We start from the raw sequence: 57,671 nt of genomic DNA, 5'->3' as shown, positions 1-57,671 counted from the left end.
TCAAAGCCCGCGCAACCGCCACACGTTGCCGCTGACCACCAGAAAGCTGATGCGGATAACGGAAGCGGAAATCAGCGCCCAGCCCCACATCATCCAGCGCTCGCAACACACGACCATCAATATCGTCAAACTCATGTAATTTCAGCGGTTCTGACAAAACTCGGTCAACTGTATGGCGTGGATGAAGGGATGCGTAAGGATCCTGAAACACCATCTGAATCTTACGCGCAAAGGCCTTGTCACGCTTGTGAGAGACAGGGGCTCCATCAATATCGATCTCACCATCCAGCTCTCAACCAGTCCGCACACAGCGCGCAGAACAGTTGATTTACCTGAGCCAGATTCACCAACGATACCGAAGCTACCGCCCTGCTGAACCTTGAGGCTCACATTCTTGACGGCCTGAAAGCGATCCGGACCATCACCGAAGTAAACGTTCAGGTTCTTGATTTCGAGGCGCGCGTCATTCGTTGCCTCAGCAACCCATGGCTTACGTTCCATCACAGCACTATCAGACCCTTGCATCGACACTGGCCTCCTGCTTCCAACTGTCCTGACGCTGCAAAGCTTCAAGACGTCCCTTAGGCTCCTCAATGCGCGGCAAAGCGTTCAGCAACCCGCGAGTATAAGGATGCGTCGCTTTATGCAGCTCACTGGCCTTACAGGTCTCAACAATACGGCCTGCATACATGATGATGATGCGGTCACAGAAAGACGAGACAAGGTTCAGGTCGTGACTGATAAAGATCAGCCCATACCGCGCTCTTGCACCAGCTTGTCCATAATCGCCAGCACCTTCATCTGAACGGTCACGTCCAATGCAGAAGTCGGCTCATCAGCAATCAGCAGTTTGGGATCGGTGATCAGCATCATCGCGATCATCACACGCTGGCCCATACCGCCTGAAAGCTCATGCGGGTAGCTGTCAAACACACGCTCTGGATTACGGATCTGCACCGCTTCCAGCATCTCCAACGCACCCTGACGGGCTTCACGACGAGACGCCTTGGTGTGAAGACGCAAAGCCTCACAGATCTGCTTACCAACAGTGTGAACCGGGTTAAGCGAGAACTTCGGGTCCTGCATCACCATGGAAATCTGGTGTCCACGGATCTTACGCATTTGCTTCTCAGAATAGTCCAGCAGGTTCTCACCGTTGAACAGGATAGACTTGGCTTCCATCTGCCCCGGTGAACGGATGAGACGCAGAATACTGCGGCCAGTCATGGATTTACCAGAACCACTCTCACCCACGATTCCAACGCGCTCACGCCCGACGGAGAACGAAATCCCCCGCACAGCATCAACAGTACCATTGCGTGTTGGGAAGCGAACCCAAAGGTCCTCAACGCTTAAAAGCGTATCACTCATGGTCCTCTCCCTCAGCTCTGGCTTTTCTTCGGATCAAGAATATCGCGCAGACCATCACCCAGCAGGTTGAAGCCCAAAGACACGATAAAGATCGCCATACCCGGCATCGCCGCAACCCACCACTGGTCCAGAACAAACTTACGACCAGCAGAGATCATCGCACCCCATTCAGGATCCGGTGGTTGAGCGCCAAGACCGAGGAAACCAAGACCAGCAGCGGTCAAAATGATCCCGGCCATATCCAGCGTTACACGCACGATGATGGAGGACAAACACAGCGGCCACACATGGCCCACAATGATGTGCATGACACCCGCACCCTGCAAACGCACAGCACTGATGTAATCCGCATTACGAATGGTCAGAGTTTCAGCACGTGCAATACGCGCGTAAGGAGGCCACGCTGTCAGGCTGATCGCAATAATGGCGCTCTCAATGCCAGCCCCAAGCGCAGCAACAAATGCCAATGCCAGAATGAGCTTGGGAAACGCCAGAAAAATGTCGACCAAACGCATAAGAAGCTGATCAACCCAACCACCCAGATAACCAGCGACTGTACCAATCAGCAAACCGAAGACCGGTGCGGTGAAGGCAACAATGCCAACAATCAGAAGAGTGATCCGGGAGCCATAAACAAGGCGGCTGTAAATGTCGCGACCCAGTTCATCCGTACCCAGCAGATACCCATCTGTCCCCGGTGAGAGCAGGCGTTTACTCAAGTCCTGCGCATTCGGCTCAGCGGTCGCCAGCAATGGCGCAAAAACAGCCATCAGCACCAGACCAAGAATGATCAGGAAACCAAGAAAGGCGAGTTTATTTTCATAGAGTTTCAGCCATCCCAGATACAGCTGCACAGCACGCGCATGACCGCGAGATTCAGGAGCATCAGAGGTAAGCCATGCCTTCAAACCGGATTTTTCAGGCACATTTGATTTTACAGGTGCTGTTGTCATCGTGCCCTCGGATCCACCACTTTGTACATAAAGTCAGAGAAGAGGTTGAGACCAACAAAGATCGCACCAACCACAACCGTTCCACCCAAAACCGCGTTCATATCCGCAGAAAGCAGAGCATTGGTGATGTAGTTGCCCAGCCCCGGCCAGGAGAAGATAATCTCAGTCAGCACAGACCCTTCCAGCAGGTTCGCATAGGAGAGCGCAATAACGGTAATCAGCGGTATCATCACATTCGGCAAAGCATGACGCCAAATGACAGCAGTCTCAGAGACACCCTTCACACGCGCAGTTGTAATGTACTCCTGAGAGAACTGCTCGAGCATGAAAGAGCGGGTCATGCGTGAAATATAGGCAATGGAATAATAGCCAAGAATGCTGGCTGGCAGGATGATGTGGCTCACTGCATTCCAGAAGATTTCGATCTCACCAGCAAGCAGGCTGTCGATCAGGATCATACCGGTAACAACAGGAACGATATCTTCGTAATAGATCTCAATCCGGCCCGGGCCACCAACCCAACCAAGAATACCGTAGAAAATCAGCAGGCCCATCAGACCAAACCAGAAAATCGGCATGGAGTAGCCAAACAATCCAACAAGGCGGATCAGCTGGTCAGGCCAACGGCCTTCGTTCACGGCAGCAAGCACACCCATCGGCACACCAATGCCAACCCCGGCAATTGTCGCTAAGGTCGCAAGTTCCAGTGTAGCCGGGAACACGCGGGCAATATCCTCAACAACGGGCCGCGCTGTCAGCGTCGACATCCCGAAGTCCCCCATAGCCACCTGTTTCAGGAACAGCAAAAACTGCACGTAAAGCGGCTGATCAAGACCCATGGCCTTGTAGGCTGCCTCATAGATTTCCTGAGATGCACGTTCACCAACCACCGCCAGAACCGGGTCGACGGGCATCACACGCGCAATAATGAAGGTGACGAAGAGCAGCCCCACCATGGTAAGAGCTAGTGAGAAAAGGCCAGCGATTAAACCTTTTAAAATCTTGTAGAGCGGCGAGGAAGTCCCTCGCCGCGCCACAGTCGCTGTAGAGTCAGCGATGCTCATATTGCTTCAGCCAATCTTATTTTTTAACAGGCCAGTAGAATACGCTTGTGATCGCGCCACCCGGATTGAAGCCAGATACGTTTGCACGCATGGAGTTCTGTTCGATTTTCTGGAACATAACTGCAAATGGAGCTTCTTTCTGGAAGGTCTTCTGAGCTTCAACGTACATGCGAGCACGCTTCTCACGGTCACTTTCCTGCACAGCCAGATCAGTCAGAACTGTCAGGTCTTTTGCTGGATAAGCGTTACGCCATGCCAGTTTACCTGTCAGCTTCGCTTCATCGCGGTTGTCAGGGTTGTTCGCAAAGGTATCAGCGTTTGTGTGTGGATCTGGATAGTCCGGACCCCATGCACCTACGTAGATCTGGAAGTCACGAGCACGGTAACGACCAAGGATCTGTTTACCGGTACCGGTAGAGATCTTCGCGTTGATGCCAGCCTGACCGAAGGTGTTCTGCAAGCTCTGAGCAATTTCGAGACGCTCTGTTGCATTACGCACGATGAACTCAACGTCGAAGCCATCAGCATAACCAGCTTCATCCAGCAGAGCTTTCGCTTTTTCAACGTTCAGGGAGTAAGGAGTGTCTTTCAACTCACCCATGTAGGTCTGTGGCAGGAAGGCCTGCTGAATGGTGTACTGACCTTTCAGGAAGGATCCAGTCATACCTTTATAGTCAACCAGATACTTCAGAGCTTCCGCAACCTTTGGATGGGACAGAGCCTTATCTTTCTGGTTGAAGGAGATGTACATCAGACGACCACGAAGAGTGTCCTCAACCTTGAGGTCTTCGTTGGTAGAGATGGATGCAATGTCTTCTGGAGATAGGTGACGCGCAATATCAACGTCGCCTTTTTCCAGCATCAGACGCTGAGAAGCAGATTCCATCACGTGACGCACGATAACGCGCTTCATCGCAACTTCACCACGCCAGTAACCTGGAACAGCTGTCAGAGAGTAAGACTCATTTGGTTTCCAGTTCTGCAGCTTGAATGCGCCAGAACCAGCAGAGTTGGTTTTCAGCCAGCCGTTACCCCAGTCACCATCGACTTCGTTGGACTTAACCAGCTCAGAGTCAACGATGGAAGCGATTGCAGCGGTGAAGCAGTTCAGCACGAAAGAAGGAGCATACTTCTTGTCAGTGGTGATCTGGAACGTGTTCGCATCAACAGCCTTGATGGTGTCATTCATGTTCTCAGCGGTGAAACCGAATTGAGTAAGAATGAAGGAAGGTGTCTTTTTCAGAGCAACTGCACGGCGGATACTGAACTCAGCATCCTTTGCAGTTACAGGGTTGCCGGAATGGAACTTGATGCCTTCACGCATTTTGAACGTAAAGGTCTTGCCATCCTCGGAGATCTCCCAGCTCTCAGCCAGACCTGGGCCATAACCTTTAGAAAGGTCGGATGGGTCCAGCATAACCAGCTTGTCGTAGATGTTGTTCGCCATGTCTGTGCCGGAGAACTCAAACATCTCTTGCGGGTCAAGAGAGATGAGGTCGTCGATACGGCCAGCAATGATGAGCATGTTAGGTGGTGTTGCAGCACCTGCCTCAGTGATGATAGCGCCGGAAATTGGCATCGCCACGCTTGCAGCAAGCGCGAGCGAGAGAAGACTACGCTTAAATTGCATTTAAAAATGCTCCCCTATTTATAAAAGGCCTTCGCATCGTTGGACTGGCAAAGGCAAAAAGAATTGTAATCGCGCATAAGTGCAATCACTGATTAAATTCTTTCATTTTTTAGGAAAGGGAACAAGTACCCTTGGTTGAGCTCAGCCCAAGAATACCATGCAGGAGCTCAATCTTCGCTTGATCCTGAAAGACTAACCTTGCGGTTTCTGCCAGTAATCCAACCTCCCCTAACGGAGTAGTCAATTGGTATGATCAGATCTGATTCAGCCTAAAAAAATCAGCTATTTAATCGTTTTAAGGATGCGCTGGCGACTCCTCAAACGACAAGTGCCGCACACAAGGTGCGGCACTGGAACAAAATGCCAAATTGGACTGAGCCTGTGAGAAATTTTATTTATCAAACACTCTCAAGAGTTGCGGCCTTTTCTTGCTGACCTAACGTCCCCAATTTGGAAATCGCGAATCCGTCACCGCCAAACACGTGCGCATGGCCGCATTCCAGCTTCACCTGACAGCTCTCGCCGGCCTTCGCCTGAGCATCGCCCTTACCCTGAACGGTCACCAGAGAACCATCCGTCAGGCGCACATGCAGGAAGTGGCTTTCACCAAGTTCTTCGATGACTTCCACCTTGCCAGCCAGCTCACCTTCGCCGCCGCTCACCATATGCTCGGGACGAATGCCGAACTCCACCTTATCGCCAACAGCAACAGAGGACGGGTCAACAGCAACCTTCACCGGTGCGGAGCCAACAACAGACAGCTCAACACCATCTTCAGCAACACCTGTCACCTGAGCCTCAATGAAATTCATCTTTGGCGATCCAATGAAGCCAGCCACGAACTTGTTGCGTGGGCGGTGATACAGCTCAAGCGGGCTACCAACCTGCTCAATACGGCCCGCATTCAGCACCACAATCCGGTCAGCAAGTGTCATTGCTTCCACCTGATCGTGGGTAACGTAGACCATGGTGGCATCCATGTCCTGATGCAGCTTGGCAATCTCGATACGCATCTGCACGCGCAGCGCCGCATCAAGGTTGGACAGAGGCTCATCGAACAGGAAGACCTTCGGATTGCGCACAATCGCACGGCCAATCGCCACACGCTGACGCTGACCACCAGAAAGCTGCTTCGGCTTACGTTCCAGCAACGGAGTCAGCTCTAGAATACGAGCCGCCTCCATCACCTTCTCTTTGATATCCTCTTTGGAGTGCTTGGAGAGCTCGAGGCCAAACGCCATGTTCTCATAAACACTCATGTGCGGATAAAGAGCATAGCTCTGGAACACCATGGCAATCTTGCGTTCCTTAGGAGTGCGCTGGTTCACCAGGTCTCCATCAATGAACATGTCACCATCAGTGATATCTTCAAGCCCGGCGATCAGACGCAGCAAAGTCGACTTACCGCAGCCGGATGGTCCGACAAACACGATCAGTTCACGATCTTTGATCTGCAAATCAACGCCGTGGATGATGCGGGTTGACCCGAAGTCCTTGACGATACCCTTAAGTGTTACATCTGCCATGGTGTTGCCCTCAGCTTAGTTCTTTGAGATTTGCAAGTAAGCCACTTGCCATGCAGGCAGGTTGAGTGCCTCGCCGTCCATTTCCGCACTAAATCCATGCCCCTCCAGCAACGCAGCAGAGCTGTAAGCTCCCAGAGCAACACGCATATCATCATTTGTCAGGTTGAAGACACAGAGCACTTTCTCACCTTCATGCTCACGCTCAAACGCCAGCACATCTTCACCCAGATCAACAAAGTCCAGAGAGCCCTTCTGCAGAACCTTCTGATCCTTGCGCCAATGCAGGTACTTTGCAGTCCGGCGCATTGGAGAAGCCTCATCGCCCACCTGAGCTTCGGCACTGTGATCCAGATGATCCTGCGCCATTGGCAGCCAAGGCTTACCAGTGGTGAACCCACCGTCCTTGGACCAGGCAATCGGCGTACGGCAACCATCACGGCCTTTATACTCAGGCCAGAACTCAATGCCATACGGATCCTGCAGATCTTCAAAAGCAACATCAGCCTCTTTGAAGCCAAGCTCCTCACCCTGATAGATGCAAGGGCTACCACGCAGTGACGCACTCAGAGCCAGCAGAGCCGGTGTTGCCACCTGAGGATCAACACCCTCTGGCAAACGAGAGCCCATACGCTTCACATCGTGGTTGGACATCGCCCAGCTTGGCCAGCCTTCAGTCACGATGTTCTGCAGGTTGGTCACACGCTCGCGCACATACTTCGCAGTTGGCGTGTTGGAAAGCAGATCAAAGCTGTAAGCCATGTGCAGACGACCATCACCTGAGGTGTACTGCTTCATGATCTCGCTGGCTTCATGCCCCGCACCGATCTCACCAACTGTAGTGGTGTTCGGGAACTCGTTCATCACCTCACGCAAACGCTCAAGGAACTTCAGGTTCTCAGGCTGAGACTTATCGAACTTGTGATCCTGGAACGCATAAGGGTTCACGCCGGTCACGTCGGCAAGACTATCTGGATCCGGATAAGGTGGGTTGTCACGCAGCTGCTTGTCGTGAACGTAGAAGTTCACAGTATCAAGACGGAACCCGTCAACACCCAGCTTCAGCCAGAAGCGTGCTGCATCCAGAACAGCCTGCTGCACTTCTTCGCAGTGGAAGTTCAGGTCCGGCTGGGAGCGCAGGAAGTTGTGCAGGTAGTACTGACAACGACGGCTATCCCACTGCCAAGCAGAACCACCAAAGATGGAGAGCCAGTTGTTTGGCGGAGATCCATCAGCCTTAGGATCAGCCCACACATACCAGTCGGACTTGCTGTTGGTCTTATTGCTCCGGCTTTCAACAAACCATTCATGCTGATCAGAGGTGTGCGAGATCACCAGATCGATCAGCACACGAATGCCCTTGCCATGCGCTTTGGCAATCAGCTCTTTAAAGTCGTCCAGAGAGCCGAACATTGGATCAACGTCTTCATAATCAGAGACGTCATAGCCAAAGTCATCCATCGGCGACTTCATGAACGGCGAGATCCAGATCGCATCAGCACCAAGATCAGAGATGTAATCCAGCTTCTCGGTAATTCCTGGAAGGTCACCAATGCCATCACCGTTGCTATCAGCAAAAGACCGCGGATAGATTTGATAAATGACTGCGCCCCGCCACCAATCCGGATCGTTCGCCAGAACTCGATGGCTTGTGTTTTCGTTTATTGGGGTAGAGAGGTTCATTCCAGTTATCCTTTAACCGCACCAGCAGTAAGACCAGCGACGATTTTTCGTTGAAACACCAGCACTAGGACCACGATCGGAACGGTCACTAGTACAGAAGCAGCCATGATGTTGCCCCATGGCAGCTCGTATTCAGTTGCGCCGGACATCAGGCAATCGCCACTGGCACGGTGCGAACTTCGTTGGATAGAGTAAAGGTGAGCGCAAACAGGAACTCGTTCCACGCACCGATAAAAGCAAGCAGACCGGTGGTCACCATGGCTGGCCACATCAACGGCAGGAAGATCCGGCGCACAATGGTCAGCGGAGAAGCACCATCAACAACAGCCGCTTCTTCCAGTTCCTTCGGCAACTCCTTCATGAAGGTGGTCAGCACCCACACGGTAAACGGCAGCGTCAGCACGGTGTTCGGGATAATCAATCCCGGCAGGGAGTTATAAAGCCCCATGGAACGGATCAGCTCATACATGCCGGACAGGATCGCCACCTGCGGGAACATGGAGACAGACAGAATAGTCATCAGCAGCAAGCCACGACCACGGAAGTGGATGCGAGCCAGCGCATAAGACGCAGTCACCGCGATGATCAGCGACAAGATCACAACGGACGTCGCCACGATCACCGAGTTCAGAATGTTCAGACCAAACGGCTGCTCTTTAAAGATCGAGAAGTAGTTGCCAATGCTGAAGCTGGTCGGGAATACAGACGGATTGAACAGCTCCTGCCCGCTTCTGAAACTGGTTATGATCGCGTAGTAGAACGGAAAGACAGAGAAGAGAACAACTCCGACAACCAGCGCATAGAACACAAAGGTTTTGATTTGACGGTTCATGCCTGATCTCCTTCACCGGATTTCAATCCGCCTGCCACCACGGTAATGGTCGTCAACAAGGCAATCACAATGAACAGCAGCGTTGCAGCGGCAGAGCCGTAGCCGACCTCCTGGAAGTCCACCAGCTGCTGCCTTGCATAGACTGACATGGACATTGTCGAAGTGGAGTTGGATGTCAGCACGTAAATCAGATCAAACACGCGCAACGCATCAAGACTGCGGAAAATCACCGCAACAATGATCGCTGGACGGATCAGCGGCAAAGTCACTTTGAAGAACACGCGGATCGGATTGATGCCATCCACGCGCGCTGCTTCATAGATATCGCCGGGCAACATCTGCAGTGCAGCAAGGGTCAGCAGTGCCATGAATGGTGTGGTCTTCCACACATCCACCATGATCACAGCCCACATCGCGGTGGAAGGATCAGCGGTCCAGGCAACAGCTCAGACAGAATGCCAACGCCGAGGAGAATTTCGTTAATCACACCAAACTGGTCGTGAAGCATCCAGCCCCACATCTTGGCGGAAACAATTGTCGGGATCGCCCATGGGATCAGAACAGCAGCACGCACAAGGCCGCGTCCCTTGAATTCCGCATTCAGGATCAACGCAATGATGAGCGAACAGGGTTTCAAGACCAACAGAAATGACAGAGAACCAGAGTGTATTCCAAACCGCATTCCACCACTCGGCATCAACGAGAACGCCGTAAGCTTCCCCATCATAAAAGGCGAGATAGTTCTCAAAGCCGATGAACTGGGATTCACTGAGATCTATGAGGTTTGCGTCGGTAAAACCCAACCAGATGGTGCGGAGCAACGGCCAGCCTGCAACAGCGGCCAATGCGATCATCATGGGGGCGAGAAAAAGCCACGCGGCGCGTAATCTGGCAGAACTCAGATTAGAGCGTTTTGCCTTACGTGTGGCAGTACCATCCTGCTGCAGAGCAAGGGTCATCCTCTGATCCTTGGTTTCTTTATTTCAGGGAAACTCCAAGGAACCACCCCGGAGCTCGGTTCAGTGTTGCGGCCATCGGGAGGCCGCAACACAGATCGCAAGTCTAGGGAGGAGACTTACCAGCCTTTACGCTTGATGCGTTTCAGGTTCTTCTCAAGTTTCGCAAGGGATGCTTCTGCTTCGGTTTTACCGGAAAGCACATCATGCACTGCATTGTAGAATGCGTTGGAAACTTTGTTGTAGTTAGAGCCAGTTGCACGGGATGGACGTGCTACGGCGTTGGTGAAGGTGTCTTTCAGCTGACCCATGAATGGGCTTGCTGCCAGCACGTCTGCATCAGTGTACAGATCAGCAATGGTTGGGTTGTAAGAACCTTCGATAGCGCGCTGCTTCTGGCTCTTCTTGCTGGTCAGGTGCATAACGAGGCTTGCAGCTGCTTCAGGCGCTTTAGAGTACTTGGAAACAGCAAGCTGCCAGCCACCAAGAGTACCGGTCTGCTTTCCGTCTTCCCCACCTTTAGGCAGAGCCATCACACCGATCTTACCTTTGATCGGGGAATCGTCAGCCTGACCAAGAGACCATGCATAAGGCCAGTTACGCATGAACACTGCATTACCGGACTGGAACACGCCGCGTGCATCTTCTTCCTGATAGGAAAGAACACCAGCAGGTGCGATTGAACCGGTCCAGCTAGCTGCCAGTTTAAGAGCTTTTGCAGCTTTTTCGTTGTTGATGGTGATGTCGCCGTCTGCATTCACAACATCGCCACCGCCGAAGCTGTCAACCCACTCAAGAGCGTCACAGGTCAGACCTTCGTAAGCCTTCGCCTGATAAACAAAGCCCCACATTTTGTCGTTGCCAGCTGCACGTTCAGCATCCTGGATTTTCTTCGCAGTCGCGGTCAGATCACCCCAGGTTTCAGGAGCTTTTTCGCCGTGCTTTTCAAGCAGATCTTTGCGGTAGAACAGCAGGCCAGCGTCGGTGTACCAAGGCATAGCAACCAGCTTGCCTTTATAGGTGTTGTTCGCAACGATTGGCTGGAAGTGCATGTCTTCTGCGCCATTGGAGTATGGCTTCAGATCGATCAGGTGACTTCCAAGAATACCAGGCCAGATAACGTCAATCTGGAAGACGTCGATATCGGAGGAACCAGAGCTCAGGATCTGCTGGTAGAGTGCCAGCTGCTCGGTAGAAGATGCAGGTGCAGCGAAGAACTTGACGGTGTTGCCGGTTTCTTTGGCCCACTCAGTTGCTGCGCCCTTACAAAGCTTAGCGCCCTGCCCAACACTGCCGCAAACAACAGTAACTTCAGCAGCCATTGCATAACCCGCAACGCCAGCCATACCAGCAAGTGCAACAGCAGAACCTAATAATGTACGACGGATACCCATAATGGGACGCCTCCCTGTTTCGTCCTTGGCCCTCATTCAACGAATTCCCAATCGTTGTCCGGCCAGTAATTAACCCTCCAGAGCGAAGGGCTCCCCAAACACTGGCAATCTATTGAAAGATTCCCAAAGCGCTTTGAGACCAGCAAAGTTTACTCACCGGTCTAAGTCAATAGTAAAAATCCGTAGGAACATTTGTGACCATGCCCGCCAAAGGCCCAATTTTGCGATGCAACACCTGCAAAATAGCTGAATTCTCCTAAGTTTAGAGCACCCCATATGTGGTATTTTACTGCATCTCTGAAAAATATCAGTTTTCCACTGACTCCGGCATCGGACCCAAAGCGCTTTGGAAAAGACAAAGGTCTCACTGGATTTTCCTGAAGTTTATGGTCTACATTTCTCACAAGCATGCGGGAGAAAAAGGGGCTATAAACGCGGCGCATAGCAAGTTTGAGCCATTGAATAATTATGAATCTTAAGACGTTAGCCAATCATCTCGGTCTTTCACAAACCACTGTCAGCAGAGCCCTCAACGGGTATTCTGATGTGTCGCTCGCCACCCGAAACCGGGTCGCTGAAGCCGCGAAGACCTATGGCTATCGTCCCAATGTCAACGCGCGCCGTCTGGCAACAGGCCGCTCCAGCGTCATCGGCATCGCTTCCCAACTGACATGAACATGTTCCTCGATCCACACTTCATCGAGTTTCTGACAGGTCTTTCGGAAAAGGCATCCGAGCTGGACTATGACATCATGATCTCCTCCTCTCAGAGCGAGGAAGTGGACGTCTACCGCCGCTTTGCAGAAAAAGGCACCGTCGATCTGGTGATCCTGTCCAACGTGGATCTCAGCGAAGAGCGTATCCGTCTACTGCAAGACCTCAACATGCCATTCATCGTGCATGGCCGAACCGCCACTTGCGACAGCTATTCCTACATCGACATCGACAACTATGGCGTCTTCCATGAGCCAGCAAAGATGCTGCTGGAGATGGGCCACGATAAGATCGCAATCCTCAACGGTCATCCAAACCGCGTCTACGCCATTGACCGCTTCAACGGCTGGCAGGATGCGCTTAAGGAACGAGGCGTTACGCCGAACCCGGATTACGTGCGCGCTGGCGCCATGTCTGAGGAGAATGGCTACACCTTCGCCATGGAGATCCTGCAGCTGGAAGATCGCCCAACCGCCCTGCTCTGCTCAAGCGTGGTCATGGCAAAAGGCGCCTATAGAGCTTGTAATGAACTTGGCATCAAAATCGGCTCAGAAGTCTCCATTGTTGCCCACGATGATAATGTACCACTTGCACAAGCAGCGGATATGGACCCGCCATTGACGGTCACCCGCTCACCGCTGCGCGATGCAGGTCGCGAGATCGCCATCATGGCGATGAACTACCTCAAAGGCGCAGACATCAAAGAGCTGCAATGCCTCTGGCACCCTGAACTGATTTTCCGCAAATCTGTAGGCGCTCCGCCACGCACGAACGGCTGACCTAGGGAATTTACTCAATTCCTTGAGTGGGATCATTGCCATACAACTTGAGTTTGAGGCTATAGTGTAATGTAGCTGCACATTCAGGTTGGGGCCCCTATGCCAACGCCAGTATTCATCGCTGAAAACACCACCAAAACCTATGTCACTAACGAGGTTGAGGTGCACGCACTTCGCGGTGTCTCCATGACACTCTTTGAAGGCGAAATGGTTGTGCTGCTCGGACCATCCGGCTCCGGCAAATCCACCTTCCTGAACATTCTCGGCGGACTGGACAATGCCACTTCAGGCACGGTCTCCTTCATGGGCAAGAACCTCACCGATTTCAGCGAAAGCGAACTGACCCGCTACCGGCGTGACTACGTTGGCTTCGTCTTTCAGTTCTACAACCTCATTCCCAGCCTCAACGCGTGGGAAAACGTGGCGCTGACAACAGAGATCGCCAAGAACCCCATGGACCCGCAGGAGGCGTTGGAACTGGTCGGCCTAGGCAAACGCTCCTCCCACTTCCCAGCAGAAATGTCCGGCGGTGAACAGCAGCGTGTTGCCATCGCCCGTGCCATCGCCAAGCGTCCCGAAGTCCTGCTCTGTGATGAGCCGACCGGCGCACTCGACACCAAAACCGGCACATTGGTGCTGGAAGCCTTGCAACGCATCAACAAAGAGCTGGGCACCACAACAGCCATCATCACGCACAACACAGCCATCCAGCAAATGGCAAACCGCGTCTACGTCTTCAAAGACGGCGCCATTGAGAGCACGCACGAAAACGAGACACCCAAGCAGCCCTCGGAGGTTGCATGGTAGCTCTGCCCGTCCTTGACCGGAAAGTCATCCGCGACTTGAAACGCCTGTGGGCGCAAGTGCTCGCGATTGCTTTGGTCATGGCCTGCGGAGTGATGACGCTGATCCTCGCACAAGGCGCCTACCGTTCTCTCAGCGAAACGCAGAAAACCTATTACGATCAATACCGCTTCGGCCACATCTTCGCGCAGGCCGTCCGCGCACCTGATCACCTGAAAGACCGCATCGCCGCCATTGATGGTGTAGCAGCCGTCGAAATGCGCATCGTTCGCTCCGCCATTCTCGACATCCCGGAGATGGCGGAACCCGCTGCCGGTATCGCTCTTTCCCTGCCCTCCGGCAGAAAGCCAGCCGTCAACCGCCTCTATCTGAGAGCAGGCCGTCTGCCAGAAGGCTCCCGCACCAACGAGGTCGCCCTCGACTCGCGCTTTGCCAAAGCACACGGCCTCACCCCCGGAGACACGTTCAGCGCCACCCTGAACGGCAAAAAGCTCAACCTCGAAATCACCGGCATCATTCTCTCGCCTGAGTTCATCTACGCCCTCGGCCCGGGAGATCTGGTTCCCGATGACCGCCGTTTCGCCGTCTTCTTCATGGCCCAATCCGCCATGGAAGGCCTGTTCGACATGAAAAACGCAGCCAACGACATCTCCCTGAGGCTACTCAGAGGAGCCTGCACGCCCTGTGTGCTGGAGAAACTCGATCGCTTGCTGAAACCCTATGGCGGCACAGGCGCATACAAACGCAAAGACCAGCAATCCCACGCGTTTCTGGATGCGGAACTCACCCAGCTTTCCGCCATGGCGAAGGTGCTCCCTCCCATATTCCTGTTGGTCTCCGCTTTTCTGGTCAACATGATCCTGTCTCGCCTGATCGCTCTGGAGCGCGAGCAGATCGGCCTGCTGAAAGCCTGCGGATACTCTTCATGGTCCGTTGCCGGTCACTACGCCAAACTGGTTTCCATCGTTGCGTTCCTAGGCGTTGGCATCGGTTCCATTGCAGGCAACTACATGGGCCGCCTGATGACGCAGATGTATGCGCAGTACTTCTCGTTCCCCTTCCTCGTCTTCGATGAAAGCCCGGATCTGTACCTTATCGCAGCCGTCATCTCACTGGCCGCAGCTCTGGGTGGCGCGTTCTCCTCCATCATGAAAGCCGCCCGCCTGCCACCCGCTGTGGCTATGCGCCCACCGGCTCCACCACGGTTCCGCAGCTTCCTCTCGCTCAAATCCAGACGTGTACGCATCCTGTCTCAGCTCAGCACCATGGGTCTGCGCCATCTCATGCACAATCCAGTGCGCAGCTTGCTCACCAGCCTTGGCGTCTCCTTCTCATTGGCCTTGCTCGTTTCTGCATTATTCCTAACCAATTCCATGGATCACATGATCAACGTGGCCTTCAACAAAGCAGAAACCGCAGATGCCCGCCTGACACTCGCCGACGACAAAGCCCCCAGCGTGCTCGATGACATCCTGCGCCTGCCCGGTGTGCTCACCGCAGAAGCCTACAGACAAGAACCCGTCATCCTACGCTTTGGTCCCAAAGAGAAGCGCGTCGCCATCACAGGTCGCCCAACCAACGCCAACCTCTCCCGCATTCTGGACCTTGATGAACGTGCCATCCAGATGCCCCGCACGGGCCTGATGCTGCCAACCCATCTCGCCAATCAGCTGGGCGTAAAGCCGGGGGAGATGGTCACTGTAGAGCTCACCAAGCACAACTCCGTTGAACGCCAGGTTCGCGTGTCCGGCACCGTCACCAGCTACATGGGCATCTCCGCCTCCATGCACATCGACGCGCTGAACGCCCTCGTCCCAACAGGCCCGCGCATCTCTGATTTGGCCATCAACATCGACCGCACACGGCTGGATGACCTTTACGACGCCGTGAAGGAAACGCCGGGCCTTGGTGGCATCGCCATGCAGATGCTCTCACGCGAGAAATTCCGCGAGCTCATGGACCAGAGCTTCACATCAATGCTGGTGGCCTACATCACCATCGCCGTCATCGTGGCCTTTGGCGTGGTCTACAACGCCGCCCGCATCCAGTTGTCAGAGCGAGGTCGCGAACTGGCCAGTCTGCGTGTTATTGGCTTCTCCAAGCAGGAAGTCTTCCATGTCATTCTGGTGGAAATGGCGATGATCGTCCTTCTGGCACAGCCCATGGGCTGGCTCATCGGCTACGGCATGGCAGCGGGCATGATACAGGCTTCGCCAGCGATCTCTTCCGCGTGCCGCTTGTGGTGCTGCCAAGCACCTACGCCATCGCCAGCTTTGTCATTCTCACAGCTGCACTGGCCTGTGCGCTTATCGTGCGCCGCCGTGTGGGCAAACTTGATCTCATCAAAACCTTAAAAACGAGGGAATAGGAATGAACGGTAAATACGTCAAACGAGGCGCTTACATCGCTATCGCTCTGGTCGTTCTCCTCCTCTTCGGCTGGGCCTTGCAGGAAAAGCCAATCTCCGTTGAAACCGCCAAGGTCACGCGCGGCGACCTGGTCGTTACCGTGGAAGAAGACGGCAAAACCCGCGTTAAGGAGATCTACAAAATCTCCGCCCCAATCGCCGGAAGAGTAGATCGTTCTCTGCTGGAGGTTGGCGATAAGGTATCCCGCGGCGAAACCACAGTTGCCACCATCAACCCGCTCACCACCCCGTTCATGAACGCCCGCACCAAGGCAGAAGCACTGGCCGGTGTTGAAACCGCCAAAGCCGCGATCACACTGGCAGAAGCCCAGCTCGCCTCCGCCAAGGCAGAGCACAAATTGGCCAAGTCAGAGCTCATCCGTGCACAGCGCCTCAACCGCTCCAAAACCATCTCTGATGCACAGCTGGAGCGCGTGGAAATTGACGTCACTCTGAAAGCCGCCAAAGTCCAAAGCGCAGAAGCTCAGATCGCCCAACGCAACAGCGATCTTGCAAGCGCCAAAGCCCGTCTGATTGAGCCGCACATCGCTCAGGATCCTGAACGTTCAGAGGAACTGGCCGTGCGCATGATCTCCCCGATCAATGGTGTCGTCCTCAATCTGGCCGTCGAAAGTGAGCAAACCATCCAGTCTGGTGCCCTGCTGATGGAGCTGGGCGATCCTGCAGATATCGAGGTGGTTGTCGACCTGCTCTCAACGGAAGCAGTAAAAATCGCTGAAGGAGCAAAGGCGACGCTGGTCGATTGGGGCGGCAACACCCTGAAGGCAACTGTCCGCCGCATTGACCCGGCTGGTTTCACCAAGGTCTCAGCCCTCGGCATTGAAGAACAGCGCGTCAACGCTATTCTTGATCTGGACACCCCAGCTCTGGAACTCGGCCACGGCTTCCACCTGCGCGCCGCCATCGAAACCTGGCACGGCCAAAACGTCCTGCGCATTCCCATGACAGCGCTCTTCCGGGAAGGCAATGACTGGGCCACCTTCAAAGTCGTCGACGGCAAAGCCCACCTCCAACTCCTCACAATCGGCGCCTTCAATCAGGACATGGCCGAAGTCCGCTCTGGCCTGAGCCAGAACGACACTGTGATCCAGTTCCCCGGAGACACAGTTTCTCATGGCACTGCAGTCGTAGCGGAGTAAAGATGACCGAACAGACGGATTGCTCTTTTTGCAAAATAGCCCAGAAGCACTATCGCGTTTATGAGGTCTATCGCGATGACAAGATCATGGCCTTTCTCGACAATGGCCCAATACGTCCCGGTCATATTCAGATCATCCCGCTGGAGCATTACGACTACTTTGATGATCTGCCCCTCGAACTTGCGACCAACATCATGGAACTTGGCCAACGCCTAGCCAAAGCACTCAAGCAAATCACGGGAGTAGAAAGAGTAGCGTTCCTCTTCACCGGCGGAGACATCCCCCACGCCCACGCACATCTGGTCCCGATGTTTGAGAAAACCGACATCACCTCCCGCCGCTACATCCTCAATGAGGACCTTACTTTTCAGGATAGACCCCATCCACCCCGCGACGAGCAGCTGGCGATACTCAAAAAAATCAAGGAAGCAATGAGCGCTGAATACCTCTGATAAGTCACTGTTTAGTTGAAGATATTTTCGACAAACTTATAGATCAGATGACAACACTGGACACAATCTCTTCAACTCAGGAACTTCAGCAAGGTAGGCATTAACAAACTTCTTCAAGGCCACAAAGAACTCCTCAGGCAAAATCTGAACATCTCTATTATGTTCAGCATTAAACCAAGGAGAACGCAGTGCCAGCATTCCATCTTTGGGTATCGTTTGAAGAATAACTTCCTCTTCGTAATCCATCGACGAGTATCGAAAAGGGAGCAATCCGTCTTTATCCGCTTTCCTCAACCAAGCCTCAGCATAGATAGCGAACTCACCTAGCAAGACATTAGCTTCATTAAAAACGATCTTATTTTCAAAGAAGATCGTCAGATGCCCTTCTGCTGTAATCAATGCACTAAGATCTGCATTTCGATCGTTAGAAGTTTCACGCTCAAATTCAAATCGGAGAGTAGTCAAGAAAGACCTCTGTTTGCGTCAGATGTGACCTAGGAAGAAACCAGTTCGGTTTAAATATTTTTATTCACTAGCGATTGCTGCCTTCTCCGCCGCCTCTTTCTCCCGTCGTGCCAGTTCCAGCTTCCACCAGCGATTGCGCAGGGTGACGCGGTTTTCGCGGTAGCGTTCTTCCAGCACTTCCATGTAGGTTACTCGGTCTGTCCGGAAGGCCCGGAAGTCCTTGCGCAGTTCACACCACGCCACGATCATCCGGGACTGCGCAAAAAACGTTAGGCTCAGCGGCCAGATGAGTCGCTCACTCATCTCACCCTGCGCATCTTCATAAGTAAGCCGCAGCTTGTGCTGCCCGCGAATAGCCTGCCGCACATCCTTCAACTCAATACGCGCTGTGGGAATAGGCTCTACCCCAAAATCTGGAGCGTACAGCGGCGCTTCAATAAACTCATCCCGTGCTTCGGGAGAAAGCACTGCCGCTATCTTGGCAATCACATCACTGGCCGTGCGGATAAGCTGCTCATCCCCACGCACCTGCACATGGCGCAGACCCATCATCACCGCTTCCAGCTCATCACTGTTGAACATCAGCGGCGGCAGATCGTAGCTTCATCCAATACATAGCCGACACCCGCCTCCCCGCGGATCGGCACTCCGGTTGATTGCAGGCTGACGATATCGCGATAGAGCGTGCGCACAGAAACCTCCAGTTCCTCTGCCATCACATCTCCAGTCACCGGCCCCCGATGACGCCGCAGCAGCTGCACGATCTGCAGCAACCGATCTGCCCTGCGCATGAAATCCTCCAGAAACTTGTCAGAAGCCAAACACTCCTGACACCATGCTGTCAGGAGCACCTTGCTACCAATCTCCCAGCAAACACAAGCGGAGAAAGCAAATGCTCACACATCACAAATTCAGCGCCAAACTCGACGGCGTCAGTGCAAGCCCATTTTGCCTGAAGGTCGACATCCTGCTCGCCATGGCAAGCCTGTCCTATGACGTTCTGGAAGGTCCAGCAGCACTGCAAACCGCGCCAAAAGGCAAGCTGCCAGTTATGAAAGATCAAGAGGAACTGATTGCCGATTCTGAGTTCATCAGACGGCATTTGGTGATCAACTATAACGCTGATTTCTCAGGTGGTTATTCTGAGGCAGAACTGGCTGTCGCCCACGCTTTCATGCGCATGGCAGAGCATTCCCTTTACTTCGTAACCGTCTGCACCCGCTGGCTGCCAGATGAAAACTTCGCTGTTATCGAAGATCAGTTCTTCGGCATCCTACCACCGGAAATGCGCAGCTCACTTGCAAACGAGTCCCGCAAAAGCGTCATCACCAAAGTCAACAACCACGGTTACGGCCAGCACACATGGGAAGAGCGTCTCGCACTGGGCCGTGCAGATCTGCAGGCCATCTCCACCCAGCTAGGCGACAAGCCATACCTGCTCGGCGATCGCCCCTGCTTTGCTGATGCCGCGGTTGGTGCCCAGATCCTCTGTGCTCTCTCCAATCTACCATTCTCCGGCTGGAGAAAAACCGTCGAGCAGTTCCCCAACCTTGTCGCCTACGCCAACCGCATCAAAGATGCCTACCCGGAGAAGGCAACCGAAGCCGCATAAACAAAACACCCCGCCGGATTGGTGCATCCGGCGGGGTTTGTCACTGAGCCTGCTTCAGATAGGCAATCACGTCTTCAGCATTTTTCGCCGGATCGCTCACCGGATACATGATATGCTCAACCACCCCATCTTTAAGGATCATGGTCAGCCGTTTAAGCAGAACCATGCCACCCGCTTCAAAGGTCGGCAGGTCCAATGCCTTGGTCAGGGTCAGACCTTCATCCGAAAGAAGCGCAAACGGCAGATGCAAACGCTCAGCCGCTTCTCTTTGAAACGCAGTTGATTGAGTGGAAAGCCCAAACACTGCCTGAGCACCAGCATCCCTCAACTCACTGAAGTGATCACGAAACACACAGGATTGAGGTGTACATCCACGCGCGCCCGGTATCAGATCCCACCCTTCAATCGGTCCCTCATCAGGAGGGCTTGTTCTCGGATAAGCATAGATAACAGTAATGCCGGGCAACGCCGAAACATCCACTATCTCACCACTCGTCGCCCGCAACGCCAACCCAGGAAGGGTCATCCCAAGCAAACTCATCGTGTCACTCTCAGTCACTCAAACCATTCCTCACAACCACCCCGCCGAACCCACTCACCCGGCAGGGCTATTCTCAACAATCAATCATCCGCACTAAGCTCTTGCATCACCAACTGTTGGTTCTTGCGGGCAAGCATCTGCCGCACGATAACCGGCAACATCAACACCCCGCCAATCGCCATGGTTTGTATGCCCGGAGCCACGAAGAACATAGCTGCGAAAGCTGTCCAGTACCGCTCCAGTTTGTTCAGCCCGGCCAGCATGTAGCCGGAGAACGCAACACCCAGCAGACCAATGCCAACCATAGCACCGGAAAGGGTGATCAGGAAGTCGTACCAGGTGAACTCAGGCGTCACCAACAGCAAGGCTGGTGAGTAGACAAACACAAACGGCACCAAGGCCTTCGCAATACCAAGCCGGAAAGCCGTGTTACCGGTCTTGAACGGGTTCGCCCCCGCAATGCCAGCCCCTGCATACGCCGCCAGCGCCACAGGTGGCGTCACATCTGCCAGCACACCGTAATAGAACACGAAGAAGTGCGCCACGAGCGGCTGAACGCCCAGCAGACCAAGAGCCGGAGCAGCAATGGAAACCAGAATGATGTAGGTCGCCGTTGTCGGAATGCCCGCCCCCATGATGATACAGGCAATGGCCGTAAACAGAAGCGTGAAGAACAGCGTCAGAGCATTCTGCGTTACGTATTCTGCAAGCATACCGGAAGCAATAAAGCCACCCAGATCAGACGCCGCCTGCGTCACCACAAACGACAGCCGGAACCCCGTCCCCGTCAGCGTCACCACGCCAACGATGATACCCACCGCCGCCGCAGCAGCCCCTACAGCCAGCGAGTACTTGGCACCTGTTGCCAGAGACACAACCAGATCCTTAAGGCCCATCCGGTTATGCGGGTTCAGGAAGCCAACAACCACACAGGCCGTGATGCCCCAAACCGCAGCAAAGTCCGGCGTTTTGCCGGAGACAATCAAATAGACCAGAATGCCCAGCGGAATAACGGAGAGCCAATGCTGCTTCATCACCACCAGCGCTTTCGGCAGCTCATCTGCAGAAAGACCGCGCAGCCCAAGCCGCTTCGCTTCCAGATGCACCATCACGAAGATACCGAAATAGTGCAGCAGTGCCGGGAACATGGCCGCCAGCAAAACCTCACGATACGGGATCTCCAGAAACTCCACCATAATGAAGGCAGCCGCCCCATGATCGGCGGCGTAATCTGTCCACCCGTTGATGCGGTCGCCTCAACAGCCCCAGCAAAGTGCGGCGGATATCCAACCTTCTTCATCGCCGGAATAGTCAGAGAGCCCGTGGTCACCGTGTTCGCAATGGAACTGCCAGAGATCGTGCCCAGCATGGCAGAGGAGAAGATCGCAACCTTGGCTGGCCCGCCTGCATAACGTCCCGCAATCACCGAGGCCAGATCGATAAACAGCTGCCCAAGGCCAATGCGCGTCGCCAAAACCCCAAACAAAACAAACAGAAACACATACTTGGCCACCACCCCAATGGCGATGCCGTAGATGCCCTGGTTCGTCATGTAAAGGTGATTGATCAGGCCCGTCCAGCTCGCACCCGGATGCTTCAAAGCCCCCGGCGCAAACATGCCAAACACGGCATAACCGATAAAGATCAGCGCAATCAGCGGCAGCGTTGGCCCAACGGATCGGCGCGCAGCTTCCAGCACCAGAACCAGCAGTACCGTGCCCATGAACACATCAATCAGCGCAGGCGCACCTACACGGGAGGCAACCGCCTCAGCTGGCAACAACGGCAAATACATTGCCGCTGCCACGGCCATCACCGCCAGCACAACATCCCACAGATGCACACCGCTTGGGCGCCACCAGGCAGACGGCGCAGGTTGGCTGCTCGTGCTCTTGATGAAACTGAAAAGAACAAACACCAGCCCCAGCACAAACGAGAGGTGAATGCCGCGATGGACAAGCTCCCGAATAAGCCCGAAGCCGGACGCATAATAATGGTAGAGCGACATGGCAACGAGTGCCGCTGTTATAACAACAGCCAGCACTGGCCCTGCCGCTCTGAAGGTAAGGTCTGGATCGTACTTACGCTCCAGATCCTCAAGGGTTTGATCTGTCGTATTGTGAGACATCAGCCCTGCGTTTCGTTTAGATTGAAAACAGCAGCGCCCGGCAGAGGTCTACCGGGCACCACAAAATTCTCAAAGAAGGTCTCGGCTTACTTCAGCAAACCAGCTTCTTTGTAGAAACGCTCAGCACCCGGATGCAGCGGCACGCCAAGGCCGTCCATTGCAGTTTCCATGGTGATGGTTTTGCCCTTCGCATGGCCAACATCCAGCAGCTTGCGGGTCTTGTCGTTCCAAAGCGCCTTGGTGATGTTGTAGATCAGCTCATCATCTTCCTTCGCACTGGTGATCCACTGCGCCCCAACAGTCAAAGTGGTTGTGGCATCAACACCTTGATAAGCACCAGCCGGAATGTCGGAGCTTGCAAAGAAGCCGTACTTCTCAACCAGACCTTCTGCTTCAGGACCGGTGATTGGAACAATCTTGATGTCTTCCGCAGACGCCAGTTCAACAACCGCACCGGTTGGGAAACCAGCCACCACGAAGAACGCATCAACCTTGCCGTTACGCAGAGCTTCCGCAGCCGCAGATCCCTTCAGCGCTTCAGCTGTGATGTCAGAAGTAGAAAGACCATAGGCAGCGAGGATCAGGTTCGCATCAGTGTATGTGCCTGAACCCGGCTCATCCAAAGACACGCGCTTGCCCTTGAGGTCAGCAACAGAGTTGATGCCGCTGTCAGCTTTTGCAACAAGGTGGATGTGCTCAGGGAACAACGCCGCGATGGAACGCAGATCCTTCATAGGCTCCTTGCCTTCCATGGTGCCAGTCCCGGAAAACGCCCAGTACGCCACATCAGACTGCGCGAAACCGGAGTTACGCAGACCGGAGTTGATCGCGTTCACGTTATCAACGGAACCGCGGGAAGAAACAGCAGAAGCAATCAGACCCGGCACACCGCAGGAGCCACCAGCATCACAGGCACGGGAACCCGGAGGATTGGAGATCGCATTGGCGATCATACCGCCAACCGGATAGTAGGTGTAAGCCGTACCACCGGTGCCGATAGTGAAGAACTTGAGATCCTGCGCCAGAGCCTGACCAGAAAACAGCGCCGCGCTGCCAACAATGGCTGCAGCCGTCGCCAGTTTGGTAATGGAAGAAAGAAGCGTCATAAGCCCCCCGGAAAAATAAAAGAGAAGCAGGAAGCTCTACAACACGCACGCGCCATAAAATCGTCTGCCCCAAACACTAAGAAAAGCCGGTGCAGTCACTGAAAAAAGCTAAGCGGACGCGCGGCTGGTGTGATGAAGTGAACAAGAAATATTCACGCGTATTAGAAGACACTCTTCAACCAGAGATCGCAAGCGAAATACGAGATTTTTCGTAGGCAAGCGCAAGAAAATATAATTCTAAGTCATTCCAGACGCGCCTGACGCACAATTATGTCAGACAAGCCCGCTTTTCAGAACAAAAGCTACAAAACGCATTCATGAGCGAAATTCCGCAAGAAATGCGAAGCATGAAGAAATTCAGTTGAGTACAGTCCTGAAACAACATTTTTCACCGTGCACATTGTCTCCGCTATAGACCGGATAGGTGCACATATGATTCATTGGGCTCCGCTGCAATGAAGGAGTGGTTTTATGAGGGTAAGCGGCAAAAAGATGCTTCTCTTTATCGTTATTCTGGTTGGCTTGCTGTTCGCCGGTGGCGGCGCCTTTGTCTGGTGGATGATGCAACAGCCGATGTTCAAACTCGGCACCGTTGCCCAGCGCACAGACCTGACACCTGTCGGCATTTTTGATGATTTCTGGGAAGTCTCACCGGGCGTGAAGCTCAAGCACTTCTCAACCGGCGAAGGTCGCAACATCCTCTTCGTACATGGTGGCCCTGGCATTCCAACAATGGAGAGTGCACCGGGCTTTGATCTGCTCTCAGATGAATACCGCGTCAACTACTACGACCAGCGCGGCGTAGGCCGCTCCACACGCCCCTTCGACCGTTTCCCGGCAGAAGACAGTTCATGGACAAAGATCCAGCTGCTGGAAAACACCCTCGGCATCAGCCAGCAACTGGCGGATATCGAACGCATCCGCAAACTGCTGGGCGATGACAAGCTCATCCTCATGGGACACTCTTACGGCGCCCTGCTCGCATCGCTTTATGCCGCAGAGTTTCCGGAGAACGTCGACAAGCTGATCCTGCTCAACCCGGCAGACCTGCTCGTCTTCCCATCTGGCAACAAAGGCCTGTTCGAGAATGTCCGCGAACGCCTGCCAGAGCGCGACCACAAAGCCTACGATAAATGGCAGCGTCGCTATCTCGACCTCATGCAAATCTTCAAGGAAGATGAAGCCAGCCTCCAACAGCTGGATGCAGACTTCCTGCCGTTCTTCATCAAGGCAACTGGCGACACCATCGAAGGCGCTCCGCCAGTCTCACCGGATCTTTTCGGCAGTTGGTACACCCGCGCCCAGTTCTTCGGCCTTGGCAAACGCCATGACTGGAGCGCGCACATGGGCAACATCACCGCTGACACGCTGATCATCCACGGCAGCAAGGACTTCCAGCCCCTCGCCGTCTCAGAGCTTTACGAACAAGCCATCCCGAACGCACAGCTGGTAGAAATCGAAGAAGCCGCCCACTTCCCGCACTTCAACAACGCCAAAGCGCTGGAACAACAACTGCGTCCGTTCCTGAACAAGTAACCACCACACGATGCATGCTCCCGGTCGAACCGGGAGTGTGCTGCATTCCATTCAGCACAGCGTGCATCAAAGCAGCTCCTGCATACCGCTGCACCTCTCAAGCACCACGCTTTAATCTTCCGCTTCAATCAACTTGTGGCTGTCTTCAGCTGTCAGATCGAGCCCATAGGCTTCGCGCATGCTGGCGATGAAGGCCAGTGTATCCGGGCCAAACGGTGCCTTGCCTTCAAAGCTGTGCAACACGATGCCCTCAAGCAGATCCCCCAGACCCATCTCATGATGAGCGGCCACGGCTTTCAGCACCTTCAGCACTCGCTTTTCTAGCCGCACGCCGGTCTGCACCCGTTCAATCTTACGTCGTGTCATAGCTGCCTTTCACGCATTGGATGGTTTACGTCACAAACGAATCTGGTAACATGGTACCAAGTTACCAATTTCATATCTTGGCGGTTCTCCCATGTCAAACAACATCAAAGGGGTCCTTTGGGGCCTTCTTTCTGCTGCGCTGTTCACGCTCGTGTCGGCCCTCGCCAAGATCGCGGTTATTGAGTATCACGTGCTGCAAATCCTGTTTGTCAGGCAATGCTTTGTATTCGCTTCTGCCTTGCCAGTACTGCTCAAAACCTTCCCCCACGGGTTCAAAACGCAGCACCCACTGCCCCATGCTTTGCGGTTAGGCGGTGCTTTTGTTGCGCTCTCCACCGGCATCTGGGCCGTTGCCCTGCTGCCTCTCACCACCGCAACCACGCTCGCCTTTGCCAAGGTCTTCTTTGTCGCTCTCCTCGCCTCCCTGTTTCTGGGGGAAGCCACCACAAAAACCCGCGTACTCGGCATCGCCCTCGGTTTCCTTGGTGTGCTGATCGTTATCCGCCCGGGCTTTGATGGCCTTGCCAGCCTCTATGCTCTTGTCCCCCTTGCTGGGGCGTTGGGCGCTGCCGTGGCTGTCGTCTGTGTCCGCAAACTCTCACAAACAGAAAGCACAGCCACATTGCTCGGCTATCAGGCCGTCTTTGTCGGCCTCATGGCGGGCCTACCCATGTTCTGGCTCTGGAAGACACCGGACCTCTTCGGCTTCGTCCTCCTCATCTCCATGGCTCTCATTGCCACGCTAGGCCAGTGGATCGGCATCAAAGCGCTCAGACTGGGCGAGGCCAGCCTTGTCAGCAGCACGGAGTACTTCTCCCTCATCTACGCCGCCCTGCTCGGACTTGTCCTCTTCTCAGAACTGCCAGATGCCTTCACCCTCATCGGAGCAGCCACCATCATCTTCTCTGCCCTCTACATGATGCAGAAAGAACATCGCCGGAAAGCAGCGCTCAAACCAACCTAACCCGGCAAGGCACGAGGGGAATAACTTTTGCTGGAAAGTAAGCGAAGGGGTTTTGGTGGTACCACAAGACCATCAGCCCCGAGCAACGCAGAAAAAACGCTAAGAACGCAAACGAACGCACAAAACAACGCAAAAGCGGATATCCCCTCTCTGGCCGCTGAGCTTCAAAGGTACGGCACCAGAATATCTGAGAGCACTGAACCCTTCGGATAGGCGAAGACGCTGCCGCGCTCATAAACGTAAGGCCCAACCTCAAGCCCAGCCTCAGCACAGATGAGCTGCCCTGCCAACACATCCCAACTGTTCACGCAGCCGTTGTAAGAGCCGTCCACCTGCCCCGTTGCTGCCTGACACAGCGCCCAGGCTGCAGAACCGCAAATCCGGATCTGATGCTGCTCAGCCACCAACTGATTGACCTTATTGAGGAAATCGAGGTTATTCTCTTGCTTGTAATTGAAGCACAGGTTCACCACCAGCTCATGATCACAGGCCTGCCGAGGCTGCAATTTCTTGCCATCCTCAAACGCTCCTATCCCCCGCGCGGCATAAATCGTTCGCCGGTGAAAAGGCGCATGAACAACACCAACAGCCGGTCCCTGCTCATCAACAAAAGCCATGGAAATACAAAAGTCTGGCCGGCCATAAAGGTAGTTGGTCGTGCCATCAATCGGGTCAATAACCCAGCAGGGAGGCTCTAGCGCTCCGCCGGTTTCTTCCCCTCTGAACCCATGATCCGGAAAGGCTTCTGACAGCGCCTGTTTGATGCGCCGCTCAACCTCACAGTCCGCTTCGCTCACGTAATCCAACAAACCCTTGCTGCCAATCTGCAGCTTGTCTCGATCATGAAACACCTCAAGAGCATAAGCACCAGCCTCCTCTGCAATCATTCGGGCTGTGGTGAGTATCTCTTGCTGCATGGTGAGCACTTTCGCTGGTTATGACCGTCTGGTGGTGCCCTTTCTGCGTATCTCCGAAAAGTGGGAACCGGTTTTCGGATTAAGATACGCAAAAACAAGGCCTAAAGCAGTTTTATCGCAAACTGCCTTTAGGTATTGAGCAGTTCATTCAAAAGAGCAACTTCGTATCAGGACTACCTTCAGCCTTAAACGCTAGCCTTTATCAGGAGTAGAAATGAGCTGGACTTAAACCTGATGAACCGAGAACTCCCCGTGCTCTACGCATGCCTCGCTCTGGCCGGAACCATCCCCTTCATCGCCGGAGCTATAGGTTTATCAGTAGGTTACTCGTTTCTACCGGTGGTTGGCGCAACGGTCATCGCGGTCAGTCTCTATGCCCTTGTTATCCTCTCCTTCATGGCCGGTAGCCAATGGGGCATGTTCTTCATCGCCCCTCACCCAAGACGCGCCTGGCTGCTGCTATGGAGCAACTTTGTCGCACTTTCCGGCTGGTGCCTGTTCCTGTTTACCGCCCCGATCATCTTCATTCTCGGACTTATCATCCTCTTCTCAGGCATGCTGTTTGTTGATTTCTATCTTCAGAACCTGGAAATCACATCGCGAAATTACCTCGGCGTACGCATCACAGCCACCATCATCACGCTGATAGCCCTGGGCGTGATCGCTCTCAACGTCTGAGACTTATTCCCCTCAGCCTGCTCAAAGCCATACGTTCAACGAAAAATGCCAGCAAGGTCTCCCTCACTGGCATCTTCAAATCTAACTGTCTGGCAACGCTTACATATTAATGGAGCGCCACAGCATGGTAGACCGGTTCCCACTCCGGCAATACGCCAGAACAGGTCTTGGTGCTTCCGCAAGAAAATCGATCAGCTCCTGACCAGCCTCTGCAAAATCTGTCCCCGGTCCAATCGGGATGTAAATGTGCTCCAGCCCCTGTTCTTCAGCAGCACCAGAAACCTCCAGATAAGTCGGCTGGTTCGGCGCTTCATCATCTGGACGGTTACAGACGATAGACCGGAAACCCTGCTCACGCGCCTTCTCCATGTCCTCCGGATAGAGCTGCCCGGCAACCCAGTAATCCTCGGCAAGTTGACGCGCACGCAGCTGGCCATCGCCGCCGCCTGAAATTTTCTGAAGTAGACTAGAGAACATTAACTGGCACTTTCAAGTAGGTTTGACCGGTTTCGTTTTCCGCCTCAGGCAAACGACCGGCCCGCATATTCACCTGAATGCTCGGCACAATCAGGTTAGGCATATCAAGCGTTGCATCCCGAGCTTCGCGCATTTCGACGAACTTTTCACGACTAGTACTATTACCTACATGAATGTTCTCGTTTTTCTCAGCTGCAACAGTTGTTTCAAACAAGATATCGCGCCCGTTTGCGCCATAGTCGTGGCACATAAACAAACGCATTTCATCCGGCAAACTCAACACCTTATGGATGGAGTCATACAGCACGGAAGCGTCCCCACCCGGGAAGTCAGCGCGTGCAGTACCGCTGTCCGGCATGAACAAGGTATCCCCCACAAACGCCGCATCACCAATCACATGCACCATGCACGCTGGCGTATGGCCCGGCGTATGCATCGCAAAGCACTTCAGATTCCCGATCTGATAGGTATCCCCGTCCTGAAACAGCTTGTCGAACTGGCTGCCATCACGGGCGAACTCGGTACCGGCATTAAACACCTTGCCAAACACGCCCTGAACAACTGTCACCTGTTCACCGATGCCGATCTTGCCGCCCAGCTTCTCCTGAATATACGGCGCAGCAGACAGGTGATCCGCATGCACATGGGTTTCAAGCAGCCATTCCAGCTTCAGGCCATTAGAGCGGATGTACTCAATGATTTCATCGGCATGCTCAAAGCTGATGCGGCCAGCGGGATAGTCGATATCCATCACACTGTCGACAACTGCACATGCCTTTGTTTCCGGATCTGTCACCACATAGGTGATCGTATTAGACACCGGATCAAAGAAGTCCTTGATCTCCACCTTCTGGTCCATCTGCACAGGATAGCTGCTCATAACCTTCTCCGCTTTAAATCTATGATTTATCTAAGAAATGCATGACAGGTCAGGCCTGCTTGAGGCCTCTTCGCATCGAGAGATTGGCAATGAACTTCGCAAAGAGCATCCCTCCCGTCATACATAAAACAAACACGATCGCCTGAGGCGACAACAACGAAACTGAAACCAGTGCAGGCCCCGGACACAAACCGATTAATCCCCATCCCGCACCAAACGTGGCTGACCCGAAAATCAGCCGTTTGTCGATCTGCTGAAACGTCGGGATCCGGAAATCATCGGCCACAAACGGGCGCGGCAGAAAGCGCGCCATACGGAAGAACGGAGCCGCCACCAGAATGGCACCGCCCATCACAAAGGCGAGACTTGGGTCCCAGTTTCCAAACACATCAAGGAAGTTTTGCACCTTCAAAGGGTTGCTCATTCCCGCAATAACCAGACCAGCCCCAAAGGTCAGTCCGGCGAATAATCCAGCGATAATCCGTTGCATGTTATCCTCCCACCACGTGGCGAAGAACGAACACAACGGCAATGCCGACAGACATGAAGGTGATCGTCGCAGCCAGTGAGCGAACAGACAGGCGCGACAATCCGCAAACCCCATGTCCACTCGTGCATCCGCTACCGAACACCGAGCCAAAGCCCACAAGAGCCCCTGCAATCGCAATCAGCGTCAGGTCTCCTGTAAACACCTGCTCAATCTCAAAACCAGCTGCCATAAGCAGCAAAGGCGCAAGAACAATCCCGACAACAAACGACAGCTGCCAGCCCTTCTCACCATGCACCCAGGCCGACTTGCCATTGGCAAGCGTACCCGGCTCAAACAAGCGGCTGTAAATACCGCTAATCCCTGCGATACGCCCATTGGCGAGCAACAGGATGACCGTAGACAAGCCGATTAAAACGCCTCCGGCTAACGAGGCATATGGGGTAAACTCAGTCATGTTTTATACTCGTGCTTTCCCCTGCAGAGGAAAGTTCGGTTGATGGAGAATTTGACCGAAGGGTGCGCAACACCACGATCAAAAATAATATATTTTTCTAATTTAGCTATTACTAATATATAAGCCGAATTCTGAGTGTCAAGTCGCTACCAACAGCAATTATGCCAATCACCTAATACTCATCGCCAGTTGCGCAGAGTGATCCCCTCCCGTAGGCTTGCCGTATACGTAAAGAAACGACCCTGGATCGCTGTTGGGAGATGACGTGGGGATCCTGTCGTTTCACTTGGAAATACAAAGGGATGGATATGATTGACGAAGACCTGAAGGGTGAACTTGAGCTTTTTCGCGATAATGTAAAGCGGTTCATCGAAGCAGAGATTCTCCCGCACTACGACGAATGGGAGAAGGCAGATATCTTCCCGCGTGACATCTGGAACAAGATGGGTGAGCAGGGCCTGCTCTCCGTAGACACCCCGGAAGAATACGGCGGGTTCGGCACCAACTTCTTGTTCTCCATGGTCATCATTGAAGAATTCACCCGTGCCAACTGCTCCGGTCTGGGCGTGTCCCTGAGCGTGCACTCAGACATTGTTGCCCCTTATATCCTCAATCACGGCAGCGAAGAGCAGAAGAAAAAGTACCTGCCGAAAATGGTCAGCGGCGAATGCGTCGGCGCCATCGCAATGACCGAACCAGCAGCCGGTTCTGACCTTCAGGGCATCCGCACCATCGCCCGCAAAGATGGCGATGACTACATCATCAACGGCAGCAAAATCTTCATCACCAACGGCCAGCATGCAGATGTTGTGATCGTTGTAGCCCGCACAAATCTGGACGTCTCCGGCTCCAAGGGAACCAGCCTTTTCCTCGTCGATGCAGACAACCCAGGCTTCAAGCGCGGTCAGAACCTGGACAAGATCGGTCTGCATTCTTCAGACACATCTGAGCTGTTCTTCGAGGACCTCCGCGTCCCGGCCAGCGCTTGCCTCGGCAAACTGGACACCGGCTTCCACATCATGATGAACGAACTGCCACGCGAACGACTTACTCTCGCAGTTGGCGCAGTTGCAGGCGCTGAAGGCGTGCTGGCAATGACCGCTGACTACGTCAAAGAACGTCAGGCATTCGGTCGCCCGGTCGCAACCCTCCAGAACACCCGCTTCAAAATGGCAGAGATGGCTACAGACGTCCGCGTTCACCGCGCGTTCGTTGATGAATGCTGTCGCCTGTTCCTGGAAGGCAAGCTCGATAACACCACCGTCAGCATGGCAAAACTCGGCACAACGGAAATGCAGGGCCGCGTCGTCGACGGCTGCCTCCAGCTCCATGGCGGTTACGGTTACATGAGAGAATACGGCGTTTCCCGCGCCTTCGTAGACGCCCGTGTTCAGCGCATCTACGGCGGTACTTCAGAGATCATGAAGGAACTGATCAGCCGCAAAGTGTTGGCTTAAATTTCTTTAAGGGGAGGCTCTAGAGCGCGTTCCATTTGATTGTGTTCAATCAAATGACAAGAATTCGCTCAAACAAAGATTCTAGAGCATGTAGAGTGAATGCGAATGAACGCAACATGCTCTAGTCTCCCCTATTTTCACTGCACCAGCTTGTTGCGCACGACCCGCAGCTCATCAAACTGCATGACACCATCTTCAGATGTCCAAAGATGCTGGCCTTCCCCTCTCAGGATGGTTCCCAACTCAGGGCTGTAAGCATACTTGGTGACGATATCCTCGCCCTCAGTGCCGACAGTTTCCAGCGTCACGTCAAGCACATCATATGCGCAGCTGCCAACCTGTAGTCTGCCCGGTTCGCCAACGGAAAACTTGTAGGCACATCTCTGCGCACAAGGTCTTCATTTTCAAACACATCGACAGATGCCGTCCAGGTCTTACCCACTTCCAGCGGAAAGAACTCGGAGAACGGCACATCAGGCACGTAGGTGCGATTGATATGGGAACCGCGTTCATAGGAGAGAAACAATCCCCGCTCATGAACATGGATCTGGTCGCGCACGACCACATACCGCTCGTTCAAATGCAGCTCTGTAATCTGCCCGTTATTATCAAGCCGAACAAACAGGCGTGCAGGAATACTGCTGTTGATCAGGACCATGCCGGTTTTCATCGTGTCAGCGGTTGGACACACTTGTGCAACAGCCGCGCCACCGAAGAGTACGCTGCCCAGAAGTCCCATAAATGTTTTGGTTATAACGCCGGATCTTTTCATCGATCTATCATGTAGATTTATTCTTCTATTTATGGTCGCCTATCTATCAGCATTCTGAAAAAATGGGATTGATATATGCGTTTTGCCCATTAGTCACTTTGAACTACGTATATCAACATAACACTTTGGTTAGTGCACTGATCTTGCTGTGCAATTACAGCTCTAGCAACTCAGCAATCCGCACAGCGTCGGTGTTGCGCTTTGACGCATGCAGCTTCAGGTTGGCAAGAATGGCACTGATCCGGATACCTCGATTGGCAATCCACTTGTTGCGATGTGACGGGTGCGGAATGCTGCGATGATGCAGCGCCACTGGCAGCCATTGGTCATTCAGCACCGGCGCACCTGACGATCCCGGCAACGTATCGCTGGTATACGTGATGAACTGCTCATGTGCGCTCAGGATGCTGCTGTTACGAAGTGAAAGGCTCTTTAGCCCACCGTTGGATGGTGAATGATTGAAACCGGCTCACCCTTCACCGCCTTACCCGACTGAGGCAGCAGCCTCAGGAACCCAAAGTCCGCCAGAGCCACTTTCCCCTCATTATCCCCCTCAACAGAGACAAAGCTAAAGTCCAGCTGATTGCTGGGGCTGGTGAAGAACAACTCGTCTGTAATTGAGAACTCCGCCGTTCGGTCCAACGAGAAATCCTCGTTCATCTCATAGCGAAAAATGGCTTTTGCCAAAGCAGCAGAGTTTCGGGAACGGATCACATGGTTATTGGTCAACAACAGGTTCGGGCCAACAAGAAAGCCAGATCCCGCCCCTGCCGGGATACGCCCTCCCCGATAAAGTTGAACCTTGCAAACCGCCCGCGCTGCTGCAACACCTCTGCTCAGGTAGTTGATCGGGAAGATATCGGAAACACCCATAATGCGCTCAAACGCGGTGTTATCCCCCTCCGGGATCAGAGTTCTGCGCACCTGCAAACGTTCTGGCTCATCCCAGACATCGCCCTCCCGGCTCTCCTCACCACGCCCACAATCACATCCACCAGTTCGCGCTTTCGCCATCTCAGAGCTCCAAGTCACAAAGACCACTTATTCCCTAAGAAGACCCGCTTTACGCCGACCTGTGAGATTTGGGAGTTCATTTACCAAAACCACAGGTAGATCCTGACAGTTTGGCCAATGTCATTCCCTGTCACTCGAAAAAATTTTAGCTTTACCTCTTGAACAATCATAAATTGCAATTACATTAGAAATACATTTGTAATGCAAAGGTGCAACATGCCATCCAGATCCATTTCGCTAAGCGTGCGATTAACGCAAGAGGAGTCGGAGCGCTTGGCCCGGTTGAACTTTCCGGACGCCAAAACGCCAAGCGACAAAATCAGAGCTCTCATAGCTGCCCCGGAAAGCAGCTTCGCATCCTTGGGGGATGGCACCCACACCTTCGCAGCGCGGAAACTGGTGAAACCAGCAAGTGACATGCTGGACCAGAGCGACCGTCAGTCAGACGTACTACGACTGCTGACAGATCGTCTTCCACTTCTTCTTGGAGAACTGGCCGGCAAAGCTGGTGATACGGATCTGAAAGAAGCAGAAGCCGCCATTACGGAAGACTTTTTTGAGCTCATTGAACTGGTACTTCAGGCAGGTTTGAGACGTAACCCACGCCTTCAAAACCCTGAGCTTTTCAAAGAGCTTGTCGATGACATGCGCAGCTCCACCGACCTTTTGCGCACCCGTTTGAACTCGAAGTAATCAGCGTATCTCCGAAAAGTGGAACCCGGTTTTCGGAGAAAGATACGCCATAGAATTGGAGGATTTTATGTCTGAATCTCTTTTATCTCGCGTAGGTCGTCTGGTCTCCGGAACTGCAAACTCGATCGTTGATGCTGTCGAAAGCACAGCACCAGACTTGGTGATGAAACAGGCCATTCGTGAACTCGACAGTGCTGTTGAGGATGTCCGCGACGCCCTTGGCAAAACCGCGGTCAAAAAACACGTCGCAAGCCAGCGCCTCGCTGAAACCAACAAGTCTCACGAGGAACTCTCCGAGAAAATTGCCATTGCCCTGCGTGCTGGAGAGAAAGATCTGGCACGTGCAGCAGTCGCCCGCCAGATGGATCTGGAAGCCCAGATTCCGGTGCTGGAAAAGACTATCGCGGACGCTGGCGACGAAGAGCTGGAGCTCAACAACTCCATCCTCGCACTTCAGGGCCGTAAACGCGAAATGTCAGACCAATTAGATGCTTACATTGCGCAGAAAAATGCGGCAGCATCACAAAGCACAACCACAGATGGTGGATCCGATCGCAAACTAAACAGCGCCGTCGACAACGCCAACTCTGCTTTCGAACGGGCCATGAAGGCAGCAACCGGCGTTCCGGGCGTAGCAAACTCTGGTTCAATGGCAGACGATGCCAAACTGGCAAAACTAGACCAAATGGCACGCGATCACCGTGTAGAAGAACGCCTCGCAGCCTTGGAAGCTGAACTGGAATAACAGCAACAAAAACCACTATGTTCATTGGGGGATGAATTGGCAGAACTTATTTTTTCGGGTGAGACTTATCTCTTCACACTCGCCATCTTCGTGATGCTTGCTCTAGCGCTGCTCGAAGTTGTCGGCATGATCTTCGGACTGTCTTTATCAGGTCTTGTAGATGACGCTCTGCCAGATCTGGAGGTCGACGCTGATCTCGATATAGATGCAGACATCGACGCCGATGTCTCAGTTGATGCCGCAGGCCTTGGCCCTATCGAAGGGTTCCTGGCTTGGCTGGCAGTGGGCAAGGTTCCGTTCATTGTTCTGCTGATCATCCTACTCACCAGCTTCGGCATCACAGGTATTCTTGTTCAATATGCTGCCGCATCTATCGCGGGTGCAACACTACCATTCTGGATGGCGCTGATCCCGACAGGCATTGTCAGCTTCTGGTTCACAGCAAAAACCAGTCACGCCATTGGTCGCGTCATGCCCAAGGAAGAGACGGACGCCCGCTCCAGAGACGCCTTGATTGGCGAAGTTGCAGTCCTGACACTTGGCAATGCGACCAAGGCACTGCAGGCAGAAGCCCGCGTCACGGACAGCTTCGGCACACGCCATTATGTGCAGGTCATTCCAGACCAGCCAGACACAACATTAATGCAGGGAGACGAAGTCTTGCTTGTCGGCTTGAAAGATTCCCTTTTCACAGCAATTCCTAACCCACACGCAAATTTATCACCTCGCCAAGACACGCTTACAAACTAATCTCTCAGTTTGAGGTCAAATATGTTTTCAGATACTCAAAACGCGGTCGTAGCTACGTCTACCAGCTTTATGGAGCTGCTCGTACTCGCCGGTGTTATCCTCGTCGCACTTCTCGCAATTGGTATTGTCTTTTCACGCCTTTATACCCGCTCCTCAAAAGAGGTTGCCTTCGTACGGACTGGTTTTGGCGGCCAGAAAGTCATCATGAACGGCGGCGCAATCGTCCTGCCGGTGCTCCATGATATCATTAACGTCAACATGAACACCTTGCGTCTGGAAGTCCGCCGTGCTGATGAAGCAGCCCTCATCACCCGCGACCGCATGCGCGTCGACGTGGTGGCGGAGTTCTACCTGCGTGTTCAGCCAACCATCGAGTCCATCGCAAATGCTGCTCAGACCCTCGGTGTGCGGACAATGCACCCGGAAGACCTGAAGCATCTTATTGAAGGTAAGTTCGTTGATGCCCTGCGTGCTGTGGCTGCAGAAATGGCAATGGAAGAACTCCACGAGCAACGTGTCTCCTTCGTGCAGAAAGTTCAGGCAGCTGTTTCCGAAGATCTGCTGAAAAACGGTCTGGAGTTGGAGTCCGTTTCCCTGACCGGTCTCGACCAGACCCGCATGGAATACTTCAACCCGAACAACGCGTTCGATGCGGAAGGTTTGACCAAGCTCACACAGGAAATCGAAGAGCGCCGCAGAAAGCGGAACGACATCGAGCAGGACACCGAAGTTCAGATCCAGCGCAAAAACCTGGACGCCGAACAGCAGAAGCTCGATATCTCCCGCGAGGAAGAATATGCCCGTCTGGAACAGCAGCGCGATCTTGAAATCCGCCGCGCCAAACAGCAGGCTCTGATCGCCACCGAACAGGCAGAACGTCGCCGCGATGCCGAACAGGCAGAGATCACATCCAATCTGGAGATCAAGCAGGCATCTATCGCTTCTGAACGTCAGGTGAAAGAGCAGGAAATCCTCAAGGATCGCTCTTTGGAAGAAACCCGCATTGAGAAGGAAAAGGTCATTGAACTGACTCAGCAGGACCGCTCCATCGCGGTCTCTGAGAAGTCCAAGGCACTCTCAACAGCGGACGCTGCAGCAAACGAAGCCCGTGCTGTTGCAATTAAGGCAGAAGAACAGGTCGTCACCGCTCGCGAAATCGAAGTGGCAGAACGTCAGAAGCAGGTTGAGTTGGTCGTTGCAGCTCAGGAAGCGGAACGTGCTGCAATCTCCGTCACCGTTGGTGCGGAAGCTGAAAAACAGGCAGCAGAAGACCACGCTGAAGCTGTTCGTCTGAAAGCAAGCGGTAACGCGGATCAGATCCGTATCGCGGCAAACGCGGAAGCTGATGCTGTGACCACTCGCGCGGAAGCAGACAAGCTCCGCCTCGCAGTGGAAGCAGAAGGTAAGCGCATCCTCAACGAAGCGGCAAACCTGCTGTCTCCTGAGCAGATCCAGATGCAGGTCAAACTGGCGCTGATCGAGGCTCTTCCGCAGGTTATCGGTGCAAGCGTGAAGCCAATGGAGAACATCGACGAGATCAAGATCCTCCAGGTCGATGGCTTAAACGGCGCAGCTCCTGTTGCAAATGGAGCACCGGCAGAAGGCGCTTCCGCAGGCCTCTCCGATCAGCTGGTCAACTCAGCTCTGAGATACCGATCTCAGGCTCCACTGGTCGACAGCCTTCTTGGAGAGCTCGGCATCTCCGGCGCAACGCCAAACGAGATTGCCAAATCGGTCGCGACCGAAGAAAAAGCCTAACCACAACAACAAAAGCCCCGCCAAACAGCGGGGCTTTTTCATTGCAGCAAAACTGCTCTTAGATACCCATCTGCCGGCTGGCCAGATCCTTCATGATCTCAGAAGACCCACCACCGATAGTCATCACCTTGGTTTCACGATAAATGCGCTCAACCTTGGTTCCGCGCATGTAACCTGCACCGCCGAGGATCTGAAGGCATTCGTTGGCCACATATTCCAGCGTGCTCGTTGCCAGGTTCTTCGCCATGCAGATCTCGGTGATCGGGCTTTCTCCCAACTGCAACCGTTGCGCCAGCTCTTCCAGCACAGCCCGGACAGCCTGCATCTTCATCGCCATATCAACGAACTTGTGCCGGATAACCTGCCGGTGAATGAGCGGCTTGCCAAACGTCTCACGCTGCTTCGCCCAGTCCAGCGCTTCCTCAAACACACCCAGCATGTGACCGTAACAGGCGGATGCAAGAAACAGGCGCTCATTGTTGAAGTTCATCATGATGCCCATGAACCCGGCGTTCTCACCGCCAATCAGGTTCTCAACTGGCACCTTCACATTGTCAAAATGCAGCGTTGCGGTGTCAGAGGCCCACCATCCCATTTTGTGCAACGGCGTCTGAGTAAAACCTTCCATGCCCTTCTCAACCAGCATCAGCGAAATACCGCCCATGCCTGTTTCACCCGTCCGCACAGCAACCGTATAATAATCTGCACGCATACCGGAGGTGATGAAGGTCTTCTCCCCGTTCAGCACATAATGCCCGTTCTCCCGGCGTGCCACGGTCTTCAGGTTCTGTACATCAGACCCACCGCCCGGTTCAGTAATCGCCAGAGCAGAAATCTTCTCACCTGCCAGCACAGAGGGGATCACCCGCGCCTTCAACTCATCAGAACCAAGATGCGCAATCGGAGGCGTGCCAATGGTGTGGCTCATCAAACCCGCATTGATGCCCCCACTTCCCGCACGCCCAAGCTCAACTGCGGAGAGATAAGACAGCGGATAGTCGATGCCCGTCCCGCCATACTCCTCTGGAAACATGATGCCCAGCAAGCCAACATCCGCCGCCTTTTTATATAGCTCACGCGGAAACTCATTAGCTTCGTCCCACTGGGAGACGTAGGGCGAAATCTCCTTGGCAATGAAGCGAGAAAGCACATCACGAAACGCTTCATGTTCCTCAGTGAACATGGTGGACTTACGCTTCAATCCGAAGTCAGGAAGGTTCAAACTCATCATATTCTCCACCGCCCTCAAAAGCGGATTCCATCAACTCAATCAAGCGGTTTCATCTTCCAGGCGAACCAGCACATCACGGCTGTTCACCTGCGCGCCTTCCTGCGTTCCAAGCTCAGCAACAACACCATCACGCGGTGCAGTCAGCTCATGCTGCATCTTCATCGCTTCCAGAACCAGCAACACATCTCCCTTGGAAACCTGTGCGCCCTGCTCCGTTTTCAACGCCACAACTGCACCCGGCATAGGCGCAATGATGGAGCTACCAGCTGCTGAACTGTCATCTTTCTTGGTACTGAAGCTTTGCTCTTCAAAGAACTGCGTCTGTCCTTCCAATGAGATCCAGAGACCACCCTCAGGAGCCTCACTCACAAAAGCAGTGCGCCGAACACCATCGGCTTCGAAGATGATGGCACCACTGTCCCCACCACTGAGGATAGTCAGATCCTCACGCGCTACAGTCTCTTCCCCGTCCAGCTTGATTTTTACAGGCAAAGGCGTCGCTGTAGTCCAGCGGTTCTGGCCTTTGCTGCGCGCAAACAGATGCACTGCAAGATCACGCAGGAGCTCTCGTGTGGCATCTGCCGCAACCGATCCAAGCTCGCGGTCATTCAGGAAAGCCGTCGTTGCATTGCCAGCTGCAAACACTTCGTCCTGCAACACACTCTTCAGGAACGCACCGTTATGCACCAAGCCCTGCAAAACCAGTTCATCCAATCCACGCAGCAACTTGCGGCGTGCTTCGTCCCGGTCACTGCCATGCGCAATCAGCTTGGCAATCATCGGGTCGTAGTAGGATGAAATCTCGCTGCCCTGCTCAATGGCACTATCAACGCGCAAGGAAAGCTCATTGCCGTTCCACGCCAGCACAGTCCCCGTCTGCGGCAGGAAGCCCGCATCCGCGTCTTCGGCATAGAGGCGAAGCTCCATGGCGTGGCCGCTGAAGGAAATCTCGCCCTGCTCCAGTGGCAGAGGTTTGCCAGCAGCCACATCCAGCTGCCAGGCAACCAGATCCTGACCGGTAATCTCTTCCGTCACCGGATGCTCCACCTGCAAGCGGGTGTTCATCTCCATGAAGTAGAAACTGCCATCCTCAGCCAGCAGAAACTCAACCGTGCCTGCCCCGCGATAGCCAATGGCCCGCGCTGCATCCACTGCGGCCTGCCCCATCGCAGCCCGGATTTCCGGCGTCACAGATGGTCCCGGCGCTTCCTCAACCACCTTCTGGTGGCGACGCTGCACAGAGCAATCCCGCTCACCCAGATACACCACGTGGCCGTGATTGTCGGCAAACACCTGTATCTCCACATGGCGTGGATTGATGACAGCCTTTTCGAGAATTAGCTCGCCATTGCCAAATGCATTTTCAGCTTCTGAAGCCGCAGCCGCCAACTTGTCTTCTAGCCCATTCAGGTCTTCAACCAGTCGCAGACCACGCCCACCACCACCGGCAGAGGCTTGATCATCAGCGGCACACCAATGCACGCAGCTTCCGCCGCTAACGTCTCAGTCGACTGATCAGACCCGGAATACCCCGGCACGCATGGCACGCCTGCCTCAATCATCCGCAGCTTGGAAAGTCGCTTGGAGCCCATCAGCTCAATGGCTTCTGCTGGCGGACCAATGAACACCAGTCCAGCTTCCGCACACGCCCGCGCAAATTCCGCGTTCTCCGCTAGGAACCCGTAGCCCGGATGCACAGCCTGTGCGCCGGTTTTGCGGGCCGCTTCCAAGATCGCTTCAATCTTGAGGTAAGATTCAGCTGGTGTCGCACCGCCAATACACGCCGCAATATCAGCATCTTCAACATGCGGAGCGGTTGCATCAGCCTCGGAATAAACAGCAATACTCCGATAGCCCTTTTGCCGCGCAGTGCGGAACACTCGGCGAGCAATCTCCCCCCGATTGGCGACCAGGACGCTATCAAACATCGAAAATTCCCTTCACACTGCCAAAATGGAGCGTATCCCCGAAAAGTGGGAACCGGTTTTCGGATAAGGATACGCCTTTCAAATAATGGCCGAGGAGGCAGCTTATTCAGCTGCTTCCTTCTGCATTGCACGGTTCTTCTTTGGGTTTGGCAAAGTGCCATCCAGCTTGGAGATGATGGAAAGCATCACTTCATCCGCACCACCACCAATGGAGGTCAGGCGGCTATCACGCAGGAACTGGCTCACAGGGCTGTCCCACATGTAACCCATGCCACCCCAGAACTGCAGACAGGAGTCCGCCAGTTCACGAGACAGACGGCCAGCCTTCAGCTTCGCCATGGAAGCAAGACGGGTCACGTTCTCACCACGCACCATGGATTCAACACACTTCTCAGAAAGCGCACGCAGCAGCTCAACTTCGGTCCGCAGCTCTGACAGGCGGAAGTGAACCACCTGGAAGTCCAGAATGCTCTGGTTGAACGCAGCACGCTCACGGCAATAATCTTCCGTCAGCTGAATGATGCGGTCCATACCGTCAATCAGAGACAGCGCACACCACAGGCGCTCTTCCTGGAACTGAAGCATCTGGTACATGAAACCAGCACCCTCAGTGCCAATCAGATTGCGTTGAGGAACACGCACGTCATCAAAGAAGATCTGCGCCGTATCGGAAGAACGCTGGCCCAGCTTGTTCAGGCGATCTGATTTGGTGATGCCTGCACTGTCCATCGGCACGATGATCAGAGATTTGTTCTGGTGCTTATGCCCATCACTGGTGTTTGCCAGCATGCACATATAGTCCGCCTGCGTGGAGTTAGTGATCCACATCTTGGATCCGCTGATCACGTAGTCATCACCATCCTTGCGCGCTGTAGTCTTGATGTTCGCCACATCAGACCCCGCATGGGCCTCAGACACACCAACACAGGCCACCATGTCACCAGCAATCGCCGGGGTCAGAAACTCGCGGCGCAACTCATCAGAACCAAACCGGGAGAGTGCCGGGGTTGCCATATCGGTTTGCACACCAATCGCCATTGGCACACCACCGCAGGCACACGCGCCCAGCGCTTCAATGGTCATGGCCTGATAAGAGTAATCAAGGCCCATCCCGCCATACTCTTCCGGCTTGTTGACTCCAAGAAAACCGAGATCACCCATCTTCTTGAAAAGCTCATGAGCCGGGAAGATTCCAGCCTCTTCCCATTCCTGAACATGCGGGTTGATTTCGGCCTCGACGAACTTGACCACCGCACTTTTCATTTTCCGATGTTCTTCAGTATATTCCATCGTGAAACCCTCATGTTGAACTGTGTTCCGGGAGCTGTGATGCGCAGCTCTCCCTAGCCGCGCGCAACTCCGAATGCTGTTGGATTAAGCTGACGTTTTTTGGCATCTGCACAAACAGATAGGGCCATTGAAACAACGCGGCGCGTGTCTCTTGGATCAATGATCCCATCATCCCAAAGCCGCGCAGTCGCAAACAGCGCTGTCGTCTCCGGTGACATCTGGTCAATGATCTTCTGCGCCATCTGGTCGGTCATACCATCAGGGATCTGCTGTCCCATCTTCGCAAACTTCTCTTCAGTGATGATCTTCATCACCGTCGCCGCTTGCTCTGGTCCCATCACGCCAACCTTGGCGGAGGGCCATGAGAAGATGAAATCCGGATCAAACCCACGGCCACACATGCCGTAGTTACCAGCACCCCAGGCACCACCAACAACGATGGTCACTTTAGGAACCGTGGCATTGGCAACCGCCTGGATCATCTTGGACCCATGCTTGACGATACCGCTCGTCTCTGCATCCCGGCCCACCAGATACCCAGTGGTGTTCATCAAGAAGAGCAGCGGCGTATTGCTCTGACAACACAGCTGAATGAACTGCGCCGCCTTCACGGCTCCCTGTGGGTCAATCGGGCCGTTATTGCCAAGAATGCCAACAGCCTGCCCATCAATACGTGCATGACCACAAACCGTAGAGCCGCCAAACTCTTTCTTGAAATCAAGGAAGTCTGAGCCATCCGTCATGCGTGCGATGATCTCGCGAACATCATACGGCTTCTTGGTGTCTTCCGGCACGATGCCCAGCAAATCCTCAGCATCATAAAACGGCTGTTTGCCGCCCTCAGCCTCCAACGGAGCTTCCCATGGCAGATGGTCAACGATCTCACGCGCGGTCTCAACGCCATGCGCATCATCTTCGGCCATGTATTCCGCCGTGCCAGCTGTGTTGTAATGCAGCTCTGCACCACCCAGCTCTTCATCCGATGCAACTTCACCTGTCGCCGCTTTCAGCAGCGGAGGGCCAGCCAGAAAGATCTTCGTCTTACCGCGAACAACAACTGTATAATCCGACAGCCCCGGCATATATGCACCGCCAGCCGTTGAAGACCCATGCACCACCGTCACCTGCGGAATGCCTGCCGCAGACAAACGCGCCTGATTGGCAAACGCCCGGCCACCTTCAACAAACAGCTCGGACTGGTACATGAGGTTCGCGCCCGCACTTTCCGTCAGCGCAACAATCGGCAGCTTCTGTTTCTTGGCAATCTCCTGCAGGCGAAGCGTCTTCTTCAAACCCATCGGAGAAATGGAACCGCCCTTAATGGCAGAGTCTGTCGCCACGATAAGACAGCGCTTGCCTGCCACATAGCCGATGCCAGCAATCGAACCGCCACCTGCGGCGTTCTTCTTGCCATCGTCATCATGCATCTTCAGCCCAGCGAGCGTGGAGATTTCCATGAACGGCGCACCGCGGTCCAGCAGCAAGCTCACACGATCACGTGGCAGCAACTGACCACGTTTCTCAAACTTCCCACGCTTGCTCTCCGAGTTCTCACGAACCTTAGCCTCATATCCACGGAACTCTTCAATCAGAGCCTCCATAAAGGCCTTGTTCTGAGCAAACGCGGCACTGCCGCTATCGACAGCCGAAGTTAACTTGGGCATTTGTCTTTCTCCCAAGCTTGAAGGGCCTTCGGCTTCTCATAGCGATGGAAGCCTTGGTATTCCTTCATGTTCGCATTGTCGCCAACCGGCATCAGATTGGTCCAGAGCGGCGCACCACCATCCACGCCGATGCACTGGCCAGTGATGAATGCAGCACCCGGAGACAACAGGAAGTTCACCAGAGACGCCACTTCAGCCTCAGTGCCCAGACGGCGCGCCAGATTGTTCTCAGACATGCGCGCAAACATGTGCTTGATGAAGTTCTCATCGTACGTGTCAAAACCGGACGACGCGATCCAGCCCGGTGCTACAGCATTCACGCGCACACCTGCTTCCGCCCATTCAACGGCCAGCGTCATGGTCAGGTTCTGCATGCCGGCCCGCGCCACACCAGAGTGCGCCATACCCGGCATACCGCGCCACATATCTGCTACGATGTTGACGATGGCACCGCCTTTGCTCTTCCGCATGCCCTGATTGTAAACCTCACGCGCCATCAGAAACCCGCCGGTTACGTTGGTCTCAACAACCGCATCAAAGCCCTTCTTCTTGATCGCCGCTGCAGGACTTGGATACTGCCCGCCAGCATTGTTCACCAGACCATGGATCACCCCACGCTCCGCAACGATGTTTGAAACAGTCTCCGCAACAGCTTCTTCATTGCGGATGTCCAGAGAATGGGTGGAAACGTCTCCCCCATCCTCACGGATTTCATCAGCCACCGCATCCAGCTTTGCCTGCTTGCGGCCAAGGAGAACGGTATGGGCACCCAGCGCGGCAAGTTCGTGGGCGATGCAGCGACCAATGCCACTGCCTCCCCCAGTCACAATCATAGTCTGCCCATCAAACAACCCATCTCGCAGAACTGATGCGTAACGGGACGGTTCATTGCTCATTCCAAAAGTCTCCCTGCCACAAGCGCGGCTTAGTCAAACAGAGGTTCTCACCTCAGAAAATCCTGGCCGGGGTGACCACGTCACCCCAAACCATCATCACCCTTTCAGGCCGGAGCAGTTGCCTCGGTTCCGCATTCGTCTTCCCAGACCACAGGACGATCCGGCATGGAGTGCACCACGTCCTGATAGCGATCTTCCAGACGCGTCCGCTTGATCTTCATGGTTGGGGTCAGATAGCCATTCTCGATGGTCCACATGTCGTTGGCGACAATGATCGAGCTCAGCTTCAGATGGCTTTCAACGGATCGATTGATGCTGTGATAGGTCTCTTCAAGGCTCGTACGAACCTCTTCACGCGACAGACCATGAGTGATCTCGGAGGAGAGGAACACCACGGCTACAGGCTGAGCCAGCTCAGACCCCATCACGCAGGCCTGCTCCACATAGGTATTGTCAAACAGCATCGCCTCAATCGGCACCGGCGCAATGTACTTGCCCTTGGAGGATTTGAAGATCTCCTTCACACGGCCTGTAATCCGCAAGAACCCGTCAGCATCCTGCTCCACCTTGTCACCCGTATGGAACCAGCCACCTTCTTCGATGGTCTCCGCAGTCATCTCAGGGTCTTTGTAATAACCTTTGGTGACGGAATCCCCGCGAATAAGCAGCTCACCCTCGTCGGTGATCTTGATCTCCAGCCCGGCAAGCGGCGTACCGATGGTACCAACCTTGTCCGCACGGAACGGGAAGTGCGAGGACGCAAGACCAGCCGTCTCGGTCATGCCCCACCCTTCAGTGATGTTGATACCCAGCTTCTGATACCATTCCAGCACGGCCTTGGAGATCGGCGCAGATCCACTGCCGATCAGCTTCGCGTTGGTCAGACCAAGCTGCGCGCGGATCTTCCGCTTCACGTACCAGCTCAGGATCGGAATGCTCAAAAGCCGGTCCAGCTTCTTCTGTGGCACCTTGGCCAAAATCCCCGATTGGAACTTCATCCAGAGCCGCGGCACAGAAATGAACATGGTCACTTCAGCAGCACGCAAATCTTCTGCAAAGGTATCCAGAGACTCCACAAAGCTCACCACCACACCAGCATAAAGGCTCACATGCTCAATGAGTGCACGCTCGGTGATATGAGCCAGCGGCAGATAGGAAATCAAGCGTTCCTCACGCCCCAGCTCAAGAGACTGGGTTGGAGACCACGCCCCATAAGCAATGTTGCGCCAGGAGACTTCCACCCCTTTGGGGTTCCCGGTGGAGCCAGAGGTGTAAACAATGGAAAACAGCTCATCCAGATCCGGCTTGGCAAGCTGGTCTTCTGGTAAAGGCTCATTCTGTTTAAGCAGCTCCGTCCAGCTGTACTCGCAATCTATCGTTTTATAAGGAAGCGCAATCTTCACCACACCGTCACGGATACCCTGCTCACTCGGCGCAAAGTCATCCAGCTTGCCCATGAACACAGCTTTGATGTCCGCATGGTCAATGATGTAGCTGATCGTATCTGCTGAGGCGGTGTAATAGATCGGCGTAGAGATGTAACCAGCAGCCTGAATTGCAAAGTCAGCAAGAAACCATTCAGCGCAGTTTTTGGAGAGAATGCCAATCCGGTCCCCCGGTTGGAAACCCATTGATTGGAGCGCAGCAGCCATTCGCCGGACCGTGTCGTAACACTCCTTCCAGGTGAACTCAATGAACTGCCGGTTCACAGGTTGTCGCAGATAAACCGAGTTTGGTTTCTCTGTGGCCCATTTTTGCAGCATTTCAATTGGCAGTGCGTACTGTGTACCCATGTTCCCTCCTCTGATGTGCTGGTTCAGCCTCCCCGCTGCTTCCAGCACTATCTTTTTTGCGCGATAGACTTCGGCATTATAATCAGCTCATACGCATATGAGCATACCCTGCATTTCTTCTTCCTTCACCGCATTCGAACATCTGTTATCGGGTAAACGCATACCCCTAAATTTGAGGGGCGGCTTATGGTGCCCAGGATGGTTTGCGTTTCTGCAAAAACGACTTCACACCTTCCTGTCCCTCGTCCCCAACAATTGCTCTCGCAAAATAGGCAGCTGCACTCTGGCGCAGTTCCTCCTGTTCAAGGAAACGCGTCTCTTCAACCACCTTCTTCGTGGCTGCAACAGCACCCGGCGCACAGGCCATAACCTGCTGTTTTATCTCAGTTTCTGCTGCTTCAAGCTCTGCCTGACTGGCAACAGCCTGATCAACCAGACCGACGTCAAAGGCCTCGTCACCGGTCAGTTTGCTCCCCAACACGAGCATTTTCTTGGCTTTCTGGTAGCCCAGTCGCTTGGTCACGTACTGAGCAATCTGAGCCGGCGGCAAGCCAATCCGCGTCTCAGTAAAAGCAAACTTGGCATCTTGCGTGGCCACCACAAAATCACAGGCACACGCCATGCCCAGGCCACCCGCCATGGCCGCACCCTCCACCAAAGCGATGGTCACTTGTGGCTGATGGGCGATCATTCCAAAAAACTCGGCAGCTTCCAGACTGATTTTCTGCGCAATGGCTTCAGCCTCATCACCGCCAGCCATGATCTGCTGGAAGGATTTCAGATCACCGCCTGCACAGAACACACCACCAGCACCGGTGAACGTAATGCCACGCACGCTGCGGTCATCCTGCACATCCCGCAGAACCTTGGAAATTTCAGCAATCACTTCGCCTGTCAGCGGATTGCGCTTTTCTGGCTGGTTCAACGTGATGGTCATCCAGCCATCTTGCTGCGCAACCAGCACAGCATCCGTTGTTGGTGCATCAGTCATCACATCACCTCCTGCGCGATGGAGTGCGGAACGGAAACACTGTGCCTCAGCAGGATCTGGCTATACGCCTTCGCCTGCGGGTCCAGCCGCAAACTGGCAATGCCACCGCCGCCCAGCACATCATCAATCAGAAAGTTGAGTGCATGACAGCCCGGCAGATAGAAACGGGCAACCTTGCCCGGATTGAAATGCGCAAAACTCTTGGCAACCGCGTCTTCACTCAATGCCGCTGCAATCCATGGCAGCCATTCTGCTTTTCGCGCGATAACACCAATGTTTGCCTTATCGCCCTTGTCACCACTGCGGGCATAGGCAAGCTTGATCAATGGCACCTCTGCAAGCGCATCATCAGTAGCAGGCGCACCCGGAACCTCAGCTGCTTCAACTGAGGCAGCAGCCTCTGCCACAACTGCGTGCTCAAACGCCACAGCCTCACCTTCCAGCGAAACTTTGGGAGACACGGCAGACTGCTCGACAAGGAAAGAGAACAACCGCACAACAGGGGAGGGCTTAGGCCGCCCGCCGTTAAAGGTCGTCATGCCCGGCGCTACAGAAAGGCCAAGGCCAGTCAGCTCCCGCAGCAACAAACCAGCAGCCCGCTGATCCACATGCCGTGCGGCAATCTTCAAAACAACTTCTTCGTAAGTGCCCCGGCTGACAGGCGCTTCCCCTATCTGAGATCCTGCCCCCACGATCTCAACGGAAACTTCCTGATAGCCGGGTGCACCAAGTTTCTTCATAACTGTCTCAGCGCGGCCAAGGGCAAGGTCAGCAAAGACCTTCGCTTTCTCACCTGCATCAAAGCCCACATATGGCACCATCAATCCGATGCGGAACCCATCTGCCCAAGTGGCGGAAACCTTCAGGCTCTCAGGCGCAGCGCGCCCTTTCGCACCAGAAACATGCACACTCTCAGAGGTCTTCTCCTCAATCGTTACCTGAGAGAAGTCGCAGGTCACATCTGGCAGCAGGTAAGCTTGCGGATTGCCGATCTCATAAACCAGCTGTTCTGCAACCGTGCCTACACTCACAAGGCCACCGCTGCCTTCAGGCTTGCTTAGGTCACAGCTGCCATCTTCATAGACAGTCGCAATCGGATAACCGATCTTCTTCACATCCGGCACATCCCGCCAGTCTGTAAAGTTGCCGCCAGTCACTTGCGTTCCGCACTCCAGCAAATGCCCAACAAGGCTACCTGCAGAGAGGCGATCATAATCCGTCCAGTCCCAGCCAAAGGCATGAGCACAGGCCGCAAGCGTCAACGCACTGTCAGCACATCGGCCCGTAATCACAATATCTGCACCAGCCTCCAAAGCAGCAACAACTGGCTGCGCACCAAGGTAGGCGTTGATGGAAGCAACCTTCTCCGCTTTCGGGAAGGCTTCACCGGAGAACATCTCAGTGACACCGGCCTCTTTAAAGGCAGAGGCTTCCGCCAACAGGTCATCACCGGTCACAACAGCAACCTTCAGATCCAGCTTCTGTGCAGCAATCAATTCACGGATCTTGGCAGCGCAACTCTCCGGGTTCACGCCGCCTGCATTGCTTAAAATCTTTGTCTTGGAAGCAGCGATCGTTTTCAGATTGAGCCCAAGCACCTGCTCGACAAAATCCGTCGCATATCCAAGATCAGGAGACTTCTGACGCGCCCTTGCCATGATGGAAAGAGTGATCTCTGCCAGATAGTCATAGACGATGTAATCGAGCCCGCCAGCGCGCAACAATTGCCCCGTTGACGCGTTGGAGTCACCCCAAAAGCCGCAAGCACCCCCAATACGAATGGGCTGCTTACGTTTACTAGAGCTTTGATTTTCCGTGTTTTTCATGGTCATTTTGACGGAAACCTCTTTTACATACCAAACGTACGGTATATACTCCTTCCCAATACGTCAAGTATTTCAGCAAAAACCCCGTCTTAAGGCTAAGGTTGATCATGGTAAGCAAGTTGGACATGAAGAAGCAGCGCGGTGAAAACACACGCAAGGCCCTCATTAAGTCGACCATCGATTGCCTCGACCGGCTTGGCTATGCGGAAACCTCTATCAACCGGGTGCTGGAAGGCGTTGATGTCAGCCGGGGCGCGCTGATGCACCACTTCCCATCAAAGGAAGATCTGGTCATCGGTACGGTGGATTTTCTGCTTTCAAGAATTCTGCGCCACTACCAGCAGGAAAGCCCAAGCTCCTTCCCCTTCGCACAGATCACACAAGCTGAGGGTGGCACACTGGCAGATGCTCTCGTGACTTATTGGCGAAACATCATCGACACACCGGAAGGTCGGGCGTTCTCTGAAATCATCATGCAACGCGCACCGATAAAGCACTCTCGCAGCGCATCTCGCCAAAGCTGGAAGACTGGAACGACCAGCTCAACCAGTTCTTCCTGCCTCCGGGCCTGGATAAAGCAGCGGAAGAGGACATGACCCTCACCCTCCTGATCTGGCGCTCCTTCATCCGCGGCATGATTTTCCAGCAAGAGTTCCACAGCGACCCAGCCTACGTCGAAAAAATCATCCGCAAATTCGCTACGATCATGGAACCACACCTGAAGATGGTTCAGTCCCAAAACGGCTGATAGCGGCCTGTTCCAACCAATTGCGCTCAAATTCGCATTAAAACGATCCGCTGTTTTTAATTAGGCATTTTCAACGATTGCACGCTGACATTGTTCAGCCCCTAAGCTGGCATTAAGTACCTCCCGCCTGTTCCAAGCCAACAACCACCTGCAGTAACGCCCCATGCACATAAGCACGGCAGCGCAGGAGGAGGACTTTATGAATCGCCCAAACTCCGCAAGCCTCATCAGCGCATCCATCTTTCACGCTTTGCGCACGGCAACGCCTCACAAAGCCCCGTTTCTGCACTGGACAGCAGACAATCTGCTGCCTCAGCCCACATTGGCGGACTTTCAGAACCTGCCCACTTGCATGCGTGATATGGACTACAGCGAAGGCCAACGGGCGACCAACAACAAGCTGCGCCAGTACCTCCACGGCAACAGCTTTATGAAGTTTGAAGCCGAACAGGAGTTCACCTCTGCTTTTCAGGCTCCGCAAATGATCGAGCTGTTCTATGAAAAGTGCGGTGTAGACCTCTCCAACACCTACCTGCGTATTGAGTACACCTGTGATCGCGAAGGCTTCTGGCTGGAACCGCACACCGATATCGGCGCCAAGAAATTCACCCTGATGATCTACCTGTCAGAGGCCCACGGCGAAGAATGGGGCACCTCTTTGTATTCTGATAAAGAGACCTTCCACTCCAACACCCCATGGGCGCCCAACCGAGCCATGTTCTTCATCCCGTCAGATGACACCTGGCACGGCTTTGAGAAGCGCGAAATCAACGCTCCACGCAAGAGCCTGATCATCAACTACGTCACCTCAGAATGGCGTGCACGGCATGAACTGGCCTTCCCGGAAGCCCTCACAGAACGCCTCACAATCGCCGCCTGACACCCGGCTTCGGCAGTTTGAGCCAAATCCAATCGATCCCGTTAAGCCCTGCCTAGGGATACTGCGAGTTCCCCCTAGGCATTAATCCTTTCAGGCAGGGCAAAGGCTTATGATCTGCGCTGGTGAAACGCGAGCTTGTTGGATCAGGGAGCCTGTTGACCGATGGACGAGGCATCAAACACACCCACCTCCGGTACCACAGAACAAGACCCGGTCTGCGGTATGCAGGTCACCGTCACCGCTGAAACCCTTGCCGCTGACTTCGCTGGAAAGTCCTACCACTTCTGCTCCGAAAAATGCTCCCACAAGTTCGAGGGCGATCCCTACTTCTATGCAAGCGGCAACAGCAAGAAGCAGCAGGACGCCAACGCGCAGGACATCGACTACACCTGCCCCATGCACCCGCAGATCGTCCAGAAAGGCCCCGGCGAATGCCCAATCTGCGGCATGGCGCTGGAGCCCATGACCGTCACCAGCAATGACGAACCCAGCCACGAACTCGTTGACTTCACCCGCCGTTTCTGGCTCAGCGCGGTCCTCGCGATCCCGCTCCTCGCCATCACCATGGGCCCGTTCATCGGCCTCCCCTTCCGCGAGTGGATCGGCGAACCAACTGCCATCTACGTCGAGTTCATCCTCGCCTCACCCGTTGTCCTCTGGGCAGGCGTTCCCTTATTCAAGCGCGGCATCAAATCCATCACCACATGGAACCTCAACATGTGGACCCTGATCACCCTCGGTGTCGGGGCTGCCTATCTCTACTCCCTCGTCGCCACGTTCCTGCCCGGCCTATTCCCCCCTGGCATCCGTGCCGCCACCGGCCATCCCCCCGTCTACTATGAAGCCGCCGCTGTCATCGTCGCGCTGATCTTCATGGGGCAGGTGCTGGAGCTGCGCGCCCGCGAGCGCACCGGCGACGCCATCCGCGCCCTACTGGACCTCGCCCCCAAAACCGCCCGCCGCGTGCTGGACGACAGCACCGAATACGACGCCCCGCTTGAAAACATCATGACCGGCGACAAGCTCCGCGTCCGCCCCGGCGAGGCCATCCCCGTCGACTCCCGCGTCATAAACGGCCAGTCCTACGTGGATGAGAGCATGATCACCGGCGAACCCATCGCCCTTGAGAAGAACGTCGACGACACCGTCACCGGCGGCACACTCAACAAAAACGGCACGCTCATCATCGAGGCTATCAACGTCGGCGCTGATACCATGCTCTCCAAGATCGTCGCCATGGTCTCCTCCGCACAACGCTCCCGCGCGCCCATTCAAGGCATGGCAGACAAGGTCTCCGCCTACTTCGTCCCAACAGTCGTTGGCATCTCGATCCTGTCCTTCTTCATTTGGCTCATCGTCGGCCCGGCACCGTCCCTCTCCTACGCCATCATTGTCGCCGTCTCCGTGCTCATCATCGCCTGCCCCTGCGCACTGGGCCTCGCCACCCCCATGTCCATCATGACCGCCAGCGGCAGAGGTGCGCAGGCTGGCGTCCTCATCAAAGACGCCACAGCACTAGAGCTCATGTCCAAAGTCGACACCCTCATCGTCGACAAAACCGGCACCATCACGGAAGGCAAACCGACCGTCACCTCAATCCATGCGTTCTCCGAAGAGTACACCGAAGACCAGCTGCTCCACGTGGCCGCCTCCATTGAAAAAGGCTCCGAGCACCCGCTGGCAGAAGCCATCGTCAACGCGGCCAATTACAGAGGTATGGCACTTGCCAATTCAGAGGACTTTGAAGCCCACACCGGCAAAGGCGTCAGCGCAAAGGTAGATGACCACGTCTACGCCATCGGCAATCCGGCCATCTTCGGCCTGACCGATAAGATCTCCGAGGAGATGAAGCAAAAGCATCAATCCCTCAGCGAGACCGGCAACACCAGCATCTACATCTCGAACAAAGAGAAAGTCATCGGCCTCATCGCCATCTCTGATCCGATCAAGGAGAACGCAAGCAAAGCCATCAAGCAGCTGCATGAGGCAGGCATCAAAGTCATCATGGCAACGGGAGACAATGCACTCACAGCCAAAACCGTGGCTGCCACTGTGGGCATTGACGAGTTCAAGGCTGAAGCCCTGCCAGAAGACAAGAAAACCCTGATCGATCAGCTCCACACCTCCGGCGCCATGGTGGCCATGGCAGGTGACGGCGTCAACGACGCACCGGCTCTGGCCTCCGCGGATGTGGGTCTGGCCATGGGAACAGGCGCCGACGTCGCCGTTGAAAGCGCAGGCATCACCCTGCTCAATGGCGACCTCACCGGCATCGTCCGCGCCCGCAAGCTCGCCATCGGTTCGCTACGCAACATCCGCCAGAACCTGTTCCTGGCGTTTGTCTATAATTCCGCAGGTGTCCCCATCGCAGCAGGCATTCTCTACCCCTTCACCGGAGCCCTGCTCTCACCCATGATCGCAGCGCTGGCCATGAGCCTCTCATCCTTCTGCGTGGTCATGAACTCCCTGCGGTTGAAGAACCTGAAGCTCTAATCAGCAACCGTCAGGATTTCCGAGAGCGGCTTCTTCAGTTTCGCAACCGAAGGCACCTTTGCATCCTTTGCCGGATGCCCCACCGCAATAATCATGATCGGCTTTTCAGAGTCGGGACGATCCAGCATGCCGTTCAGAAACTTCATCGGGTTCGGCGTATGGGTCAGTGAAACCAATCCGGCATGGTGCAGTGCGGTCAGCAGAAAACCACAGGCAATACCGGTGCTTTCAGGCACGTAATAGTTCTTGTAGCGCGTGCCATCCTCAAACTCGCCCCAGCGCTGCGCAAACACCACGATCAGCCACGGCGCTTCTTCCAGATGTGGTTTATGGTCATTGGTGCCAATCGGCTCCAGCGCCTTGATCCATTCATCACCAGCCCCACCATCATAAAACCGGCGTTCTTCTTCCTCCGCCGCATCACGAATGCGCTTCTTGAAGTCTGGTTGAGAGATCGCCACAAAATGCCATGGTTGGTGGTTTGCCCCAGACGGCGCGGTCCCCGCAGTGCGGATGCATTCTTCAATCACTTCACGGGCGACAGGGCGGTCAGAAAAGTCCCGCACCGTATGGCGACGCTTCATCTTATCATAAAAGGCTTTCACAGCCTCAAGCATCTGCTCATCGCTCAGGTCCATCCGGTCCGGCAGATCCACCGGCTCATACTTGATGTGTTCTTTGGCAAACATCCTGTTCCCCCGCTTTCCGGATATTCTTTTATGTGTGAGCCAGACAGATAAAGCCTCCCAGCATCCTGCCCTCTCATTAGGTTTCAGCAAGCTAAAGCAGAACTGCGGCCAAATCTATTGAACTTGCCTCCAGAGAGCTGGGCTAATCACGATGTCTCATCCGGCAGCCAGCGCCGGGAAACTTCCGTGCTATTCTCATAACTGGCTTCAAAGATGGGTGCTGCCAAAGTCGCCCGTACATGCAGCGTGCCCTCACCAATATTCTTAAACCCATGCAAACACCCGGCAGGGATCAACACACTCTGATTGGCCGTGGCAACATGGGTTTCATTTCCGCAGGTGATCTCCGCAGTGCCCTCAATCACCTCCAACAGTTCTTCAACCGCATGCAAGTGCCGTGGCGCCCCGCTCCCTGTCTCACACCACTGGTCAAAAATACAAAGCTGACGAGACCCATTGACTGCTGAAACCCGCATCTGGGTCATCACCCCACCCCGCCACTCTTCCAGTGCCTGCGTATTATGATCAAACAGAGTCATCACAAACCTCCATCCAAAGAACCTAACCTCCCTTGTAACCACCAAAGGCAAAGAGTTTCGAAATCAGGTTCAGGTGCTCTTCAGTTTGACCGCGCAAACCAATGCTCAGAAAGGCATGGAAGGCACGCTCATGACCACGATCGATCTCTCAATTGTCATCATCACCTTGAATGAGGAACACAACCTCCCGCGCTTATTGGCAGACCTAACCCTGCAGACATGGCAGAACTTCGAGATCATCCATGTGGACAGTGCCAGCACGGACAACACAGTGCGACTGTCTCAGCGCCATGCTAAAAACTTCGAGCACTACCGCATCGTGCAGATGGAAAAGCGAGGTGTCAGCTTAGGCCGCAACACCGGAGCAACGCAGGCCAAAGGCCGCCGCATCTTGTTTCTGGATGCAGACACCCGCCTGCCACCAAACTTTCTCGCAGAATCCATGTGGGAGCTGGAGTATCGCAGCCTCGACATTGGCATCGTCCTCAAGTCCAGCTATCGCCTGCCAGCCAAACAGGTGATCGGCTATGAACTGATGAACCTCGGCATAACCCTCAGCAGGCGTTTCTTCCCAACCGCAGTCGGCGCGTGCTTGTTCTCAACACCGCAAACCCACGAAGCCATTGGTGGCTTTGATGAGAAGCTGAAGCTCTGCGAAGACTGCAACTACGTCCTCAAAGCACAAAAGACGGGTCGGTTCTCAGGGCAAATCATCAAGCCCCGCTTCATGTTCAATCCGCGCCGTCTCAATCAAGATGGCATCCTGCGAACGGGCTGGACCTATCTCAAAGCCAACCTGCTGCGCTTCTTCAAAGGCGAACTTTACAAAAACGAAGTCCCCTACGAGTTCGGCCACTACAGCAACACGTAAGTCATGCAGGATCTTGTCACCACCTTCAACGGGCCCCTCAGCTATGCCCTATTGGCAGCCATTGCCTTCGGCGATGCTCTCATCGGTCCAAGCTTCTTTGTCTTTGGCGAAATCGCATTCTTCGCAGCCGGAGCCCTCTATGCCACTTCCGGCGATCCCTGGCCAATCATAGTGGTTATGGTCGCCGCATGGTTGGCAGACATCACAAGCTACATACTCGGCAGAGTGTACGGCACTCGAGCCATTCTGCGCTTTCTCAAACCCATGAAGCGACGCCGGGCATGGCACAAGGCCCGCACAGCCCTGCAAAAGCATGCGGTCCCGTTCATCATCTCCGCCCGCATCCTCGGACCACTGGCTTGGATTACCCCCTTTCTCAGCGGTGCCAGCAACATCCCCGCCTCTCGCTTCCTGCCAGCAACAACGGTAGGCGTCCTCCTCGGCGTAGGCCAATTCTGTCTCTACGGGGCCCTCGGCACCAAAGGCCTTGAAGCCCTGCTCCCTTACATGCAACCAATCACCACCTTCCTCCAGACCCACTACAAACTCCTCCTCCTCCCAGCCACCATGGCCCCAACCGCCTACCTGACCTTCCGACACACACAGCTCCTCCTCACCGACAAGCTGCTGCTGGTCACCATCATCTCAGGAAGCATCTTCCTCACGGCGAACATGATCTGACTTCACGAACTAAAGAGATGGGGACCGGCATCTCGGTGCATACCTCAGACAACGGTCGGAAATTGAAGCATCAGCAGTTCAATAAATCAGTTTCCACCAGCTAGCAGGCTACTCAATCAGCAAGGTCACCCTGATCACTGACAGGCCGCAGGAAGAGATCATGGGCGACGTTGGCCGGCACCAGAACCACGCCTACACCCGCAACAGCATCAGCCTGTTCAAATACATTGACCTTGCCCTACAGAACCCTCTGCCTGTTTCAGGTCTTTATCTTTGGACCCAGCTTGCAGTGAGCGCCTATCAGCTTCCGGAGGGGGCATCGACCCGTTCCACATACGCTGGTGGCCGGTTGCTCAGAGCGGCGGTACGAGTACCTTTATGGCTGCCATCGGCCGATGGCCTTAACTTGTCGATCACCGACTACAAGTCCATCCCCACCCTGCTTCACAGCACCGCCCCAAACGTTGACCGCGACCGGGATCTACTCAAGGCGCAACTGGAGCAAAGCAGACTTGTTGAGAGAACTCCATGCCAAAGCTGGCCTCCGCAATTACGATAGAGGATTACTAGGAGTACATCACAGACGAGCGCGCACTGGTTGCCGGGACAGCGGGTATAACTCTAAGTAGGCTCTGTCGTAAGTGCGTGGGTTGCAAGGGGGATAAGTTGGATGGCTGACGTGCCTATGTTGATCTCAACCGCTCGTGCGTGATCAGCAGCAGCATTCACTGTGCACACGAGTAATTCCCTCCGTATCCCTGAGGCTTATAGAAGGCCGTGTCTCAGATATCTCCGTGACGCGGGGATATCTCGTTGCAGCGGTCCTCACCAAGAACCATTTCTTATGGTGTCACCTTATGAGTTGTCCCCGTAACCTATAAGCACCACCAGCACTCCCAAAGACCACCGCTCAGCCAAGCTTCAACCTAGCAACGCCATCTGAACGTAAATCTTTCAAACCAACGCACATAACAACGCAAACCTTTAGGGCTCTAACCAGTCCCGTCAATCGCTCCTCAAACAGCAGCTCTTCAGATTAGCCAAGTCGCAGACAATAAGGTCCTTTAGTACATTTGACATGCATTGCGATCTCATCTTGATCATCCATCCGAGAATGCCGATCTCACCCTCACCACTCCCGTAAACACAACTTGAGACAAGTATCCTCAATCTTTCAGGAATGCCGTCTTTCTCATCAAGAACCAGCAGCACATGCCCCGCGCTGGTCTAACCCACAAAACGTACATGCTGTTGTCTTCGGTCCATTCGGGCAGCAGCTCAGATCACAATCAACTATTTAAGCGCTTAGCGTCGCTCCAAGAGAAGCACAATCAATTCAAGAGCTAAAGGGTATCCGTGCGATCAGGCAAATAACTCGCACGGACACGTTGGCAATGCTCACTTCCACCAGGAAAATCCCATGCATACTGCCATCACCTTCAAAAATCCCACGGCATACTTAAGCTCTCAAGCCCGCCATGTAACCTTGCTTACACACCTTCCATTGAAGCCACGCGAAGTTCTTGTTTTACGCAGATCTCAGTGCACTCCCAGCTGGACAAGAGCCCGAAGTCCTTAATGAACAAGGCGGCAACAGAACGGTCTGCAACCACTAACCACCCACTT

General features: G+C 54.3%; 54 protein-coding genes and 5 pseudogenes (1 of these 59 running past the window's edge). 22 read left to right on the top strand and 37 right to left on the bottom strand.

From position 1 onward, the window contains the following. From JCM12308_RS17665 to JCM12308_RS17620, 10 genes and pseudogenes are all read right to left on the bottom strand, one after another. Window positions 1-501 (bottom strand): annotated as a pseudogene (locus tag JCM12308_RS17665) (ABC transporter ATP-binding protein); it reaches 305 nt to the left of the window's first position. 10 nt (window positions 502-511) lie between these two features. Beyond that, window positions 512-1,371 (bottom strand): annotated as a pseudogene (locus JCM12308_RS17660) (ABC transporter ATP-binding protein). A gap of 11 nt (window positions 1,372-1,382) precedes the next feature. Beyond that, window positions 1,383-2,324 (bottom strand): ABC transporter permease, encoded by a 942-nt coding sequence (locus tag JCM12308_RS17655; RefSeq protein ID WP_054784613.1) that lies wholly within the window; start codon window positions 2,322-2,324, stop codon window positions 1,383-1,385. Beyond that, window positions 2,321-3,388: an ABC transporter permease gene (locus tag JCM12308_RS17650; RefSeq protein ID WP_054784612.1), complete on the bottom strand. Its 1,068-nt coding sequence runs from the start codon at window positions 3,386-3,388 to the stop codon at window positions 2,321-2,323. The genes JCM12308_RS17655 and JCM12308_RS17650 overlap by 4 nt, the downstream gene beginning before the upstream one ends. Before the next feature lie 16 nt (window positions 3,389-3,404). Continuing rightward, a complete protein-coding gene (locus tag JCM12308_RS17645) occupies window positions 3,405-5,018 on the bottom strand; it encodes an ABC transporter substrate-binding protein (RefSeq protein ID WP_054784611.1) in 1,614 nt (537 codons plus the stop codon). A 398-nt stretch (window positions 5,019-5,416) separates the two neighbouring features. Continuing rightward, complete coding sequence (locus tag JCM12308_RS17640) at window positions 5,417-6,544, bottom strand: ABC transporter ATP-binding protein (RefSeq protein ID WP_008552857.1); 1,128 nt, start codon at window positions 6,542-6,544, stop codon at window positions 5,417-5,419. 15 nt (window positions 6,545-6,559) lie between these two features. Further along, the gene (locus JCM12308_RS17635; RefSeq protein WP_054784610.1) at window positions 6,560-8,224 is read right to left on the bottom strand and encodes an alpha-glucosidase family protein; all 1,665 of its coding nucleotides are present in this window, start codon (window positions 8,222-8,224) and stop codon (window positions 6,560-6,562) included. Between the two features lie 5 nt (window positions 8,225-8,229). After that, window positions 8,230-9,056 (bottom strand): annotated as a pseudogene (locus tag JCM12308_RS17630) (carbohydrate ABC transporter permease). Continuing rightward, a pseudogene (locus tag JCM12308_RS17625) lies at window positions 9,053-10,015 on the bottom strand (carbohydrate ABC transporter permease). Before JCM12308_RS17625 ends, JCM12308_RS17630 begins: the two co-directional pseudogenes overlap by 4 nt. A 116-nt stretch (window positions 10,016-10,131) precedes the next feature. Beyond that, window positions 10,132-11,406 (bottom strand): ABC transporter substrate-binding protein, encoded by a 1,275-nt coding sequence (locus JCM12308_RS17620; RefSeq protein WP_054784609.1) that lies wholly within the window; start codon window positions 11,404-11,406, stop codon window positions 10,132-10,134. Between the two features lie 468 nt (window positions 11,407-11,874). On the opposite strand from JCM12308_RS17620, the gene JCM12308_RS30260 reads away from it, so the two are divergent. From JCM12308_RS30260 to JCM12308_RS17595, 6 genes are all read left to right on the top strand, one after another. Next, a complete protein-coding gene (locus JCM12308_RS30260; protein WP_208978689.1) occupies window positions 11,875-12,081 on the top strand; it encodes a LacI family DNA-binding transcriptional regulator in 207 nt (68 codons plus the stop codon). 2 nt (window positions 12,082-12,083) lie between these two features. Next, a complete protein-coding gene (locus JCM12308_RS17615; RefSeq protein ID WP_208978688.1) occupies window positions 12,084-12,899 on the top strand; it encodes a substrate-binding domain-containing protein in 816 nt (271 codons plus the stop codon). Between the two features lie 99 nt (window positions 12,900-12,998). After that, a complete protein-coding gene (locus JCM12308_RS17610) occupies window positions 12,999-13,706 on the top strand; it encodes an ABC transporter ATP-binding protein (RefSeq protein WP_008552870.1) in 708 nt (235 codons plus the stop codon). Beyond that, on the top strand, window positions 13,700-16,057 hold the full coding sequence (locus tag JCM12308_RS17605) for an ABC transporter permease (protein WP_244271937.1): 2,358 nt from the start codon (window positions 13,700-13,702) through the stop codon (window positions 16,055-16,057). Before JCM12308_RS17610 ends, JCM12308_RS17605 begins: the two co-directional genes overlap by 7 nt. 16 nt (window positions 16,058-16,073) lie before the next feature. After that, window positions 16,074-17,270 carry an efflux RND transporter periplasmic adaptor subunit gene (locus JCM12308_RS17600; protein WP_054784608.1) on the top strand — a complete coding sequence of 399 codons (1,197 nt, stop codon included), beginning with the start codon at window positions 16,074-16,076 and terminating at the stop codon, window positions 17,268-17,270. A 2-nt stretch (window positions 17,271-17,272) separates the two neighbouring features. Beyond that, the gene (locus JCM12308_RS17595; RefSeq protein ID WP_054784607.1) at window positions 17,273-17,722 is read left to right on the top strand and encodes an HIT family protein; all 450 of its coding nucleotides are present in this window, start codon (window positions 17,273-17,275) and stop codon (window positions 17,720-17,722) included. 36 nt (window positions 17,723-17,758) lie between these two features. Here the strand turns inward: JCM12308_RS17595 and JCM12308_RS17590 are convergent, their stop codons facing one another. Genes JCM12308_RS17590 through JCM12308_RS30255 form a run of 3 tightly spaced genes read right to left on the bottom strand, consistent with a single transcriptional unit; the run spans window position 17,759 to window position 18,978 of the window. Next, window positions 17,759-18,187 carry a DUF7878 domain-containing protein gene (locus JCM12308_RS17590; RefSeq protein WP_083416609.1) on the bottom strand — a complete coding sequence of 143 codons (429 nt, stop codon included), beginning with the start codon at window positions 18,185-18,187 and terminating at the stop codon, window positions 17,759-17,761. Between the two features lie 60 nt (window positions 18,188-18,247). Next, window positions 18,248-18,769 (bottom strand): helix-turn-helix transcriptional regulator, encoded by a 522-nt coding sequence (locus JCM12308_RS17585; protein ID WP_208978687.1) that lies wholly within the window; start codon window positions 18,767-18,769, stop codon window positions 18,248-18,250. Further along, window positions 18,769-18,978 carry a helix-turn-helix domain-containing protein gene (locus tag JCM12308_RS30255; protein WP_208978686.1) on the bottom strand — a complete coding sequence of 70 codons (210 nt, stop codon included), beginning with the start codon at window positions 18,976-18,978 and terminating at the stop codon, window positions 18,769-18,771. Before JCM12308_RS30255 ends, JCM12308_RS17585 begins: the two co-directional genes overlap by 1 nt. Before the next feature lie 101 nt (window positions 18,979-19,079). Between JCM12308_RS30255 and JCM12308_RS17580 the strand changes: the two genes are divergently transcribed. After that, complete coding sequence (locus JCM12308_RS17580; RefSeq protein ID WP_054784605.1) at window positions 19,080-19,799, top strand: glutathione S-transferase family protein; 720 nt, start codon at window positions 19,080-19,082, stop codon at window positions 19,797-19,799. Between the two features lie 40 nt (window positions 19,800-19,839). Here the strand turns inward: JCM12308_RS17580 and JCM12308_RS17575 are convergent, their stop codons facing one another. The 3 genes and pseudogenes from JCM12308_RS17575 to JCM12308_RS17565 form a co-directional block, all read right to left on the bottom strand. Then, window positions 19,840-20,358 (bottom strand): peroxiredoxin, encoded by a 519-nt coding sequence (locus JCM12308_RS17575; RefSeq protein ID WP_054784604.1) that lies wholly within the window; start codon window positions 20,356-20,358, stop codon window positions 19,840-19,842. 62 nt (window positions 20,359-20,420) lie between these two features. After that, window positions 20,421-22,468 (bottom strand): annotated as a pseudogene (locus tag JCM12308_RS17570) (TRAP transporter permease). 86 nt (window positions 22,469-22,554) lie between these two features. Next, a complete protein-coding gene (locus JCM12308_RS17565) occupies window positions 22,555-23,574 on the bottom strand; it encodes a TAXI family TRAP transporter solute-binding subunit (protein ID WP_008552841.1) in 1,020 nt (339 codons plus the stop codon). Between the two features lie 471 nt (window positions 23,575-24,045). On the opposite strand from JCM12308_RS17565, the gene JCM12308_RS17560 reads away from it, so the two are divergent. Further along, window positions 24,046-25,110: an alpha/beta fold hydrolase gene (locus JCM12308_RS17560; RefSeq protein WP_054784603.1), complete on the top strand. Its 1,065-nt coding sequence runs from the start codon at window positions 24,046-24,048 to the stop codon at window positions 25,108-25,110. A 111-nt stretch (window positions 25,111-25,221) separates the two neighbouring features. Here the strand turns inward: JCM12308_RS17560 and JCM12308_RS17555 are convergent, their stop codons facing one another. Further along, window positions 25,222-25,476 (bottom strand): hypothetical protein, encoded by a 255-nt coding sequence (locus tag JCM12308_RS17555; protein ID WP_054784602.1) that lies wholly within the window; start codon window positions 25,474-25,476, stop codon window positions 25,222-25,224. A gap of 91 nt (window positions 25,477-25,567) precedes the next feature. Between JCM12308_RS17555 and JCM12308_RS17550 the strand changes: the two genes are divergently transcribed. Further along, window positions 25,568-26,440: a DMT family transporter gene (locus tag JCM12308_RS17550; protein WP_054784601.1), complete on the top strand. Its 873-nt coding sequence runs from the start codon at window positions 25,568-25,570 to the stop codon at window positions 26,438-26,440. 164 nt (window positions 26,441-26,604) lie between these two features. On the opposite strand, the gene JCM12308_RS17545 is transcribed toward JCM12308_RS17550, so the two are convergent. Beyond that, on the bottom strand, window positions 26,605-27,357 hold the full coding sequence (locus JCM12308_RS17545) for an inositol monophosphatase family protein (RefSeq protein WP_054784653.1): 753 nt from the start codon (window positions 27,355-27,357) through the stop codon (window positions 26,605-26,607). Between the two features lie 252 nt (window positions 27,358-27,609). On the opposite strand from JCM12308_RS17545, the gene JCM12308_RS17540 reads away from it, so the two are divergent. Continuing rightward, window positions 27,610-28,035, top strand: a complete 426-nt coding sequence (locus JCM12308_RS17540; protein WP_164845333.1) for a DUF3429 domain-containing protein — start codon at window positions 27,610-27,612, stop codon at window positions 28,033-28,035. Between the two features lie 99 nt (window positions 28,036-28,134). Here JCM12308_RS17540 and JCM12308_RS17535 read toward each other — a convergent pair whose 3' ends face one another. The 4 genes from JCM12308_RS17535 to JCM12308_RS17520 are packed head-to-tail and all read right to left on the bottom strand — an operon-like array spanning window position 28,135 to window position 30,336. Beyond that, on the bottom strand, window positions 28,135-28,512 hold the full coding sequence (locus JCM12308_RS17535) for a protein tyrosine phosphatase family protein (protein ID WP_054784600.1): 378 nt from the start codon (window positions 28,510-28,512) through the stop codon (window positions 28,135-28,137). Next, window positions 28,502-29,392, bottom strand: coding sequence for an MBL fold metallo-hydrolase (locus JCM12308_RS17530; RefSeq protein ID WP_083416606.1), 891 nt, complete (start codon window positions 29,390-29,392; stop codon window positions 28,502-28,504). Before JCM12308_RS17530 ends, JCM12308_RS17535 begins: the two co-directional genes overlap by 11 nt. Before the next feature lie 49 nt (window positions 29,393-29,441). After that, window positions 29,442-29,882, bottom strand: coding sequence for a DUF6691 family protein (locus tag JCM12308_RS17525; protein WP_054784599.1), 441 nt, complete (start codon window positions 29,880-29,882; stop codon window positions 29,442-29,444). Between the two features lies 1 nt (window position 29,883). Next, complete coding sequence (locus JCM12308_RS17520) at window positions 29,884-30,336, bottom strand: YeeE/YedE family protein (protein ID WP_054784598.1); 453 nt, start codon at window positions 30,334-30,336, stop codon at window positions 29,884-29,886. Window positions 30,337-30,638: 302 nt separating this feature from the next. On the opposite strand from JCM12308_RS17520, the gene JCM12308_RS17515 reads away from it, so the two are divergent. Then, window positions 30,639-31,793 carry an acyl-CoA dehydrogenase family protein gene (locus JCM12308_RS17515; RefSeq protein ID WP_208608775.1) on the top strand — a complete coding sequence of 385 codons (1,155 nt, stop codon included), beginning with the start codon at window positions 30,639-30,641 and terminating at the stop codon, window positions 31,791-31,793. 137 nt (window positions 31,794-31,930) lie between these two features. Here JCM12308_RS17515 and JCM12308_RS30250 read toward each other — a convergent pair whose 3' ends face one another. The 4 genes from JCM12308_RS30250 to JCM12308_RS17505 form a co-directional block, all read right to left on the bottom strand. Further along, window positions 31,931-32,101, bottom strand: coding sequence for a hypothetical protein (locus JCM12308_RS30250; protein WP_208978685.1), 171 nt, complete (start codon window positions 32,099-32,101; stop codon window positions 31,931-31,933). Beyond that, complete coding sequence (locus tag JCM12308_RS17510) at window positions 32,098-32,532, bottom strand: hypothetical protein (RefSeq protein ID WP_208978684.1); 435 nt, start codon at window positions 32,530-32,532, stop codon at window positions 32,098-32,100. Before JCM12308_RS17510 ends, JCM12308_RS30250 begins: the two co-directional genes overlap by 4 nt. A 187-nt stretch (window positions 32,533-32,719) precedes the next feature. Beyond that, entirely contained in the window at window positions 32,720-32,926 is a 207-nt protein-coding gene (locus tag JCM12308_RS30245; protein WP_208978683.1) for a trypsin-like serine peptidase, read from the bottom strand. Between the two features lie 71 nt (window positions 32,927-32,997). Next, complete coding sequence (locus JCM12308_RS17505; protein ID WP_208978682.1) at window positions 32,998-33,579, bottom strand: trypsin-like serine peptidase; 582 nt, start codon at window positions 33,577-33,579, stop codon at window positions 32,998-33,000. A 273-nt stretch (window positions 33,580-33,852) separates the two neighbouring features. Here JCM12308_RS17505 and JCM12308_RS17500 point away from each other — a divergent pair, with 273 nt between their 5' ends. From JCM12308_RS17500 to JCM12308_RS17485, 4 genes are all read left to right on the top strand, one after another. Then, the gene (locus JCM12308_RS17500) at window positions 33,853-34,272 is read left to right on the top strand and encodes a hypothetical protein (protein ID WP_208608772.1); all 420 of its coding nucleotides are present in this window, start codon (window positions 33,853-33,855) and stop codon (window positions 34,270-34,272) included. Window positions 34,273-34,339: 67 nt separating this feature from the next. After that, entirely contained in the window at window positions 34,340-35,017 is a 678-nt protein-coding gene (locus JCM12308_RS17495; RefSeq protein ID WP_014286867.1) for a PspA/IM30 family protein, read from the top strand. A 36-nt stretch (window positions 35,018-35,053) separates the two neighbouring features. Then, window positions 35,054-35,767: an OB-fold-containig protein gene (locus JCM12308_RS17490; protein WP_054784597.1), complete on the top strand. Its 714-nt coding sequence runs from the start codon at window positions 35,054-35,056 to the stop codon at window positions 35,765-35,767. Between the two features lie 21 nt (window positions 35,768-35,788). After that, window positions 35,789-37,525, top strand: a complete 1,737-nt coding sequence (locus JCM12308_RS17485) for a flotillin family protein (RefSeq protein ID WP_054784596.1) — start codon at window positions 35,789-35,791, stop codon at window positions 37,523-37,525. A gap of 58 nt (window positions 37,526-37,583) precedes the next feature. Here JCM12308_RS17485 and JCM12308_RS17480 read toward each other — a convergent pair whose 3' ends face one another. From JCM12308_RS17480 to JCM12308_RS17445, 9 genes are all read right to left on the bottom strand, one after another. Next, window positions 37,584-38,756: an acyl-CoA dehydrogenase family protein gene (locus JCM12308_RS17480; protein WP_054784595.1), complete on the bottom strand. Its 1,173-nt coding sequence runs from the start codon at window positions 38,754-38,756 to the stop codon at window positions 37,584-37,586. A 39-nt stretch (window positions 38,757-38,795) separates the two neighbouring features. After that, window positions 38,796-40,238, bottom strand: coding sequence for an ATP-binding protein (locus tag JCM12308_RS17475; RefSeq protein WP_373282385.1), 1,443 nt, complete (start codon window positions 40,236-40,238; stop codon window positions 38,796-38,798). Continuing rightward, window positions 40,163-40,684: a biotin carboxylase N-terminal domain-containing protein gene (locus JCM12308_RS33065; RefSeq protein ID WP_373282384.1), complete on the bottom strand. Its 522-nt coding sequence runs from the start codon at window positions 40,682-40,684 to the stop codon at window positions 40,163-40,165. The genes JCM12308_RS17475 and JCM12308_RS33065 overlap by 76 nt, the downstream gene beginning before the upstream one ends. Before the next feature lie 102 nt (window positions 40,685-40,786). Next, entirely contained in the window at window positions 40,787-41,974 is a 1,188-nt protein-coding gene (locus JCM12308_RS17470; protein WP_054784594.1) for an acyl-CoA dehydrogenase family protein, read from the bottom strand. Between the two features lie 53 nt (window positions 41,975-42,027). Continuing rightward, entirely contained in the window at window positions 42,028-43,638 is a 1,611-nt protein-coding gene (locus JCM12308_RS17465) for an acyl-CoA carboxylase subunit beta (protein WP_054784593.1), read from the bottom strand. Next, complete coding sequence (locus JCM12308_RS17460; RefSeq protein ID WP_054784592.1) at window positions 43,626-44,534, bottom strand: SDR family oxidoreductase; 909 nt, start codon at window positions 44,532-44,534, stop codon at window positions 43,626-43,628. Before JCM12308_RS17460 ends, JCM12308_RS17465 begins: the two co-directional genes overlap by 13 nt. Window positions 44,535-44,638: 104 nt before the next feature. After that, window positions 44,639-46,327 carry an AMP-binding protein gene (locus JCM12308_RS17455; RefSeq protein ID WP_054784591.1) on the bottom strand — a complete coding sequence of 563 codons (1,689 nt, stop codon included), beginning with the start codon at window positions 46,325-46,327 and terminating at the stop codon, window positions 44,639-44,641. A gap of 184 nt (window positions 46,328-46,511) precedes the next feature. After that, window positions 46,512-47,318: an enoyl-CoA hydratase/isomerase family protein gene (locus tag JCM12308_RS17450; protein WP_054784590.1), complete on the bottom strand. Its 807-nt coding sequence runs from the start codon at window positions 47,316-47,318 to the stop codon at window positions 46,512-46,514. Continuing rightward, a complete protein-coding gene (locus JCM12308_RS17445; protein WP_208978681.1) occupies window positions 47,318-49,144 on the bottom strand; it encodes an acyclic terpene utilization AtuA family protein in 1,827 nt (608 codons plus the stop codon). Before JCM12308_RS17445 ends, JCM12308_RS17450 begins: the two co-directional genes overlap by 1 nt. A gap of 107 nt (window positions 49,145-49,251) precedes the next feature. Here JCM12308_RS17445 and JCM12308_RS17440 point away from each other — a divergent pair, with 107 nt between their 5' ends. From JCM12308_RS17440 to JCM12308_RS17430, 4 genes are all read left to right on the top strand, one after another. Then, complete coding sequence (locus tag JCM12308_RS17440; protein WP_208978680.1) at window positions 49,252-49,740, top strand: TetR/AcrR family transcriptional regulator; 489 nt, start codon at window positions 49,252-49,254, stop codon at window positions 49,738-49,740. Further along, window positions 49,737-49,892, top strand: coding sequence for a hypothetical protein (locus JCM12308_RS30240; RefSeq protein ID WP_208978679.1), 156 nt, complete (start codon window positions 49,737-49,739; stop codon window positions 49,890-49,892). Before JCM12308_RS17440 ends, JCM12308_RS30240 begins: the two co-directional genes overlap by 4 nt. A 199-nt stretch (window positions 49,893-50,091) precedes the next feature. Then, window positions 50,092-50,772 carry a 2OG-Fe(II) oxygenase gene (locus JCM12308_RS17435; RefSeq protein ID WP_054784588.1) on the top strand — a complete coding sequence of 227 codons (681 nt, stop codon included), beginning with the start codon at window positions 50,092-50,094 and terminating at the stop codon, window positions 50,770-50,772. A gap of 162 nt (window positions 50,773-50,934) precedes the next feature. After that, on the top strand, window positions 50,935-53,265 hold the full coding sequence (locus tag JCM12308_RS17430) for a heavy metal translocating P-type ATPase (protein WP_054784587.1): 2,331 nt from the start codon (window positions 50,935-50,937) through the stop codon (window positions 53,263-53,265). Here JCM12308_RS17430 and JCM12308_RS17425 read toward each other — a convergent pair. Together JCM12308_RS17425 and JCM12308_RS17420 are read right to left on the bottom strand one after the other, a co-directional pair. Continuing rightward, window positions 53,262-53,954 (bottom strand): nitroreductase family protein, encoded by a 693-nt coding sequence (locus JCM12308_RS17425; protein WP_054784586.1) that lies wholly within the window; start codon window positions 53,952-53,954, stop codon window positions 53,262-53,264. The two genes, JCM12308_RS17430 and JCM12308_RS17425, sit on opposite strands and share 4 nt — an antisense overlap. Window positions 53,955-54,100: 146 nt before the next feature. After that, entirely contained in the window at window positions 54,101-54,493 is a 393-nt protein-coding gene (locus JCM12308_RS17420; RefSeq protein ID WP_054784585.1) for a cupin domain-containing protein, read from the bottom strand. A gap of 85 nt (window positions 54,494-54,578) precedes the next feature. On the opposite strand from JCM12308_RS17420, the gene JCM12308_RS17415 reads away from it, so the two are divergent. The 3 genes from JCM12308_RS17415 (at window position 54,579) to JCM12308_RS17405 (ending at window position 56,604) form a co-directional block, all read left to right on the top strand. Then, entirely contained in the window at window positions 54,579-55,364 is a 786-nt protein-coding gene (locus tag JCM12308_RS17415; RefSeq protein ID WP_208608769.1) for a glycosyltransferase family 2 protein, read from the top strand. Window positions 55,365-55,367: 3 nt separating this feature from the next. Beyond that, window positions 55,368-56,045, top strand: a complete 678-nt coding sequence (locus JCM12308_RS17410; RefSeq protein WP_054784584.1) for a DedA family protein — start codon at window positions 55,368-55,370, stop codon at window positions 56,043-56,045. A 160-nt stretch (window positions 56,046-56,205) separates the two neighbouring features. Then, window positions 56,206-56,604: a hypothetical protein gene (locus tag JCM12308_RS17405; RefSeq protein WP_054784583.1), complete on the top strand. Its 399-nt coding sequence runs from the start codon at window positions 56,206-56,208 to the stop codon at window positions 56,602-56,604. Window positions 56,605-57,671 lie beyond the last annotated feature (1,067 nt).

This window comes from Pseudovibrio denitrificans JCM 12308 (assembly GCF_001310815.1).
GTDB lineage: Bacteria > Pseudomonadota > Alphaproteobacteria > Rhizobiales > Stappiaceae > Pseudovibrio > Pseudovibrio denitrificans.
This window is presented reverse-complemented; position numbering and strand designations above follow the sequence as displayed.

Coding starts and splice junctions, on each gene's coding strand:
- JCM12308_RS17655 (WP_054784613.1), bottom strand. CDS start 2,324: ATGACAACAGCACCTGTAAAATCAAATGTGCCTGAAAAATCCGGTTTG.
- JCM12308_RS17650 (WP_054784612.1), bottom strand. CDS start 3,388: ATGAGCATCGCTGACTCTACAGCGACTGTGGCGCGGCGAGGGACTTCC.
- JCM12308_RS17645 (WP_054784611.1), bottom strand. CDS start 5,018: ATGCAATTTAAGCGTAGTCTTCTCTCGCTCGCGCTTGCTGCAAGCGTG.
- JCM12308_RS17640 (WP_008552857.1), bottom strand. CDS start 6,544: ATGGCAGATGTAACACTTAAGGGTATCGTCAAGGACTTCGGGTCAACC.
- JCM12308_RS17635 (WP_054784610.1), bottom strand. CDS start 8,224: ATGAACCTCTCTACCCCAATAAACGAAAACACAAGCCATCGAGTTCTG.
- JCM12308_RS17620 (WP_054784609.1), bottom strand. CDS start 11,406: ATGGGTATCCGTCGTACATTATTAGGTTCTGCTGTTGCACTTGCTGGT.
- JCM12308_RS30260 (WP_208978689.1), top strand. CDS start 11,875: ATGAATCTTAAGACGTTAGCCAATCATCTCGGTCTTTCACAAACCACT.
- JCM12308_RS17615 (WP_208978688.1), top strand. CDS start 12,084: ATGTTCCTCGATCCACACTTCATCGAGTTTCTGACAGGTCTTTCGGAA.
- JCM12308_RS17610 (WP_008552870.1), top strand. CDS start 12,999: ATGCCAACGCCAGTATTCATCGCTGAAAACACCACCAAAACCTATGTC.
- JCM12308_RS17605 (WP_244271937.1), top strand. CDS start 13,700: ATGGTAGCTCTGCCCGTCCTTGACCGGAAAGTCATCCGCGACTTGAAA.
- JCM12308_RS17600 (WP_054784608.1), top strand. CDS start 16,074: ATGAACGGTAAATACGTCAAACGAGGCGCTTACATCGCTATCGCTCTG.
- JCM12308_RS17595 (WP_054784607.1), top strand. CDS start 17,273: ATGACCGAACAGACGGATTGCTCTTTTTGCAAAATAGCCCAGAAGCAC.
- JCM12308_RS17585 (WP_208978687.1), bottom strand. CDS start 18,769: ATGTTCAACAGTGATGAGCTGGAAGCGGTGATGATGGGTCTGCGCCAT.
- JCM12308_RS30255 (WP_208978686.1), bottom strand. CDS start 18,978: ATGCGCAGGGCAGATCGGTTGCTGCAGATCGTGCAGCTGCTGCGGCGT.
- JCM12308_RS17580 (WP_054784605.1), top strand. CDS start 19,080: ATGCTCACACATCACAAATTCAGCGCCAAACTCGACGGCGTCAGTGCA.
- JCM12308_RS17565 (WP_008552841.1), bottom strand. CDS start 23,574: ATGACGCTTCTTTCTTCCATTACCAAACTGGCGACGGCTGCAGCCATT.
- JCM12308_RS17560 (WP_054784603.1), top strand. CDS start 24,046: ATGAGGGTAAGCGGCAAAAAGATGCTTCTCTTTATCGTTATTCTGGTT.
- JCM12308_RS17555 (WP_054784602.1), bottom strand. CDS start 25,476: ATGACACGACGTAAGATTGAACGGGTGCAGACCGGCGTGCGGCTAGAA.
- JCM12308_RS17550 (WP_054784601.1), top strand. CDS start 25,568: ATGTCAAACAACATCAAAGGGGTCCTTTGGGGCCTTCTTTCTGCTGCG.
- JCM12308_RS17545 (WP_054784653.1), bottom strand. CDS start 27,357: ATGCAGCAAGAGATACTCACCACAGCCCGAATGATTGCAGAGGAGGCT.
- JCM12308_RS17535 (WP_054784600.1), bottom strand. CDS start 28,512: ATGTTCTCTAGTCTACTTCAGAAAATTTCAGGCGGCGGCGATGGCCAG.
- JCM12308_RS17530 (WP_083416606.1), bottom strand. CDS start 29,392: ATGAGCAGCTATCCTGTGCAGATGGACCAGAAGGTGGAGATCAAGGAC.
- JCM12308_RS17525 (WP_054784599.1), bottom strand. CDS start 29,882: ATGCAACGGATTATCGCTGGATTATTCGCCGGACTGACCTTTGGGGCT.
- JCM12308_RS17520 (WP_054784598.1), bottom strand. CDS start 30,336: ATGACTGAGTTTACCCCATATGCCTCGTTAGCCGGAGGCGTTTTAATC.
- JCM12308_RS17515 (WP_208608775.1), top strand. CDS start 30,639: ATGGATATGATTGACGAAGACCTGAAGGGTGAACTTGAGCTTTTTCGC.
- JCM12308_RS17510 (WP_208978684.1), bottom strand. CDS start 32,532: ATGGGACTTCTGGGCAGCGTACTCTTCGGTGGCGCGGCTGTTGCACAA.
- JCM12308_RS17505 (WP_208978682.1), bottom strand. CDS start 33,579: ATGGCGAAAGCGCGAACTGGTGGATGTGATTGTGGGCGTGGTGAGGAG.
- JCM12308_RS17495 (WP_014286867.1), top strand. CDS start 34,340: ATGTCTGAATCTCTTTTATCTCGCGTAGGTCGTCTGGTCTCCGGAACT.
- JCM12308_RS17485 (WP_054784596.1), top strand. CDS start 35,789: ATGTTTTCAGATACTCAAAACGCGGTCGTAGCTACGTCTACCAGCTTT.
- JCM12308_RS17480 (WP_054784595.1), bottom strand. CDS start 38,756: ATGATGAGTTTGAACCTTCCTGACTTCGGATTGAAGCGTAAGTCCACC.
- JCM12308_RS33065 (WP_373282384.1), bottom strand. CDS start 40,684: ATGTTTGATAGCGTCCTGGTCGCCAATCGGGGGGAGATTGCTCGCCGA.
- JCM12308_RS17470 (WP_054784594.1), bottom strand. CDS start 41,974: ATGGAATATACTGAAGAACATCGGAAAATGAAAAGTGCGGTGGTCAAG.
- JCM12308_RS17465 (WP_054784593.1), bottom strand. CDS start 43,638: ATGCCCAAGTTAACTTCGGCTGTCGATAGCGGCAGTGCCGCGTTTGCT.
- JCM12308_RS17460 (WP_054784592.1), bottom strand. CDS start 44,534: ATGAGCAATGAACCGTCCCGTTACGCATCAGTTCTGCGAGATGGGTTG.
- JCM12308_RS17455 (WP_054784591.1), bottom strand. CDS start 46,327: ATGGGTACACAGTACGCACTGCCAATTGAAATGCTGCAAAAATGGGCC.
- JCM12308_RS17450 (WP_054784590.1), bottom strand. CDS start 47,318: ATGACTGATGCACCAACAACGGATGCTGTGCTGGTTGCGCAGCAAGAT.
- JCM12308_RS17445 (WP_208978681.1), bottom strand. CDS start 49,144: ATGAAAAACACGGAAAATCAAAGCTCTAGTAAACGTAAGCAGCCCATT.
- JCM12308_RS17440 (WP_208978680.1), top strand. CDS start 49,252: ATGGTAAGCAAGTTGGACATGAAGAAGCAGCGCGGTGAAAACACACGC.
- JCM12308_RS30240 (WP_208978679.1), top strand. CDS start 49,737: ATGACCCTCACCCTCCTGATCTGGCGCTCCTTCATCCGCGGCATGATT.
- JCM12308_RS17435 (WP_054784588.1), top strand. CDS start 50,092: ATGAATCGCCCAAACTCCGCAAGCCTCATCAGCGCATCCATCTTTCAC.
- JCM12308_RS17430 (WP_054784587.1), top strand. CDS start 50,935: ATGGACGAGGCATCAAACACACCCACCTCCGGTACCACAGAACAAGAC.
- JCM12308_RS17425 (WP_054784586.1), bottom strand. CDS start 53,954: ATGTTTGCCAAAGAACACATCAAGTATGAGCCGGTGGATCTGCCGGAC.
- JCM12308_RS17420 (WP_054784585.1), bottom strand. CDS start 54,493: ATGACTCTGTTTGATCATAATACGCAGGCACTGGAAGAGTGGCGGGGT.
- JCM12308_RS17410 (WP_054784584.1), top strand. CDS start 55,368: ATGCAGGATCTTGTCACCACCTTCAACGGGCCCCTCAGCTATGCCCTA.
- JCM12308_RS17405 (WP_054784583.1), top strand. CDS start 56,206: ATGGGCGACGTTGGCCGGCACCAGAACCACGCCTACACCCGCAACAGC.